Genomic DNA, 54,242 nt, shown 5'->3' on the forward strand with positions numbered 1-54,242 from the left:
GGCCTCCGTTGCATCGTGTTGAGTGTGGTAACCCAATCGATACCGGAGGTCCTCACCTTTTTAGCTCACGCCACGCTCACAACCTGTGTGGGAACAACATCTAGCGTGCGCTGGTGGCGGTCTAGCGTGCGTTGGTGGCGGGCGGGGTCCTCGTCAGCGCGTCAGCTCACAGCACGTGGCTGGCAGCAGACGATGGCAGCACACAGCACGTCAGGCGAGCCGATGCTGCAGGAAGCCGTCCTCGAGCAGCTCCCGCACGCGCGGGAGCAGGTCCGCGGCGAGTTCGCGCTCATCGACGTCGAGCAGTTCGGCCAGCGCAGCGACGATCGAGCCGACGTCGAGCTCGCCGTCAGAGGCGCCGACCAGGGCGGCGAGGCCGGTGTCCAGCGCGATCAACCGACCGAAGCCGGTGCCCTGGTGCAGCGTCATCAGGGTGGGGTCCTCCTGGCCGGGCCAGTAGTGCCGTACCTCGGTGACATCGGATGCGACGGCGAGCCGCGCGCGGGCGAGGCGGGCGTCATCCGTTGCCGCGTGCCAGTCGTGGGCGGCGAGGCAAGCGGCAAGATGGCTGCCCATGCCTCCTGGATTGTGGCCGAGGGTGCCGGGGAGGCGTTCGAGCCGACGGAAGGTGGGGGTGCCGGCGGCCGGGCGGCGCAGCAGCATGTAGCCGAAGCCGACCTGACTCACGCCGCGCGCCGCGAAGTCGTCGAGCCAGGCCCCGTAGAGGCGGTCGAAGTCGGCGGTGTCGGAGCGGGTGCCGCCGTCGCGGATCCACGTCTCGGCGTAGAGCGTGGGGGCCTGCACCTCGCGTTCGATGATCCAGGCGTCGAGTGCGGCGGCATCCGTGGCCTGCACGGTCTCCTGCTGGCCCCCGTGCGCACCCTCGGCACCGGCCCTCGCGGCACCCTCGGCCCCGGCGGCACCCTCCGCCCCGGGCGTGTGCGAATTCGACGGAGATTCAGCTCCCAGAGGGGCCAAACGCGCCGAATTCGGGCTGTTTGGGGCAAAATCTCCGTCGAATTCGTCAGGGCGCAGCGGGGCGGAAGCTGGCGATGCAGGGGATGCGACAGGGGTGACAGGGGTGACAGGGGTGACGGGGGCGGCGAGCCAGGCGGCCAGACGCTCGAAGGCATCCTGGCCGGCGTGGTACTCCCAGTTCCCGAGCAGCTGGGCGACGCCGCCGGGGGTGAGATGTTCGGCAGCGCCGCGCACGACCGCCTCGACGAGCGCGTCGCCGACCAGGCCGCCGTCGCGGTATTCGTAGGCCGGCACACCCGGCACACGCGGGGTGATCACGAACGGAGGGTTGGAGATGATGTGGTCGAAGCGCTCCCCCGCGACCGGTTCGAACAGGCTCCCGAGGCGAAACTCGATATTCCCGATCTCGTTCAGCTCGGCGTTGAGCGCGGCAAGCTCCAGGGCTCGCACCGAGATGTCGGTGGCTACCACCCGGTCGGCGTGCCGGGACGCGTGCATGGCCTGGATTCCGCATCCGGTGCCCAGGTCGAGGGCGCTGGCCACCGGGGTCGGGATCAGGAGCCCGGTCAATGTGAGGGATGCCCCACCCACCCCGAGCACATGGCTTTCGCCGAGCGGGTGGCCGAGTGCGAGCTCTCCCAGGTCGGACACGATCCACCAGCTTCCGGCGCCATGCGCGTCGACGAAGCTGTAGGGCCGCAGTTCGAGGAGCGGGCGGAGGGTGCCGGCCGCAACGGATGCACCGGATGCAACAGGGCCGACACCCGGAAGGACATCGGCGTCGACACCGGCGTCGACACCGGCGTCGACGGATACCGCGAGGCCGAGCTCCTCGGCCCCGACGGCACCCAGCGCGGGGAGGGCGACATCGAGATCCGCACGGTCGACAGGCAGGCCGAGCACGAACAGGCGAGCCAGTGTGGCGCAGGGTTCGGCGTGCCCGAGCCTCTCCCGGAGACCGTCCAGCCCCCGAAGCGCCGGGACCCGCTGGTTGCGGCGCAACGCGGCATCCGCTTCGATCCCCCACAGGCCAGTGAGGGCCGAGACCGAGAAGTTGGCGGCGGCGAGGTCGGCGCGAAGCCGGTCGATCAGTGCAGAAGTCACCCGTCTATTCAACTGCACCGGCTGCCGGACCGGCTGCCGGACCGGCCGCCGCTACCGGCGCTCCTCCGCCACGCTGTTACCGCCGTCGACGACGATCGTCTGGCCGGTGACGTATGACGCGCCGGGCGAGGCCAGCCAGGCGATCACGGAGGCCACCTCGGCAGCCGTGCCGCTGCGCCCGACGGGCACGAGCGCGCCCTCGACTGCCTCGCTCTCCAGCTGCGACCCGGTCTCGATCCAGCCCGGTGCGACCGCGTTGGCAGTGATGCCGAGCCAGGCCTCATCCACGGCGAGCGCTCGGGTGAGCCCGGCCAGACCAGCCTTCGCGGCCGCATACGTCAGGTCCCCGCGCGACGCCATCACCGGCCCAGACACGCTGGACACTGTGACGATGCGCCCCCAGGCCGCCGCGTGCATGAAGCCGATCACGGTGCGCGTGGCGTGGAAGGCAGTCGATAGGTTGATCGCGAGGCCGCGGTCCCACTCGTCCGGCAACGTGGTGCTCACGTCGCCGTGCAGCATCTCGGCGTCGCCGACCGCGACCATGCCCGCGTTGTTCACCAGAATCGTGGGCGCCAGCCCGGCGGTCGCGAGGGAGTCGGCGAGCACCAGCGCGCCGGCCTCGGCGTGGAGGGTGCAGACGATGCCGGATGCCGCGATGCCGCGTTCCGTCAGCTCGGCCGCTCGCTCGTGCACGCGTTCGGTCGTGGCGGTGAGCACGACGTGTGCACCGAGCTCACCCAGCATCCGTGCCGCGGCGAATCCGATCCCGGAGGCGCTGCCGGCGCCGGTGACCAAGGCCGTACGACCGGCGAGGTTCCACGCGTCGGGCAGGGCGAAAGCGAGAGGGACGGGGACACCGATAGAAGCAGGGAGTCCGACAACCTCGGGGAGAGTCATGGCGCCATGCTAGCGGCTACCGCGGCACGTCCATCGGGATGGCGGCGAACTCGCGCACGACCAGCCGGGGCGTGACCATCCGGTGCCGGGGTTCGGCCGACTCGGGGGCTCCGTGCACCTTGCCGCCGAACTCGCCGGTGAGCAGTTCGAGCACTCCGGCGGCCACCTCGTCCACTGCTTGGTCGACGCTGGAAAGCCCGATCGCGGCGGCGATGGGGGTGTTGTCGTAGCCGGTGACGGGCACACGCTCGGGGTTCGCGATCATCGCCCCGAGGGCGAGCGAGTCGCTCGCGCAGAGCACGGCATCGATCTGGCCGGCGTTCTGCCGCAGCTGCTGCATGGCCGCGGTGCCCTGGCTGACGCCGTCAGTGGTGACGATCTCCAGCTCGGCCAAGTCCCGCTCCGAGACGTCGCCGCGTTCGATCATCGCGTCGTACCAGCCTCGTCGGCGGTCATCGCCGGTGCCCGACGGGCTGGGCCAGCCGATGTAGGCGATGCGCCGGGCTCCGGTCTCCTGCTGTGTCCGCGTGGCGGCGTGCAGGCCGGACCAGCCATCCACATCCACCCACAGGTGCTGCGGGTCGTTCATATCGTCGACTCCCCACGGCCGCCCGAAGGTGACGAAGGAGATGCCGTTCTCGATCAGCCATCGGGTGCGTGGGTCGCCGGCGAACGTCGACGTGAGCACGAAACCATCGACATCCGCGCCGTCGTTCAGGCGCCGGAACTGGATGATCTCGTCTTCGGGGCTCGTGGCCGTGAACAGCAGCACCCGCAGCCCCTGGGCGTCGGCCTGCTCGGTCACGGCGTGCAGAAACCGGTCGAGCACCGAACCGGAGATGCCGTCGATCACCGGGTCCAGCCGGATGCCGATGGTCGAGCTGCGCCGCGTGCGCAGCCGGCGGGCGGAGGCGTGCGGCCGGTACCCGAGTTCGGCGATGGCAGCCTCGACCCGCTGGCGGGTGTCGGTGCGCACGATGCCGGGCGAATTCATCACATTCGAGACGGTCTGCCGGGAGACGCCGGCCGCGAGCGCGACATCCGTCACCGTGGGGAACCCACCCATCGCCGCTCCTGCCCCACGCCCTTGTCGGACGCGCCTGCCCCCGTGAATTGAACGATCAAATATTGTTCTGCACAGAATACCGTGTCTCGACGGATCGCGGAAACACGGTGATTAGATCGATCAAAAAAAAGTTTGATCGATCAAATGAATTCAGCTATCGTGACCGTTACACAAGCAAACGCGCATCGATGCGCGACTCAAGGAGAAACAAGATGCAACGACGCAACTCCCGCTGGCTGATCGGAACCGGGCTCGCCGTGGCCGGCGCCCTCACCCTCAGCGCGTGCGGTTCCGGATCCGGCTTCGGCGGCGACACCGCCGATTCGGGCGGAGAGCTCACGAGCGATTCCACCCAGGGGCTCAACATTCTGATCGGTTCCAGCGGCGACGCCGAGACCGCCTCCGTCAACGCCGCCGTGGCCGCCTGGTCCGAGACCTCTGGCACCGACGCCAAGGTCAGCGTCGCCAGCGACCTCAACCAGCAGCTCGCCCAGGGCTTCGCGGCCCAGAAGCCCGCCGACGTCTTCTACCTGTCGACGGATGCGCTCGCCGGCTATGCCTCGAACGGCTCGCTCCTGGCCTACGGCGACGATCTGGCCAACAAGGACGACTTCTACCCGAGCCTGGTCAGTTCCTTCACGTACGAGGGCGACTTCTACTGCGCGCCGAAGGACTTCTCGACCCTGGGTCTGATCATCAACGACGACCTCTGGGCTCAGGCCGGGCTGACGGATGCCGACATCCCCACCACCTGGGACGAGCTCGCGGCCGTCAGCAAGACGCTCACGACCGACAGCCAGGTCGGACTCGCCCTCGGCGGCGAATACGCCCGTCTGGGCGCGTTCATGGCCCAGGCCGGCGGCAGCCTGATGAGCGAAGACAACACCGAGGTCACCGCGAACAGCGCGGAGAACGTCGCGGGCCTCGAATACGCGCAGACCCTCCTGAACGACGGGGTGATGAGCTACGCCAGCGAAATCGGTGCCGGGTGGGGTGGCGAGGCGTTCGGCAAGCAGCTCTCGGCCATGACCATTGAGGGCAACTGGATCACGGGCGCGATGAAGAGCGACTTCCCCGACGTCAACTACACGGTCGCCGAGCTGCCTGCAGGCCCGGAGGGCCAGGGCACCCTGCAGTTCACCAATTGCTGGGGCATCGCCGCCGACAGCCCCAACCAGGCCGGCGCGCTCGAGCTCGTCGAACAGCTCACCAGCAAGGATGCCCAGCTCACCTTCTCGGAAGAATTCGGCCCGATGCCCTCGATCAAGTCGGCCGCCGAAGACTGGAAGAGCGCCAACCCCACCCTGGTGGCCTTCCTCGACGGCGCCGACTACGCCAAGGGCGTGCCCAACGTGCAGGGCGCCGCGGATGTCACGAGCGACCTGAACGCCCAGCTCGAGTCGCTGAAGACCGGGGACGCGCAAGCGATTCTCGATTCCGTGCAGAAGAACCTCGAAGCACTGCTGAAGTAGTCCACCATGTCGACGCCTGCACGCACGGCTCGCCGCTCGAATATCCGGGGCGGCGAGACCGCCTCGGGGTGGCTCTTCACCGCCCCGATGATCATCCTGCTCGGCTTGTTCCTGGTCATCCCGGTGCTGATGGCCCTCTGGGTCAGCTTCTCCGACTGGAACGGCCGCGGCAGCCCCTTCAGCGGCACAGTGTCGTTCGTGGGCCTCGACAACTACTCCGCCCTGGTCGGCGGCGGCGGCCTGGCCGAACAGGACTTCGGCATAGCGCTGCGTAACAACGCCTGGTACGTCCTCCTGGTCGTGCCGACCCAGACCATGCTGTCGCTGCTGCTGGCCGTGCTGGTCAACCGGCAGATCCTGCGCGGCCGCGGCTTCTTCCGCACCGCGTTCTATTTCCCGTCGGTGACCAGCTCGGTGGCCATCACGGTGCTCTGGCTGTTCCTGTTCAGCGCCAGCGGCGCCGTCAACAAACTGCTGGCGTTCATCGGCGTCAACGGACCGAACTGGTTCAACGACCCCAGCGGCGTGCTGCACAACATCCTCGGAGCGTTCGGCGTCGAGACCGGCCCAGCCGCGCTCACGGGCAACACGTTCCTCGGAATCTCTTTCTGGGAGTGGCTCGCCGGGCCATCCGTGGCCATGAGCGCCTTCATCCTGATGGCCGTGTTCACCACCAGCGGCACGTTCATGCTGCTGTTCATCGCCGCGTTGCAGAACCTCAGCGGCGACGTCGTCGAGGCCGCCATGATGGACGGCGCCAACGGCTGGCAGCGGTTCTGGCGGGTCACCCTCCCCCAGCTGCGACCGACCCTCTTCACCGTGCTCACCCTCGGCCTGATCGGTGCCTGGCAGGTCTTCGACCAGATCTATACCGGCACGCAGGGTGGACCAGGCAAGACCACGCTCACTCCGGCCTATCTCTCCTATCAGGCCGCTTTCACCAACCAGGCCTGGGGCCAGGGCGCCGCGATCGCTTTCATCCTGTTCGTCATCATCGTGGCCTTCACGCTGTTCCAGCGCGCTCTGCTCGCCGAACGCAAGGTCTCCAACCGGCGGATGCGTCCGTATCTGCAGAGCCCGACATCCGGAGGTTCGAAATGAGCACCACGGTGAGAACCCGCGAGCGCACCGTCTCTCCCTCCCGACGCCTGCGCGCCCTGGGCCGAGAACAGTTGCCGACCCGCGCGATCGCCGGCCGGTCACTGCTGTACGCGATCCTGGTCGTGCTGGCGATGATCTACATCGCCCCGTTTCTGATTCAGGTCGCCACCTCCTTCAAAACGGATGGCGATGCCGCCAGCAATCCCATGTCGCTGCTGCCGCAGACCTGGTCCACGGCCGCGTACGAGAGGTTGTTCCTCAACTCGGACTTCCCGGTCTGGTTCCAGAACTCCGCCATCGTCACCGTCTTCGTCACCCTCGGCCGCGTCTTCTTCAATTCCCTGGCCGGTTACGCCCTCGCGCGGCTGCACTTCCGGGGCCGCACCGTGATCTTCGCGCTGCTCATCGCCGTGATGAGCGTGCCCGGGGTCGTGCTCCTGATCCCGAAGTTCCTGGTGATCAACCAGCTCGGCATCTACGACACCTACGTTGCAATGATCGTGCCGCTGCTTACGGATGCCGCGGGCGTCTTCATCATGAAAAACTTCTTCGAGTCGATTCCGGCGAGTGTGGAGGAGCAGGCACGCATCGACGGGGCCAGCACCTTCCGGGTGTTCTGGTCGATCGTTCTGCCGATGGCCCGGCCGGCCCTGGTGACCATCATCATCCTGTCGTTCCAAGGGTCCTGGAACGAACTGTCCCACTTCATCGTGGCCACGCAGTCCCCCGAGCTGACGACGCTGACCAAGGGCGTGGCGTCACTGGCCTCCGGGCAGCTCAGCCAGGGCACGCAATACCCACTCAAGCTGGCCGCGGCGGCGATCATGACCATCCCGGTCGCGGTGATGTTCTTCATCTTCCAGAAACGCATCATGAACACCACCGATGGGGCGGTGAAGGAGTAGTCCTTCTCTCCACCCTTTTCCTTCCGTTCGCTCGCTACTTCCGTTCCTTCTGTTCCTTCTGTTCCTTCTGTTCCTTCTGTTTCTTCTGTTTCTTCTGTTTCTTCTCTACTTCCATCCCTTCTCTACTTCCATTCCTTCTGTTCCTTCTGCAGATCCGCACCACAACCCCCTCTGGAGTCGTACCTCGCTCATGTTCTCTCACCCCGTCCAGCCTCTGCTCCATGACTCCGCCATCGTTCTGGCGGCCCCGACCCAGGCGTGGTCGCGGTCCGACGGGCAGACCGACAAACCCATCCACGGCTTGTACCACGCGGACACCCGGATCCTCTCCGGCTGGTCCCTGCTGATCGGCGGCCAGACCGGCGAAGCGATCGGACACGCCCAGCGCGGCGCGGGAGAGGTCACCTTCACGTCGCTGCTCCGCCACCTCGACGACCGCACCGCCGACCCCCGGCTGCGGCTCGAAGTCACCCGCACGGTCACCGCGGGGCGCCTGACCGAACGGATCGAGATCATCTCGGGACTCGAGCAGGCTGTCGACACGACCGTGTCCGTGCGCCTGACGCCCGATTTCGCCGATATGCAGACCGTGAAGGCCGGCCTCGCGGGTGCCGCCGAGCGCGACGCTTTCGGGGGCGTGGACCTGCCCGCGGCACCGGATGTCGTTGTGACGGAGGCGAGCGGGGGCATCCGTCTGTCGACCGACACCGTGGCGGCGCTGGTGGGGGTGAGCGACGACGGGGTGCTGACCGGCTCGACCGCCGAGGCTGACACCGAGGTCACCGGCACCTGGTCGGTCACCGTGCCCGCGAAAAGCAGCGTCACCGTGGAGTGGACCGTCGAGATCGCGCACGCGGCCACCGTGGTGCAGGCCGCATCGGGGCTGCCTGAGTGGTCCGGGGTGTCGGTGCGCTCCGGCGATGAGCGTCTCGGACGTTGGGTGGCACGTGCGCTCGACGACCTGACCGGTCTGCGGATGGCCACCACGACGAGTCCGGCCGAGCCGTTCCTGGCCGCCGGCGCCCCCTGGTTCTTCACCCTGTTCGGCCGGGATTCCCTGTGGGCGGCGCGCTTCCTGCTGCCGCTCGGCACCGAGATCGCGGGCTCCACGCTGCGCTTGCTCGCGCAGCTGCAGGGCACCAAGAGCGACACCGAGACCGCGGAACAGCCCGGCAAGATCATGCACGAACTGCGCCCCGATGTGTACTCGATGCCCGGCGAGAGCCTGTCGCTGCCGCCGCTGTACTACGGCACCGTCGACGCCACCCCGCTCTGGATCTGCCTGCTGCGCGACGCCTACCGTTGGGGTTTGGCCACCGAAGAAGTCGAGGCTCTGCTGCCTGCCCTCGAAGCGGCCCTCGGCTGGATGCGCGACTTCGGCGACAGCGACGGCGACGGCTTCCTCGAATACGTCGACATCACCGGCCACGGCCTCGCGAACCAGGGCTGGAAGGACTCCGGCGACTCGATCCAGTGGCGCGACGGCAGCCTCGCCGATGGACCGATCGCCCTCTGCGAGGTGCAGGCCTACGCCTACGAGGCCTATATCGGCGGCGCCGAACTGCTCGACGCCTTCGGCAGGGCCGGCGGCGACGCCTGGCGCGCCCGGGCGGCCGCGCTCCAGACCCGGTTCCGGGACTCGTTCTGGATCGACGCGCCCGCCGGCCGCTACCCGGCCGTCGCCCTCGACGCCTTCAAGCGCCCGGTCGACACTGTGACCAGCAACATCGGCCACCTGCTCGGAACCGGGCTGCTCTCCGCGGAGGAGTCCGCCCTCGTGGCCGCCCGGCTAGTGTCCCCGGAGTTGAACTCCGGCTACGGTCTCCGCACGATGTCGACGGACTCCGTCGGCTACTGGCCGCTGAGCTACCACGGCGGCTCGGTGTGGACCCACGACACAGCGATCGCGATCGCCGGCCTGGGGCGCGCCGGTTTCGGTGCCGAGGCCGGCATCCTGATCGAGGGGCTGCTCGCGGCGGCCGAATCATTCGACTACCGCATGCCGGAACTGCACTCGGGCGACGCGTCCTCCCTGGTTGCCGCCGCGGTTCCCTACCCGGCCGCCTGCCGCCCGCAGGCCTGGTCGGCGGCGGCGGCGGTCTCCGTGCTCGGCACCGTGCTCGGCCTGGAACCCGATCCGGTCACCGGCCAGGTCACCTCCACCCCGATCATCCCCGCGGTCGTCGGCGACGTTGCAGTGCGCGGCCTCCGGACCCCGCCGGCGCCGGCCCGCGCCGGCTAGCCGCGGCCCGGCCCGCGTCGGCTAGTCGCGGCCCGGCCCGTCTCGCCGTGCACACCCAGCTGAGCCTTCCATTCCGTGGCTAATTCAGGAGATTCCACGAGCAGCGGTCCCAGCCCCGCGAAGTTTCGCATGATTCTGCGGGCCGACCGCACCGTGCGCTCGTTTCTCCTGAGTTAGCCCCAACGACCTGCCCGACCGGGCCAGCCCCGCCCAGCCCGCACCACCCGGCCGGCCCGGGTCATCCATCGCCCCGGCGCATAACTCCTGCCAATTCCGGTGAGTGCCCGGAACCGCCCAGGCATCCCGGGCATCCGTGCCGCAGCTCCGCCGAATTGGAGGAGTTGTGCGCACGGACCGACCTGCACCCCGCATCGGGCAGCAGCAGCAGCAGCCGCGCATACGTCGTGGCCAACTCAGGAGATTCCGTCGAGCGGCGGCCGAGCCCCCGCAAATTTCCGCATGTTTGCGCGGAGTTCTGCGATTCGGCCACACCATCCGCACGTTTCTCCTGAGTTAGCCCCAGCGCACCGGGCCGATCGAGTCGAGCGGGCGCGCCGGCGGCGGCGAGCTACAGCCAGCGCATGGTGAAGGCGCGGGCGAGCACGGCGCTGGCGGGCGGCGCCGCGAGGGCGCGCACGAGGCAGTTCCGCGCGCGCAGGCGAAGCCCCTGCACGGGTCCGCCCATCGCCATGTTGAAGTCGGCCTGCCGGGCGGCCATCCGAGCGCTGCGCCGGCGGCGGCGGTCGTAATCCCCGAGCACGCCTGAAGCGGCCTCCGGATCCCGCAGCGCCCGCTCCAGCGCCGGGGCCAGTTGCAGCGCGTCGAGCCACCCGAGGTTCATGCCCTGCCCGCCGATCGGGCTGATCTGGTGCGCCGCGTCGCCGATGAGCACGACCCGTCCCGCTACAAGTCTCGTGGCGAGGCGCTGCTGCACCGAGAAGGCGCTGGCCTCCGCGGTCGTCGGAGGCAGCTGCGTGCCGGTGCGGGCACGGATGAGCGCAGCCAGGTCGTCGGACGTCGCATCGGCCTGCAGGGTCGGGGTCATGGCCACCCAGCGGCGTCGGCCTCCCGGCAACGGGAACGACTCGACCACACCACCCCGCTCGAAGAAGAGCACGGCCTCCCCGAGATGCTCCCCCGTGTCGGGGTAGTCGCTCATCAGATACGTCTCGCCGCCGGTGCGCGCGGTGCAGCGGATGCCGAGTAGGTCGCGCACGAGACTGCGGGCGCCGTCGGCGGCGACCACGTAGCGAGCCTCGAGAGTCTCGCCGGCAGACACGCCCCCCTCGCCCGTCCCGCCCGTCCCGATCCCCTCGACCGTCCCGTGAGTCCCGCCTGGCTTCGCCGTCTCGACTGTCTTAGCCGTCTCGACCGCGACCCGACCACCGCGCTCGGACACCCCGGTCACCGTTACGCCGCCGCGCAGCCGGCCGGGCGCGAGTTCGGCGAAGCGCGCGCGCAGCACGGCCTCGGTCTCGAACTGCGGCAGAGAGATCACGCTCTGCATCCGGTCGACGGTTTCGGTGAACGCCAGTCGGCCCAGCGTGCGCCCGTCCGAGCGCACCACACCGCCGCGGATGCGCACCGCCCGGGCGAGCACCTCTTCTGCCACGCCCAGTTGCTCCAGAGCCCGCAACGACGGCGGGTGGATGCCAATGGCCCGGGATCGCAGCGACGGCTTGGCTCGCTGCTCGACCACCTCCACGTCGACACCGCGCACCGCCAGCAGTCCAGCGAGCAGGATGCCCACCGGTCCCCCGCCGACCACGATCACGTCCCGAACCCGTGCCCCGCTGTCGTTCGCCTGCCCCCGCTCGTGCACGTGCACGCGTTCAGGTTCCCTTTCCGGTCGAGAGTGCCCGTTGCGCCGGTCACTTTTGACCGGAAAGGACACGCTCGCCGGCACCGTCTCAGCAAGAACCGACCCAGCCGACGCCGTGTCAGCGAGAACCGACCCAGCCGACGCCGTGTCAGCGAGAACCGACCCAGCCGACGCCGTGTCAGCGAGAACCGACCCAGCCGACGCCGACACAGCCGACGCGAGCCCGGCAGACGCCGGTCCGGTCGGCACCACCCGGCGCAGCACGAGGCGCGACGGATGTTCCCGCGTCACCTGCCACCCGGGCGGCACCACCTCGCGCAGCTCGGCCGCCGTAAAACTGCGGCGAATGGAGGTGAGCCCGTCGTCGCGGATGAACGACCGGCGAAAGAGCGGCCAGGTGCCGAGCCCGAAGCCGAGGTACGCGAACCGGCTGCGTTCGATGTCGGCGTGCAGCACCCGGTGCGCGGCGAGCCGTTCCGAGTCGGCGAGCAGTCCGCCGAGCTGTTCGCCGGTGAGGTGGTGCAGCACATGGTTGGAGACGACGACGTCGAACCGGCGCCTTTCTGCGACGAGATCGGAACTGAGCGCCCGCCGAAACGTCAGTCCGGGCAGTGGGGGCAGACTCATCGCGTAGGCGTGCGCGCGGGCATCCGGGTCAACGGCCGTGATGCGCAGGCGCAGGCCGTCCCGTGCGGCCCAGCGGGCCAGCGCCCGCGCCACGTCGCCGCCGCCGCAGCCGACGTCGAGCAGGGTGCTCTCCCGAGTGCTCGACAGCAATGGCCGGATATCGCGGCGGTACATCCCGCGCCACCCCGACACCACGCCGTTCACAAACCGGAAGTTCGCGTAGGTGCTGGCGAGTTTGACGGGGTCGCAGTCGGGGTCGTCCATGAGCTCGACGGCGTCACTCGCACGCCGGCGCAGCGACGGAACGCCCAGCGACGAGACGCCCAGGAAGGGACGACTCCGCAACGATCGGCGCGCCGAAGGGAAATGCATCGACGGGATGCCCACTTCCGCTACCCGGCGGTGACGGTCATCAGCCCGGATTCGACCGTGAGCCCCGGGCCGAACGCCATCGCGCAGACCCGCTCGCCGTCATCCGTGGCCGGGGAGTCGAGGATGGCCTTGAGCACGAACAGGATCGTCGCGCTGCTCATGTTGCCGTAGGTGCGGAGAGTCTCCCGCGAGGGCACGAGCTGCGCCTCGCTCAGCCCGAGCTTCGCCTCGGTCTTGTCCAGGATGCTGCGCCCGCCCGGATGGATCGCCCAGTGCGCGATCGCGGTGGCCGGTGTGGTGACCGGCGCGACGTCAACCGGTGCGACCAGGGTTGCGACCGACCCGGCCGAGACACCCTCCGGCACCCCGGCAGGCAGGAGCGACGGCACCCTGGAAGGCACAAGCGCCGGCGCCAACACTGCGCTGAGCGCGACGTCCCGCGCGAAGAGGGGTGCCAGCGCCCCCTCGATGTGCTGGTCGATGATGTGCGGCACGTAGGTGCTGAGGATCATCTCGAACCCTTCGTCGCCGATCTTCCAGGCCATGTCCCCCTCGCCGATGGGCGTGATCACGGTCTCGAACAGGTCGAGGTTGAGGGCGTTCTCGCCCGCCGCGGGGGCGCGGGAGCTGACGATCCCAGCCGCAGCTCCATCCGAGAACAGCGAGGAGGCGACGATCGTGTCCGGGTCGTCCGAGGTGCGCAGGTGCAGCGAACACAGCTCGGCGCTGACGACGAGCACGACGGCGTTCGGGTCGGCGTCGACGAACTGCTTCGCCGTGCGCAGGGCGGGCATCGACGCGTAGCAGCCCATGAAGCCGAGGTGGTAGCGCTGGGTCGCGGGGTTCAGGCCCAGCTCGCGCACGAGCATGTAGTCGGGTCCCGGAGCGTAGAACCCGGTGCACGACACGGTAACCACATGCGTGATGTCCGAGGCCTCGATGCCGGGGCACGCCTCGAGGGCCCGCCGCCCGGCCTCGACGAACAGCTTCGTCGCCTCCACGATGTAGAGCTCGTTGCGCACCCGGGTGCTCGGCTTGAGCAGCTCCTGCGTGGCGGCGTCAAAGAACTGGGGATCGGACGACGCCTTGTCGAGAGTGAGCTCGTCAATGACGGTGTGCCGGGTGTCGATCCCGGACAGGTTGAACGACGCGGTCACCAGGCGCTGAGCCAGGCGGCTGAGTCCCGGCTGGGCGGCGAAGATGTCGCGCACCTGATCCTGGATCAGTACTGTCGGGGGGACCACGGTCTGGAGCGCTCTAAGAGTGACGGGCATAGCCCAAGTGTTACACGTGGGCACGGCCCGGCACACCCCCGTAAATGCGCTCAGATCAGGGCAGCGGGGCGAACAAACGGATGCCCGTGAACCCGATCCCGAGCCCCGCGGCAACGATCGCGGTGACGCCGCCGATGTACGCGATGAGGGTTCCCGGGGTATCGCCGAACGCACGGAAGTACGTGACCAGAAACGCGGCGACCGCGACCGCGGCGAACGGGATCAGGATGCGCAGCTGCAGGCGGTCGACTCTGGGCGGGCGGGCGTTCGTCCCGCCGCGCGGTGCACCGCCCATCGACCACGGGCCGCGGGTCAGCACCAGGCCGGCCACGCAACCCCAGACCGCCACGACGAGCAGAGCCGCGATGACATCGCTGGGCCGATGCCAGCCGTTCGCCAGCGTGGCGACCCCGGCCAGGATGGCGAAGCCGGAACCGCCGAGGGCGGCGAGGCCGCGCGTGCGGGGACTCGCGACCAGGAAAACGGCGAGAGCGGATGCCGCCGCCACCGTTGTATGTCCCGAGGGGAACGAGTTGCCGTCGTAGCCCTCCACCCCGAGGTCCGGCCGGGTCAGGAGCATGATCTTCAGCAGCTGAGTGCTCAACACGGCGGCCAGCGCTACCCCGCAGGCCACGATCAGGGTCCTGCCGTTGCGCCGAACGACGGTCACGACCCCGGTGAGCAGCAGTCCGGCGATGACGGAGACCAGCGGAACGGCATCCAGCAGCTCCTGCGCGAGCGGGGTGACGCTGCGGCGTCCGAACTCCGCGCCGTCGAAGGCGAGCTGGTCCATGGTCTGGCCGGAGAGGGTGCGCACGAAGTAGAGGTAGAGCCCGGCGAACAGGATGATTGCGACGAACGCCCCCACCAGGTAGCGAACGGGGCTGATCGACGAAGAGGTGCGCACGCTCTAGCTTCGCACGCGGCGGCGCGGTTGACTCCGTTCGGACCTCGGGCCTGACCCATCCCTCGGTGAGCCACCTCGGCCGAGCAGCCGTTGCAGGCGCAAGAGGGTAGGAAGGAGACCACGTCCTGATCTCGCGGTGACGACGGGCCCGGAGGCGAAACACCCGGGTTCTTCACCGTGTTCGCCTGGCATTCACCTAAGGTTCAGCTCATGCTGCTCAAATAATCAGAGTAGAGTCAGCCAACTCTTCGAAGAGCTCTTAGCCCCAACGAATGGATGCTCCGTGAACATTCGAACGGCCGAATACCCCAAGCCGGATCATTTTCTACTCCACCTCAGCGACACCCACCTGCTTGCGAACGGCGGGCGCCTGTACGACCAGGTCGACAGCACCGCCCATCTGGCGCAGCTGTTCGCGGAGGTCGAAGCCTCCTCCGGCCGACCCGACGCCATCATCATCACGGGCGACCTGGCCGACAAGGGCGAACCGGATGCCTACCGGGCCGCTCAACTAATCGTCGAGCCGGCCGCGGCGCGGCTCGGTGCCCGCGTCTTCTGGGTGATGGGCAACCACGACGATCGGGCGGCGTTCCGCAGCACGCTGCTGAACGGGCCGGCGACCACCGAGCCGATCGACCACGTCGACTACATCGGCGGCCTGCGCCTGATCACGCTCGACACCTCCGTTCCCGGCCACCACCACGGCGCCGTGACCGACGACCAACTGCGCTGGCTGGCCGGCCAGCTGAGCGTCCCGGCGCCAGACGGCACCATTCTGGCCATGCACCACCCGCCCGTGCCGAGCGTGCTCGACCTGGCCGTGTCGGTCGAGTTGCGCGGCCAGGCCCGTCTTGCACAGGTGTTGCGCGGCTCGGATGTGCGCAGCATCCTCGCCGGGCACCTGCACTACTCCTCGACCGCGACGTTCGCGGGCATTCCGGTGTCGGTGGCGTCGGCCACCTGCTACACCCAGGACCTGAATGTTCCGGTCGGCGGCACGCGGGGCCGCGACGGGGCACGCACCTTCAACCTCGTGCATGTGTTCGCTGACACGATACTGCACTCGGTCGTTCCGCTGGGTGACTACCCGGCGCTGGACTACGTCGACGCGACGGAAAGTGCGCGACGGCTCGCCGGCGACAACATTCGGATCATGCCCGCGGGTACTCTGCCAACGTTCCGCGAACCCCCGATGACCACACCGATCCCGGTTCTGCACTAGACGGCGGCGTGTGCCCGGCCTGGCCGGGAACGAGCTGGTTCTCGCGTTCCCACGGGGCGACGATCGGGAAGTAACGTTCGAGGAAGTCGGTCACGGCCGCGCGGCGAACCTCGTCGGAGATCTCCGGGTTGCTGCCGTCGTTCAGGCAGAACATGTCCTGGTCGCGGCGCTTGCGCAGGGCGTTCATCTGACGCAGTGCCAGCTTCAGCGTGGTTTCGATGTACAGTGAGCGCGCCTGGGTCTGCTCGACCGCCCGCCCGGTCATCAGCGCGTAGTAGTGGTACAGCGAGTTCGTGACCGAGATATCAGTCGCTGAGCGGAACTGGCTGGCCGCAGTGCGGGCGAAATCGCCGGGGAACTCCGCTTCGAGTTCCTGCATCACACTCCTGCGGAGCGGCGCCGCCGTGTGCTCGAGGTGCCGCGTGGTGACCTTGCCGAACCGATCGCGCAGCAGGGCGCGGTTGACCCGGGCGCCGTTCTCGAACCCGCTGCGGCTGGTGTTGTTCTCGCCGAGGCCGATCCGGGTGGATGCCTCGATGAACTTGGTCACGCCGCCCGGAGAGAAGAACAGCTCCGGTCCGACAGGGCGGCCGAAGAACATGTCGTCGTTGGAATAGAGGAAATGCTCGGCCAGTCCGGGGATGCGGTGCAGCTGACTCTCCACGGCGTGCGAGTTGTGCGTGGGCAGAACACTCAGGTCGGGGAAGAAATCCTCGCTGCGCATGATGGTGACGCGCGGGTGCTCGGCCAGCCACACCGGGGCCGGCGAATCCGTGGCGATGAAGATGCGGCGCACCCAGGGCGCGAACATGTAGACGCTGCGGAGGGCGTACTTGAGCTCGTCGATCTGGCGGAAACGGGCATCCGAATCGTCGCCGTCTCCGACGACATAGGCCTGCATGCGCTTGGCCCGTTCACGCTGGAAATCACTGGACGAGCCGTCGACCCAGGAGAAGACCATGTCGATGTCGAAACTGACGTCGCTGGCCAGGTCGTCGAACATGTGTTGCAGGGTGCGCCAGGTGCGCCCGAAGAGGTCGATCGTGGTCTCGCGGGCCTCCGAACGCGGCAGACGTGCCCGCATCAGCGAGTTCTCGACGGGCGCGACGATCTCATCGTCGCCGAAGTGCCAGAGCTCGAACTGGAAGGCCGTTTCGGCGCCGTAGCGCAGGCGGCCGATCGGCTCGATGCGCGGTCGGTAGACCCGGAAGACGGATGACTTGCGCAGCGTCGTCAGGGCGCCGTCCGCCAGGAGCAGGGCCGGGGTCAGATTCCCGTCGAGGGGCTTGGCGTAGAAGGGCTCGTTCGCGAAAGCCTCCGCAAGGATGCGGGTGAGGTTCTTGCGGCGTTTGCGGTCGACCGCGATCACCGGGCGGTCCCCGTCGCCGCGCACGAGCAGGAAGTCGATGCCGGCCCGTTCGAGCGCGTCGCGGACCGCGAGGAGGTCCTTGACCATCGACTCGTGGGGGGTGAAGTGACCGTTGATCAAGTTGATCTCGCCCTTGCGCACGACCACGTCATCACGGTCGAAACGGCGGGTGCGCGGGTCGGGTGAGAGCAGCACGAGCTCGGGTTCCTGGCTCAGCGTCAGCACGGGCAGGTTGTCTGCCGGTTCGTTCGAGGAGCGACGCTCGGTTTCCGGGCGATCGAACGTGGCCATGGTCCTCCTCGAGAAGAATTGGGAACACTCATTCACGAGGCAACCACACGCAGTGCCGGGGAGAGTGCGTCCGTTGATGCCGGACAGCAACGACCGGTTCAGAGACCGGAGCGAAGCAGCCGGCGGAACGCGGTGGCGCCGTTGTTATTCTACGTCTTCTGCGTCCCCCGCTCGCCGCGGTGACGGGACCGCCCGGTGATCGCGGTCGAACCCGTGCGCAGGCTTTCCTCGTCGTGGCCGACGGCTGTCATCCAGGAGATACCGAACGCCAGCTGCGAGTACCCGATCGCGCCGACGACCATGCTGGACGCGGTGGCCAGGAGTACGGCCCCGATGGTGATTTCGGGAACCATCGCCGGAGTCCGTTCGGTCGTCGGCGCAGACCGATGAGGTCGGCTGGCGTGAGGTTGCCGGCTTGAGGTTACCGGCTTGTAGTTACTTCGGAGGCCCGACGGCCGGCGCGATTTCCGCTCAGGTATCGGGTCAGGCGAACGGGTCAGGCCCTGTCAATCACATACTCGGCCAGGATCCTGGCGTGGTTCACCATCGGGTCCCGAGCGCCGTAGACCAGCGTGGTTGTCGTCTGCTTCTCCTCGTCGCGGGCGATGAGCGTGCGGAGTTCCTGCACGGCCGCCGTCGTCTCGGGTGCGGTGTCGAGTTCGGCCCGGTAGCGCACCGCGAACTCATCCAGAAGTGCCCGGTCGTGGTTCCACCACCGGCGCAGCTCCGGGCTGGGCGCGATCTGCTTCAGCCAGGCGTCGAGCCGGGCTTCCTCCTTCGAGACTCCGCGCGGCCACAGCCGGTCGACCAGCACCCGGGTCCCGTCGCTCGCGGAAAGTTCGTCGTAGACCCGCTTGATCTGTATGCCCATCTGTCCATTCTGTTCCCGGCGCGGCCACCGGGCCGACCAGCCTCCGTCCGGGTCAGGCCATCGGCAGGTCGGCGGGATCGGTGACGGGCAGGCGGCAGACGAAGTCACGGCAGAGGTAGGCCGTCGGCAGACCCTGGTGTGCGACCCGGCCGCGGAACAGTTCGAAGCCGGCGTCGGCGAAGGCCTGCGCCTGAACCTCGGTGACGGATGCGACGAGCCCGCTCCCGCGTCGGCGCACCGCGTCGAGCAGTGCGGCGGGTTGCTCGGGGGCGGCCGCGTCCGGCCCTGCCCCCGGCCCGACCACGTCCGCCCCGACCACCACGAGTTGTTCCACGGGGCCGGTCAGAATGCCGGACAGTCGCAGGGCCGCCCCGAAGGCGAGCGGGCGTTCGAGTGCGCGCTCGGCGAGGGCCGCCATCGCGGCAACGGCGGCCGCGCGATAGCGGTCGTCGGCGGTCAGCAGGTAGAGCAGGTTCGCCGCCTCTGCGGTCGCCGTGATCCCGGACGGGTAGGCCCCCTCCGACGGGTCGACGTCCAGGGCGAGTCCCTGCGCGGCAAGCACCGGGTCGGGCCCGTCGGGAGCGCGAAACGGCATCCCGCCGGCGACAGTGCCGGCCGTGCCGGCGGCGTCGGTGGGGGCATTGGTACCGGGAGTGCCGGAGCCGGGGATGTCGGTGGCGGACGGTACCGTTTTGGCATCCGTTCCCCCCAGCGTGCCGTCGATGAGCCGGCGCGCGGCCGTGGCATAGCGCACCTCGCCCGTGGCCAGAGCAAGCTCGAGGAGACCCTGTGCACACATCCCGAAGTCCTCCAGGGTGGCCTGAGCGGCAGACGTGCGCCCCGCGATGGAGGCCCGCACGAGGCTGCCGTCCGGGCGCAGGTGACGCGTGAGCAGGTGGTCGGCGGCCCTCGCGGCCGCCGTCGTGAGGTCGGGATCGGCGAGGGCGAACCCGGCGCGGGCCAGGGCTCTGATGGCAAGGCCGTTCCAGCCGGTGAGCACCTTTTCATCGAGCGCGGGCGGCTCCTCCTGCCGCCGGGCGTCCTCGTCCAGGGTGTAGTACAAGCCCTCGACGCGGCGACCGGCAACGGTGCTCTCGGAGTCCTGGGCGCTGGCGAACCCGCCGCCGGGCAGGCGCAGCACGGTCGTGAGGAACCCGGCGACACCCTCCGCGACCGTCTGCGCCCATTTCTCGCCGGTGAGCTGCCAGGCCTGGGTGTAGAGGTCGAGCAGCTGCGCGTTGTCGTAGAGCATCCGCTCGTAGTGCGGGTCGCTCCAGTCCCGGTTCACGGCGTAGCGGAAGAAACCGCCCTCCACCGGGTCGCGCAGGGGCGAGGCACCCATGCGCTTCAGGGTGCGCAGGGCGAGGGCCTGCGCTTCCGGGACCTGTCCCACGACACCCGGCCGGCCGAGCAGAAACCCCAGCACCGGCGCTACGGGAAACTTGGGCGCGCCGCCGAATCCGCCGAAGCGGGGGTCTTCCAGGCCCACGAGTTCGGCCTGGACCCGGTCGAGCGCGGCGGGGCCGGGCAGCGCTCCGCCGGCACCCTGTCGTGCGGCGGCGGCCGCGAGCGTCTCGGCGACGAGGGACGCGCTCGCGGTGACCTCGGCGCGGCGGTTCGTCCAGGCATCCGTCACCGCTTCAAGCACCTGCCGGAACGACGGATGCCCCGGCAACGGCAGCGGCGGAAAGTAGGTGCCGGCGTAGAAAGCCTGCCCGTCGGGGGTGACGAACACGTTGAGCGGCCAGCCGAGCCCGCCCACGAAGGCGCTGGCCGCGGCGAGGTAGCTGGCGTCGACCTCGGGATGCTCCTCCCGGTCGACCTTGATGCTCACGAAGTGCCGGTTCAGGTAATCGGCGAGCTCCGGGTCGCTAAAGCTCTCCCGGGCCATGACGTGGCACCAGTGGCAGGTCGAGTAGCCGATCGAGACGAGCACGGGCAGATCCCGCAGCCGAGCCTCCACGAAAGCCTCCGAACCCCAGCCGAACCAGGCAACGGGATTGTCGGCGTGCGAGCGCAGATAGGGGCTGATTGCGTCGGCGAGGTGATTGGACATGCCTCCATTGTGCCGCTGTCCCCGGCCCAACGCTCCCTGCGTATTTCCTCAACGAACCTGAGCGGAGCAGGTCAGGGCCGGTCAGAGCCGGGCGGCCACCAGGTCGACCGCGAGGGCCCTGCGGGCGCGGCGCTGCACGCGCATCCAGACGAAGAAGCCGGCGAGGGTGAACGCGCCGTAGAAGATGTAGAGGATGGCCGAGGCGTAGTAGCCGGCGCTGAGCAGCAACGGCACCCCGACGATGTCGACCGCCACCCAGATCAGCCAGAACTCGGTCCAGCCCTTCGCCATGCCGTACGTGGCCAGCAACGAGCCGGTGAAGATCCAGGCATCGGCCCAGACGGGCTCGAACGAGCCGAGCGCACGGAAGACCGGCGTGAGCACCAGAGTGCCCGCGACGAGCCCGAATCCGAGCAGGATGCGCGCGCGAGCACCGGCCCAGTGCGGGGCCACGGCAGCCTGCGCGCTCCCCCGACGATGGGTGGACCACTGGACCCAGCCGAAGATCGACACGACGATGAACATGATCTGCCGTCCGGCCTGGCCGAGCAGATTGACCGGGTTGGGCGTGCCGAACACGGCGCCGAGGAACACCGTGAACAGCAGCACGTTGCCCGCGATTCCGATGGGCCAGGCCCACACCTTACGGCGCATCCCGCCGACGGCGCTCAGGATGCCGAAGGCGTTGCCGATGATCTCGCGCCAAAGAATGGTCTGGGTTCCGATCTGCAGCTGTGCGTCGAAAAGCCACTCGATCGGGTTCATCCGTCATCTTCCTCGCCGGGCGGTTCCCGCCCTCCCCAACCTAACCCTCCTCCCGGGCTGTTATTCCCGGTGGCGGCAGGGCGGAACGAGACCGCGCGAGGCGGAGCGCGTCAGTTTACGTCGTCGGGCTGCGCGCTCACCCGGCCGGCGGGCTCGGCTCGGCCCACTCGCTTCCGAGGTGCAAATGGCACAGCTCGGGACCCACGAACGGGCGCAGCCCGACCTGGTCCGGGTCGTGGCCGAGCTCGCGGGCGACCCCGCGCACGAGGCCCAGGTGCACCGAGCAGATGACGTCGGGGGCGTCCCGCGCATCGGCGCGAAACGGGCAGGCCAGCAGGGTGATCAGCGGGGCGGCAACGTCGGCGACACCGTCGGAGGCACCGTCGGAGGCACCGTCGTCCGCCGCGGACTCGGCTTCCGAAGCCGGAGCCGGCTCCACCGCCGAAACCAGCTCCGGATCGAAGCCGAGCCGGTCGAGGATACTCAGCAGCGGCGCGATGCCCTCCGCGGCGCTCCCCCGCAGCTCGTCGGCGTAGCTCTCGGCCCAGGTCTCACCGGCGCGGATTGCCCGGGCCCGCCCGCTGTCGGCGTCCTCGGCGAGCGCGGTGGCCAGCACCCGGCTCAGATCGTGCTGGGCGCCGCCTTCCCGGGCGGCGGGTCCAGCGGTGAAGAGGATTCGCGGGCGGCCACGCGTCCCCGCGCGCCCGACGGCGCGCCGGATCAGGTCGGCGTTCTCGAGCTGATCGAGATGGAACCGGGCGGTCGTCACGTGCAGTCCGATGCCCGCCGCGACCGCGGCGGCGTCGAGCGGGGTGGCCGATCCCATCAGGAGGTCGAGCACCTGGCGGCGCGCGTCGGAGGCAAGGGCGGCGTGCCGGTCCCCCGTCCCTTCGTCGTTGATCATTCTTTGATGCTAACATCGTGCGGTTAAAAACGCGCCGATACAGCCACAGCCGTCGGGCCGATCACAGGCGAACCCGGGCAGCATCCGTCGTTCACCGCGAGGTCATACGATGGAAGGCTCATGATCCCCGTCGAAGTCACCTTCCCACCCGAGCTTCCGGTCAGCCAGCGCCGGGAGGATATCGCGCGCGCCATCCGTGACAACCAGGTGGTCATCGTCGCCGGCGCGACGGGTTCCGGCAAGACCACCCAACTGCCGAAGATCTGCCTCGAGCTGGGCCGGGAGAACATCGGCCACACGCAACCCCGCCGTCTCGCCGCGCGCACGATCGCTGAACGCATCGCCGAGGAACTCGGACAGGAAGTCGGCCAGACGGTCGGCTACCAGGTGCGGTTCACCGACCAGGTCGGCCCGGACACCCGCATCAAGCTGATGACCGACGGCATCCTGCTCAACGAGATGCACCGCGACCGTCTGCTGCGCAAGTACGACACGATCATCATCGACGAGGCGCACGAGCGCAGCCTCAACATCGACTTCCTGCTCGGCTACCTGCGTCAGCTGCTGCCGCAGCGCCCCGACCTCAAGCTCATCATCACCTCCGCGACGATCGACCCGCAGAGCTTCGCCGAGCATTTCGCCACGCCCGACGGCACGCCGGCCCCCATCATCGAGGTCTCCGGGCGCACCTACCCGGTGGAGATCCGCTACCGGCCGCTGGTCGTCGAGGCGATGGACGGCGACGACGACGACACGACGGATGCCGCGCCCACGGTGGACAGGGACTACATCGAGGGAATCTCCGCCGCGCTCGATGAGCTCGAACGGGAGTCCAACGGCGATGTTCTGGTTTTCCTCAGCGGTGAGACCGAGATTCGGGACGCCGCGGACGCCCTGCAGGGCAAGTACGCCTCCTCGGGGCGCACCAGCCCCACCGAGATCCTGCCGCTGTACGGGCGGCTCTCCTCCGCCGACCAGCACAAGGTGTTCCAGCCGTCTAAGGTCGCCGGCGTGCGACGCCGCATCGTGCTGGCGACGAACGTGGCGGAGACCAGCCTGACCGTGCCGGGCATCCGCTACGTCATCGACGCCGGGACCGCCCGGATCAGCCGGTACAGCGTGCGCTCGAAGGTGCAGCGGCTGCCGATCGAGGCCATCTCGCAGGCCTCCGCGAACCAGCGCTCGGGCCGAAGCGGCCGCACCAGCGACGGTATCGCCATCCGCCTCTATTCGGAGGAGGACTTCACCCGCCGGCCTGAGTACACCGAGCCGGAGGTGCTGCGCACGAACCTGGCCGCGGTCATCCTGCAGATGATCTCGCTGGGCCTCGGCGACATCGCCGCGTTCCCGTTCCTCACCCCGCCCGACTCGCGCGGCATCAAGGACGGCCTCGACCTGCTCGCCGAGCTCGGCGCGGTGGCTGCGCTCACCGCCGGCCACAAATCCGGCATCTCCAAGCCCGGCATCTCCAAGCCCGGCATCTCCACACTGACCCGCATCGGCCAGCAGCTCGCAAAGCTGCCCATCGATCCTCGGTTCGGACGAATGGTGATCGAGTCGAAGACGCAGGCGGTGAGCCGCGAGGTGATGGTGATCGTCTCCGGGCTCACCATCCAGGACCCGCGCGAACGGCCCCTCGAGCGCCGCGCGCAGGCCGACCAGCAGCACGCCCGGTTCACCGACCCGACGAGCGACTTCCTGAGCCTGCTGAACCTCTGGAACTACCTCGAGACGCAACAGAAGGAGCTCGGTTCCAGCGCCTTCCGACGCCTCTGCAAGAACGAGTTCCTCAACTATCTGCGCGTGCGCGAATGGCGGGACGTGTACAAGCAGTTGCGCCAGATGGCCAAGCCGCTCGGTCTCCACATCGGGGATCCCAGCGTGAATCCCGATGGGATCCACCGTTCGCTCCTCGCCGGTCTGCTTTCCCACATCGGTCTCAAGGACACCGCCAAGAAGGACTACATCGGCGCGCGCCAGCAGCGTTTCGTGATCTTCCCGGGCTCGGCGCTCGCGAAGAAGCAACCGAACGCCGTGATGAGCGCGGAACTGGTCGAGACCAGCCGCCTGTTCGCCCGGATGAACGCGGTCGTCGACCCCGCGTGGGCCGAGCCGCTCGCCGGCGACCTCTGCAAGCGCAGCTACTCCGAGCCGCACTGGGAGAAGAAGCAGGGCGCGGTCGTCGCCTACGAGCGGGTCACCCTGTACGGGGTGCCGATCGTGCCGCGCCGCCGAATCCAGTTTTCCCGGGTCGACCCGGCCTACGCTCGCGACCTATTCATCCGGCACGCGCTCGTCGAGGGTGAATGGGACCTTGACCGAATCGACCAGCGCGTCACGGCCTTCGACCGGGCGAACACGAGCCTGCGCAAGGAACTCGCCGAACTCGAGGAGCGCACGCGGCGCCGTGACATCCTGTTCGACGACGAGGCCGTGTTCGAGTTCTACCAGAAACGCATTCCCGCCGACGTATGCTCATCGCGCACGTTCGAAACCTGGTGGCGCCAGGCGCGCACCCAGACGCCCGATCTGCTCACGATGACCGCCGAGGCACTGGTGCCCGAGGACGCGCCGGAGATCGACGAGGCCGTGTTCCCGCCGATCTGGCGCCAGGGCGACCAGAAGTTCGCGCTCAGCTACCGGTTCGAGCCCGGCGCGGACGACGACGGCGTGACCGTGCAGATCCCGCTGGCCCTGCTCGCGAGGCTCTCTCCCACCGGCTTCGACTGGCAGGTACCGGGCCTCCGCGCCGACCTGGTGACCGCACTGATCAAGTCGCTGCCCAAGAGCATCCGTCGCAACGTGGTGCCGGCGGGGGACTGGGCCAAGCGACTGCTGAACGAGTTGCCGCCGGCGCCGGGCGAGGTCTCGGTCGGGGTGTCGGGCCTGGGCGAAGCCACCCGCGGCTCCATGTTCGACCGCGACGATGTCCCCTTCACCGAGACGCTCGCCGCCCTGATCCAGAAGCTCACCTACGTGTCCGTGAAGGCGAACGACTTCGAGCTGGTCCGGGTTCCGGCCCACCTTCGCATGACGTTCCGTGTCGTGGACGAACGCGGTCGCCCGAGCGCCTCCGGCAAGGACCTCCTGGAACTGCAGCGCCGGCTCGGCACCCAGGCCCGCGAGAGCGTGGCCGCGGCATCCGCTGCCACCCCCACCAATGCGATCGAGCGCACCGGACTCACCACCTGGGATTTCCCGGAGCTGCCCCGGTTCCTCGACACCAGGCAGGGTGACAACACCATCCGCGGCTACCCGACCCTCGTCGACGAGGGTGCGTCGGTGGCGATCCGCATGATGAGCACGGAGGCCGAGCAGGCCCGCACCCTGCCCGATGGCGTGCGTCGCCTGCTGCTGCTCGCCACGCCCTCCCCGGTGGCCTACGTGCAGCAGCACCTCACCGGGGCAGAGAAGCTCAGCCTGGCCACCAGCCCGTATCGCACCACCCAGGCGCTGTTCGACGACTGCCTCGCGGCGAGCGTCGACGACGTGCTTTTCCGGGTGAAGCCCGGCGGCCAGGTGTTCATGCACGCCGAGTTCGACACCATCCGGGACCGGGTGTCCGGCGTCGTGATGGATTCCATGTTCGATACGGTGGGCCTCGTCGCCCGCATCCTCGCCGCCGCGCGCGCCGCCGACAAGGCGCTCAAGGCGTCCACCAGCATGGCCCTGCTCCCGGCCCTGACGGATGCCCGCGCGCAGCTGACCGGGCTCGTCTACCCCGGTTTCGTGAGCGCCACGGGACTCGTGCAGCTGCGGCACTTGCCGCGATACCTCGGCGGCATCACCGCGCGCATCGTGAAGCTCAGCGACAATCCGAGCCGCGACCGGGTCTGGATGAATGAGAGCCAGGCAGCCACGGGCCGGTTCGAGGATGCCGGCGGCACGATCCCCCTGCAGGCGAACGCGGCCGCCAACCTGGTGCGTGCGCGCTGGCTGATCGAGGAACTTCGGATCAGCCTCTTCGCCCAGGAACTGAAGGCCGCGGAGCCCGTTTCCCTCCAGCGGATCCACAAGGCCCTGACCGGCTGAGGTCTCCGTCGTTCTCGGTATCCGGCACCGCTGCGCTGGATCATCGGTAGCCCACCTGCTTGAAGTCAGCGTTGAGGTGGTCCTCCAAACGATCCCTCATCGATACGGGTCCGGGCTGGGCTCCTGGCGGGGCTCCTGGCGGGGCTCCCTTGGAAGGCGTATATAACTACGATAAATTCTTAGTTTTTTCTAGGCTAACATGGTTTATTTGTTCACAATGAGATAAACTCGGGTTGGTGATCAACCTCCTGGAACAGCCCGAAGCGAATGCCGCGCACGGCCTGTCCGCGGCGGCTCGGGCGGTCGCGGGGCTGCATGCTCTCGCGGCGGGGCTCGGGGAATCCCTGCGGTGCTTGGCGGTGCGCGGTCTCGACGACGACGGCCTCCTGCAGGTGACCACGGCGGTCGAGGTCCTCGGCCGGCGGGTCGACGCGCTGCGGGTGGCGGCCGCGGCGGAGGTCGCCGACCGGTCCCGGCCCGAGCTCGGCACCGGGCAGCTCTCGGCGAAGCGGGGCTGCCGCACCGCCGGAGAACTACTCGAGCGTCTGACGCTCGTCTCCGGGCCGACCGCGGGGCGACGGATGCGGTTGGGCACGCAGCTGCGCACCGGCCGCTCCTTGGGGTGGCGAACCGCTGCCGCCCACCTTCCCCGCCACGGCCATCGGCCTGGCCGCCGGAGCGATCGGCGTCGACACGGCCGACGCGATTCTCACCGCGTTGACGCCGACGCTGCGGTACACCGACCTGGACTCGGTGCAGGCAGCCGAGAGCGAGCTGGTCGCCTCGGCCACCGGCACCATTTCTGAGACCCCGGTGCCGGCGTCGGTGCCGGCGTCGGCGGATGAGATCCGGTTGCAGGGTGCGGTCTGGAGGGCCGTGCTCGCGCCCGACGGGTCCCGACCAGCGGCGCCACGACGTGCTCGCCGTGATCCTCGAGGTCGTCTCCCGGGCCGGGGAGGCCCCGACCATCGGCGGCGCCCCGGCCACGGTTCTGGTCAGTGTGCGGGAACAGGACCTGAACGCGGACTTCGGTCAGGGCCGCGGCGTCGGCTGGATCGACGGCGTCGAAACCCCGATCTCGATCAGCGCCGTCACGGACCTGATCAGCATCGGCGGTCAGCAGAAAGTCGTCATCACCGACGAGGGACGCATCATCGCCCTCGGCTCACCCGAACGGTGCTTCACCGCCGCGCAACGCCGGGCGATTCAGCTCCGCGACGGCACCTGCGTCATCCCAGGCTGCAAAATCCCGGCCGGGATGACCGAGATCCACCACGTGATCCCGCACTCCGAGGGCGGACCGACGCACACCGACAACGGCGTCTGTCTGTGCTGGTGGCATCACCGCTACCTCGCCGCCTCCGGCTGGGCAATCCGGATGGTCCGCGGCGCCGTGCAGATCATGGCACCACCCTGGCTGGAGACCGGGGCCCGCAAATGGCGGAACGAGACCAAGTCCCGCCCCCGAATGACGGACGCGGCCGAACGGGAAAACGGATAGGGGGTCCCTGGCCCCTGGTCTCGACATGCTCGACAGGCTCGACATGCGTTCGCTTTTTCACCCAGCGACAGTGGGACCGCTCCGCTTAGGCTGTAGGCATGGAATTCCGCTATCTCGGTTCATCAGGCCTGAAAATCTCCGAAATCACCTACGGCAACTGGCTCACGCACGGTTCGCAGGTCGAGAACGACATCGCCACGCAGTGCGTGCATGCCGCGCTCGACGTGGGGATCACCAGCTTCGACACCGCCGACGTCTACGCCAACACGAAGGCGGAGTCCGTTCTCGGCGACGCCCTCAAGGGCCACCGCCGCGAAAGCCTCGAGATCTTCACCAAGGTCTATTGGCCGACCGGCCCGCGCGGCCACAACGACGTCGGGCTGTCCCGCAAGCACATCATGGAGTCGATCAACGGTTCTCTGACCCGATTGCAGACCGATTACGTCGACCTTTACCAGGCCCACCGCTTCGACACCGAGACCCCACTGGAGGAGACGATGCAGGCTTTCGCCGACATCGTTCGGCAGGGCAAGGCGCTCTACATCGGCGTCAGCGAGTGGACCGCCGCGCAGCTGCGAGCCGGCCACGCCCTCTCCCAGGAGTTGGGCTTCAGCCTGATCTCGAGCCAGCCGCAGTACTCGATGCTGTGGCGCGTCATCGAAGACGAGGTCGTGCCGACTTCGCGCGAGCTCGGCGTCGGCCAGATCGTCTGGTCCCCCGTGGCCCAGGGTGTGCTCACCGGCAAGTACAAGGCAGGCCAGGCCCCGCCGGCCGGCTCGCGCGCCACCGACCTCAAGGGCGGCGCCGACATGATCAGCCGCTTCATGAACGACGACGTGCTCACCCGGGTGCAGAAGCTTGAGCCGATCGCCGCCGACCTCAACCTGTCGATGGCGCAACTGGCCGTGGCCTGGGTGTTGCAGAACGACAACGTCTCAGCAGCCCTCGTCGGAGCTTCCCGCCCCGAGCAGGTGCGCGAGAACGTCGAGGCCGCGGGAGTGAAGATCCCGGCCGAGAGCATGAGGCAGATCGACGAGGTACTCGGCGACGTCGTGGAGCACGATTCCGCGATGACCGCGGCTACCGCACCGCAGAGCCGCCCGGCGTAGGGCAGGCTCGGCGTCACACTGCTCGGCCCGAACGAGAGTCGCCGTTTGTGCCGAGAGTCGCCGCAACGGCGGGTACTCTCGGCACAAACGGCGACGGTCGCTGCGGTTTTCCTAGAGCAACATTTCTAGAGCACCATTTCTAGAGCACCTTCGACAGGAACGCCTGCGTGCGGCGGTGCTGCGGGTTCGTCAGGATCTCGTCCGGGTCGCCCGCTTCGACGACCACACCGCCGTCCATGAAGACGAGCGAGTCGGCGACCTCCTTGGCGAAGCCCATCTCGTGGGTGACCACGATCATGGTCATGCCCGATTTGGCCAGACCCTTCATCACGTCGAGTACCTCGCCGACGAGCTCAGGGTCGAGCGCGCTGGTCGGCTCGTCGAAGAGCATGAGCTTGGGTTCCATCGCGAGTGCGCGGGCGATCGCCACCCGCTGCTGCTGCCCACCCGACAGGTGCGCCGGGTAGTAGTCGGCACGTTCGGCCAGACCCACCCTGGCCAGCAGATCGAGAGCGCTCCGCTCCACCTGGGCCTTCGGCAGCCCCTTCACCCGGATCGGCGCCTCCATCACGTTCTCTAGCGCCGTCATGTGCGGAAACAGGTTGAACCGCTGGAACACCATGCCGATGTCCCGTCGCTGACGGGACGCTTCCTTGGGTGCCATCTCGTAGAGCTTGCCGTTGGTCTCCCGGTAGCCGATCAGCTCGCCGTCGACGCTGAGCCGACCGGCGGAAAGCACCTCGAGGTGGTTGATGCAGCGCAGGAACGTGGACTTGCCCGACCCACTGGGCCCGACCAGGCACATCACCTCGCCACGCTTCACCTCGAGGGAGATGCTCTTGAGCACCTCGTTCGAGCCGAAGCTCTTCGATACCTGCTCGGCCAGAACCATGGGAGGAATCGTGACGGATGCCCCGGCCTGCGTGTTCACGTCGGTCATTTCACGCCTCCGGGGTTGGCTGGTGGATCGTTCTCGCGCGGCGGTGCGATCACCGACGGCTGCCCGGAACCGATGACGGGGACGACCCCGGTGAGGGTTCCCGTTCCGGTGCCGACGGCATCCTTGCGATCCGGCTGCCGGTCGCCCACGCCGCGGGCGAACCGCTTTTCGAGGAAGTACTGGCCGACCATCAGGATGGACGTGAAGAACAGGTACCAGATCGAGGCCACGATCAAAAGCGGGATCGGGTTGAACGTCTCCGCGGAAATATCCCGCGACCGGGTGAACAGCTCGAAGCTGAACGGCACGGCGGTGACGAGCGACGTGGTCTTCAGCATCGAAATGACCTCGTTGCCCGTCGGCGGGATGATCACGCGCATCGATTGCGGCAGGATCACCCGCGTCATGGTCTGCGACCAGCTCATTCCGAGCGCCGTCGCAGCCTCCTCCTGGCCGCTGTCCACGGCCAGGAGGCCGGCGCGCACGATTTCAGCCATGTAGGCCGCTTCGTTCAGGGCCAGCCCGATGATGGCGATGGTGAACGTGCTCAGTGCCGCGTTGGTCGAGAAGGACACCCACGGGTCCATGAACGGGATGCCGATGTCGATGCTCGAGTAGATCAGCGAGATCAGACCCCAGATCGTCAGCTGCACGTAGACCGGGGTCCCACGGAAGATCCACAGGTAGAACCAGGCCAGGCTCTTCACCACGGGGTTGGGCGAGAGCCGCATGACGGCCAGGATCACCCCGAGGACGATCGCGATGACCATGGAGTACACGGTCAGCTGCAGGGTCACGACGGCCGCCTGCGAGATGCGGCGGTCGAAGAGGTACTTGCCGACGGCGGGCCAGTCGTAGGCCGGCCGGAGCGCGGCGTCGACGACGATGGAGACGAAGACCACCACGAGCAGAATGGCGAACACCATCCTCCACGGATGCCGCAGCTTGATGGCCTTGATCGGCACCGATGGGGCCGGTTCCCCGGGCGGGCGGGTTGCCCCGCCCGCCTTCGGTGGAGTCGTGATGCTCATACGTTATCCGTTCGACGCGGCGTTGATCGTGATCGTCTCGATCGCACCATCCGCGACGCCCCACTCGTCGAGGATGTCACCGTAGGTGCCGTCGTCGACCATGGACTGCAGCGCAGCCTGCACGGCCTTGGTCAGCTCGGAGTCCTTGGCGACCACGATGCCATACGGCGCCACATCGAAGGTCTCTCCGGCCGGCTGCAGCTTGCCCTCGGTCTGGGCGATCGCGTAGAGAGTGACGGGCGAGTCGGCGCTGAGCGCGTCGGCCTGGCCCAGCACGACCGCGTTGGTGGCCTGGTCCTGGGTGTCGTACTTCAGCTTGTCGATCGCCGGCTTGCCGGCCGCGACGCAGGCGTCACTCTTGGCCGGCACTTCGTCGGTGTCCTCATACGTGGTGGCCTGCACGGCGACCTTCAGCCCGCAGGCGTTGTCCGGATCGACGTCGTTGCCGACGGCCGAGGCCCACTGGATGCCGGCGACGAAATAGTTGACGAAGTCGACCTGCTTCTCCCGCTCGACGTTGTCGGTGAAGGAGGACACGCCGATATCGGCCTTGCCGCCCGTCACGCTCGGAATGATGTTGTCGAATTTCGCGACCTGGAATTCCGGCTCCAAGCCGAGCTTGGCTGCGACGGCCTCAGCGATCACGATGCCCCAGCCGATCGGCTCACCGGCTTCGTTCTTGAACTCGTTGGGAGCGTAGGTCGGGTCGGTCCCGATGACGAGCGTGCCGGAGTCGGCGACCTCGGCGGGAAGCATCGCGGCGGCGGCGTCGTCCACGGCGATCTCACTGGCGGAGGAGGCGGCCGTCGCTCCGCCCGTGGTGTCCGTGGAGTTGTCCACGCAGCCGGTGAGTAGGAGTGCCGTGACGGCGGCGAGAGCCGGGAGCAGGTATTGAGCGCGCATTGCGTAACCTTTTTCGTGGTTGTCGGATGTGTCTGGTTCGTCTTTGAGGTCCGTTAACGGAATTCGACAAAAGCGAGCATATAACAGCACGCTCACGCGGATTCCGTGCGCAGATAACGTTTTGGGCCAGCCCTACTGAGCGTGGACGGGCTTCCCCGTGTCTCAGTATGACCGGAAGCGTGTTTCGCGCGGATTTCACGCCCGCGGGTCGCCCGTCGCGACCGGGCGGCCCGGCAGGTTGGACCACTGCGACCACGAGCCGGGGTAGAGCGCCGGTGAGAACCCGGCGATGGCCAGAGCGGCCGCCTCGTGCGCGGCGGTGACGCCGGAGCCGCAGTAGACGCCCACCGTGCCGCCCGCCGTGACTCCGAGCGCCTCGAACCGGGCGCGCAGTTCGGCGGCCGGGAGGAAGCGCCCGTCGAGGGTGAGGTTGTCGGCCGTGGGCGCGCTGATCGCGCCGGGGATGTGGCCGGCACGAGGATCGATCGGCTCCGTGTCACCGCGGTAGCGCTCCGCAGCGCGGGCGTCGAGGAGCGCGCCGGTCTGCGCGAGCGCGGCGGCGGCATCCGTGTCGAGCACAGGCAGCACCCCGTCGGAGAGGGTGATCGTGCCCGGACGGACCGTTTCCGCGCTCAGCTCTGTCGTGGCCAGCTCGCCGACCGCGAGCGGCAGGCCGGCGGCGCGCCAGGCGGCGAGCGCCCCGTCGAGAAGCAGCACGTCGCGCACCCCGGCGTGACGCAGCAGCCACCAGGCACGGGCTGCCGACACCCCGCCCAGGTCGTCGTAGACCACGACCGTGTCGCCGTCACGAAGCCCCCAGCGGCGCGCGGCTGCCTGCAGCGTCGCACGGGTGGGCAACGGATGCCGCCCGTCGGCCGGTTCGCCGGGCCGGGCCAACTCGGTCTCCAGGTCGACGTACACGGCGCCGGGGATGTGGCCGGCCCGGTATTCGTCCGGCCCGGGCGGGCCACCCAGCTTCCAGCGCACGTCCAGCACCCGAACGTCGCTTCGGGACTCAAGCATGGCTGCCAATTCGTCGGCCGTGATCAGTATTCGCACGCGCTCACGCTACCTCGGCGGACGTAGACTTGAGTAAGTGAGCAGCTATTGGACCCTTTTGAAGACTCCGGGCGTTGCTCGCGTCATCGCCGCACAACTGACAGCTCGGTTCCCCTTTGGGATGCTGTCGCTCGCGTTCCTGATCCACATCGAGCAGGTCTTCGACTCCTATGGCGCCGCCGGCCTCGTGCTGGGCGCCATGAGCATCGGCCAGGCCGTCGCCGGGCCGCTCACCAGCCGACTGATGGGCCGCTGGGGCATGCGTCCGGTGATCACGGCCACCCTCGTCGTCTGCGCGACCTCCATCGTGACAATGGCTCTGGTCAGCATGCCCATTTATGTTCTGATGGCCGTGGGGCTCATAGCCGGGTTGTCCACACCGCCGATTCAGCCGGCCGTGCGCACCATCTACCCGAAGATCGTCAACTCCCGCCAGCTCACGCCGCTGTTCTCGCTCGACGCGTCGGCCCAGGAGATCATCTGGGTGCTGGGCCCGGTGATTGCCACGTTCGTGGCCATCCAGGTCAGCCCGGTCGCCGGCATCCTGCTCGCCGCCCTCTTCCTCATCGGCGGCGGCGTCTGGTTTCTGGTGCTGCCCGAGGTCGGCCGGGTGCGCATCCCACGTAGCCGCCGCAAACTCGGCGTCGTTCTCAAACGCCCGGCGGTCATGCTCAGCACCATCGTCGGTTTCATGCTGGTCGCCGCCTGCGCCTCGGTCGAGGCGGGTGTGGTGGCCGCGTTCGGGCACGGCAGCGCGGACTCGGGCTGGGTGCTCGGCATCTTCGCTCTCGGCTCGCTGATCGGCGGGCTCGCCCTCGGCCACGCCCCGATCGGCCCTTGGGCGTTGGCCGCACGGATGCTCATCGTCACCGTCGGCCTCGGGCTCGCCACCCTCGGGCTCAGCTTCTGGTGGCTGGCCGCCACCCTGCTGCTGGCGGGAATCGGAATCGCGCCGGCCTTTGCCGTTCTGTTCGGCATCGTGTCCGCGAGCGTCAAGTTCAGTGACACCGCGGAGGCCTACGGCTGGGTGGGCACCGGCCAGCTGATGGGCGCCGCCCTGGGTTCCGCCATCGCCGGTTTCATGATCGACCAGAGCGGCGCCACGGCGGCCATCCTGGTCGCGGCCGGCTTCGCGGGGCTCGGCACGATCATCCCCGCGCTCGGCCGGCGCTGGCACCCCGACCTGCGCGGCCGCGATGCGAGCCCGCTCCCCGACACCGCACCGATCCAGGTGCAGGTCTCCTAGCCGCCTCCGCTCATCGCGCGGTGAACCGACACAATTGCGGGGTAGAGCGTCCCGCGCACCCCTCAATCGTGTCGTTTCACGCCTCGGCGCAGTAGGACGAGGTTAGATGGGGGAATGACGCTCTCACCGTTACTTCCCTTGCATGACGGACACGGTATCCCCCAGCTCGGGCTCGGCGTGTACAAGATCGCGGATGCCGCGGCGGCCGACGCTGTGCAGGTCGCCCTGGAGGCCGGTTACCGCCACATCGACACCGCGGCGCTCTACGACAACGAGACCGGCGTCGGCCAGGGTATCGCCCGCTCCGGCCTGCCCCGTGAGGACGTGTTCGTCACCACGAAGGTCTGGAACGACCAGCACGGCTACGACAAGACCCTGCGCGCCTTCGACGTGAGCCTCGGCAAACTCGGCTTCGACTACGTCGACCTCTTTCTGATCCACTGGCCCGCACCCCGCCAGGACCTCTTCGTCGATACCTGGCGCGCCCTCGAGACGCTGCGCGCCTCAGGTCGCGCCCGGTCGATCGGGGTGTCCAATTTCCAGCCGCACCACCTGGACCGTCTGCTGGCCGAAACGGATGTCGTTCCGGTCCTCAACCAGGTGGAGCTGCACCCGTGGCTGCAGCAGTCCACCGTGCGCGAGTACGACGCGGCCCACGGCATCCTCACCGAGGCCTGGTCGCCGTTGGCCCGCGGCCGCGCGATCGGCAACGAGACCCTCGACGCCATCGGCGCCCGGCACGGCAAGACGGGCGCACAGGTGGTCATCCGCTGGCACCTCGAGCTGGGCAATGTGGTGATTCCGAAGTCGGTGACACCGGTGCGCATCCGGGAAAACTTCGACGTCTTCGACTTCACACTCGACGCCGGCGACCATGCCGCCATCGCCGCCATCGACGCCGGCCAGCGCACCGGCAGAGATCCCGACGACCTGGACTGAATCTCGGCTCGACCCGGATCGGTGCCCGCGGGTCGCGCTGAGGGCCCCGCGCCACTCTCCCGCGCCCCTCTCCGCACGCCTGACGAATTCGACGGAGATTTCGACCGAATCCCGCCCAAACAAGCCGGAAACCGGCTTCAACCCAAAAATCTCCGTCGAATTGGTTCGCCGGAGCCGCAGTGCCTTGCGACAATGCCGCCCCCACAGGTCCACGCGAGAGCCCCCGTTCCGGTCGAGAGCGACCCGCGGAACGGGCACTCCCGACCGGACAGGCGCTACCAGCGGCGGTGGATCTGCTCGCGCAGCATCCGGTCGTAGATATCCTGCACGCCCTCGTTGAGCCCGAGGCTGAGCGGGGCGACCGAACCGGCAGCGGCGTTGCCGCGAGCCTGCTGCACCGATCGGGCCCCGGGGATGACCGAGCTGATGCCGTCAATCTGGGCCACCCAGGCCAGCGCGGCCTGCGCGGGCGTGAGCTCCTCGGTCAGGGAGCCCACGAGCGCCGCGAACTCCGCGGCGGCTGCCAGGCCGGTCTCATAGTCCACACCGGAGAAGGTCTCGCCGACGTCGAAGGCGCTGCCGTCGCGGTTGTAGTTGCGGTGGTCGTTCGCCGCGAAGGTTGTCTCCCGGGTGTACTTTCCGGTCAGCAGGCCGCTCGCCAACGGAACGCGGGCGATGATGCCCATACCGGCGGCGCGCGCGGCCGGCACGACGGCCTCGAGCGGCTTCAGCCTGAACGCATTCAGGATGATCTGCACGCTGGCCAGGCCGGGCCGTTCGATGGCTGCGAGAGCCTGGTCGCAGGTCTCGACGCTCACCCCGTAGCCGGCGATGGCTCCCTCGGCGACGAGTGTGTCGAGCGCGTCGTAGACCTCGTCGGATTCGATCACGTCGCTCGGCGGGCAGTGCAGCTGCACGAGGTGCAGGGTGTCCATGCCGAGGTTCGTGCGGGACCGGTCGGTCCAGGCCCGGAAGTTGGCGAGCGTATAGTTCTCGGCCAGCTGGTCGACCCGTCGGCCCATCTTGGTGGCCACGGTGATGCCGGCTGCGGCGGCGCTGCCGGCCAGGAATCGACCGATGATCTGCTCGCTGCGGCCGTCACCGTAGACGTCGGCGGTGTCGAAGAAGGTGACGCCGGCGTCGACGGATGCCGCGAGCACCGCGGTCGCGTCGGCCTCCGACACGTCACCCCAGTCCGCTCCCAGCTGCCAGGTGCCCAACCCGATCACGGAGACGATTCGGCCGGTTTTTCCGAGGGTTCGTGTGTCCATGTCTCCAGCCTAGCCACGGAAGTCAAAGTGGAAGCAGTGACCGACGAGGCAGCAGCCGCGGACCAGGCCCCGGCCCCGACCCTGTCGTCCGCGTCGATGACCCGGGCCAGTGCCCGGGCGAGCCGCGGCCGGATGAGGTGGTCGTTCGCTTCGACGCGGTGCATGGTGACGTGGCGCATCCGTTCGATCACCGTCATGGAGCCGGCCGCGATGAAGGCGTCCAGCACACCGTAGACCACGTCGACCGGCACTCGCACGGCCGCGATGTCGCTGACCACGGTCTGCGATTCGATGCAGTGCTCCAGCGATTTCACGAACGGGGTCCAGTTGCGCTCCGTCAGCTCGAAGATGCCCTTCGGCAGCAGCCGTGCGATGATGGCCGCGTTCGCGAGAGTGAACTCCTTGTTCAGCCGCAGGAAATCGTAGGCGCGCAGGTAGGCGTTCACCCGGGCCCGCACCCAGCGTTCACCGATGTCGGTCGGCGACAGATAGACCGGCGGCCCCACGAGCACCACCCGGGACACCTGGGTTCGACGGGACGCGCGGGTGCGGGGCATCGCCGCCAGCCGGGCCGCGATCAGGCTGCCGAGGGAGTGGCCCACCAGGATGAACGGCTCGCGGAGCTTCAGCGACCGGATCGTGGTGGCCAGGGCCTCGACGTGGTCCTCGAGCCGATACTCGCACCCTTCGGGGATCGGTGATTCGCCGAAACCCAGGATGTCGACGGCGATGACCCGGTGCCTGGGCACAAGCAGTGGCACCAGTTCCCGGAACGTTTCCGAGGAGGAGGCGATGCCGTGCACGAGAATCACGACCGGACCGGTTCCCTCATCGATTGCGATGTGCAGCAGCGGCGGGCGTGTCCAGCCGAGCCGTTCGCAGAGGGTCGCCCACCAGGTCATGGTTCCAGTATCGCCGTGAACGGCGTCCCCGATCCATTCAGCGACCGGTGTAGGCGGCGCATGCACGCGAAGCGCGCGCCGCATGCCGAGACTCGATTGTGATCCAGAGCCGGCGACAGCGGTCGTACAGTGGGGCCATGAAGCGTTTGCCCGCGATCGCCGCGGTACTCCTGAGTGCACTGCTACTGGCCGGATGCTCCGTGCCCGGCGCTTCCACCGACTCCGGCGGCCCCGCCACGTCCCCGGGCCTCGCCGAACCGGGCGTCGTCAATCCGGGGACCGTCACACCCGGCGCCGAACCCGGCGAGTCTCTCGACTCGCGCACCTTCCCGGACGGCAGCACGGGCGAGATCGCCTCCAGCCAGCGCGACGTGATCACCACCGGGATGGTGTCGATCACCGTGAAGGACCCGATCGCATCCGTGCAGGATGCCGTCACCATCACCGAGCAGGCCGGTGGTCGGATCGACAGCCGCACCGAGAACCCCGCCACCGGCAACCAGCCGGCGAGCGCGAACCTCACCCTGCGCATCCCCTCGGATGAGCTCGACCGCACGCTGGCGGAGCTGAAGCAGCTCGGCACCGTCAACTTCGTGTCACTCAATGCCTCGGACATCACCCAGCAGACCCAGGACCTCGATGCCCGGATCACCTCGCTGCAGACCTCGGTCGACCGGTTACTCGCCCTGATGACGAGCGCCACGAACACGACCGACCTGATCGCCGTCGAGAACGCGCTGGCCGAGCGGCAGAGCGAGCTCGAGGGGTTGCAGGCGCAGCGGGACTACCTGTCCGATCAGGTTGATTTCTCGACCATCACGCTCGACCTGTACTCGACCGGCACAGTGGATCCCGGCACCCCGGACGACTTCTGGGATGCCATCGCGGACGGCTGGAACGCCCTCCTGACAGCCCTCGGTACCGCGATCGTGGCCATCGGCTTCGCGCTGCCCTGGCTGCTCGCTCTCGGCCTGGTCGCAGCAATCGTCTACCTGGTGATCCGGTTGGCACGCAAGCGGCGCACGCCTGCGTAAACTTATTTGGTGTACACGTCTACCGAACTCTCCCCGCTCGGTGACGAGCTGCTCGAACGCATCCGTTCTCGTGCCGCGAAGCATGACCGGGAAAATACGTTCCCCGCCGACGATCTGGCCGACCTGATCGCCTGCGGTTACCTCCGCTCGCTCGTGCCTGTCTCCCATGGTGGCCTCGGGCGCAGCGTGCAGCAGGTCGCCGACGACCAGATCCGGCTCGCCGCCCACGCCCCGGCCACGGCCCTCGCCGTCAACATGCACCTCGTCTGGACGGGCGTGGCTCTCACGCTGCATCAGCGCGGCGACGACAGCCTCGCTTGCGTGCTGCACGGCGCCGCCGCGGGCGAGATCTTCGGCTTCGGCGTGAGCGAGCCGGGCAACGACCTCGTGCTCTCCGATTCGATCACGACGGCCACCCCACAGCCAGACGGCGGCTACCGATTCACCGGCACCAAGATTTTCACCACGCTCTCCCCGGCCTGGACCCGGCTCGGCACCATGGGGATCGACCGGGACTCCGTTGACGGCCCGAAAATCGTCTGGGCGTTCATCGATCGGGGCGACCCGGGCGTCAGTCAGAAGAATGACTGGGACACCCTGGGCATGCGAGCCAGCCAGAGCCGCAGCACGGTGCTCACCGGCGCATCCGCCCGCCCGGAGCAGGTCTTCCGGCGGCTGGATCCCGGGCCGAACCCTGACCCGCTGATCTTTGCGATCTTCGCCAATTTCGAGATCCTGCTGGCGGCCGTGTACACCGGCATCGGCCGGCGCGCGGTCGAGCTGGCCGTGCTGGCGGCGAAGCGGCGCACGTCGCTCAAGCACGACGGCCGAACCCTGGCGCAGGACCCGGACATCCGTTGGCGCGTCGCGGAGGCCGCGATGATGATGGATGGCCTGTACCCCCAGCTCGACGCCCTCGCCCACGATCTCGCCACTCAGGCCGACCACGGCCCGCGGTGGTTCCCGCTCCTGTCGGGCCTGAAGTATCGCGCCACCGAGACCGCGCGCCTGGTCGTCGACCAGGCGCTGCGGGTCAGCGGCGGCTCGTCGTACTTTGCCGGGAACGAGCTCGGGCGACTGTACCGCGACGTTCTTGCCGGGCTCTTCCACCCGTCCGACGCCGAATCGGCGCACGCCACCGTGGCTGCCGCCTGGCTGGGTCCGCTCGATGTCTGATGTCACCCGCGCGATCAACGTCTTCGACAGCGCCGCCTACACCCGCTCGGTCCTCGACCTCACCATGCGGCTCGCGGAGGTCATCTTCGCGGCTGGCGCCGGAGCCGAAGACGCCACGGCCGCCATGGAAGCCATCACCCGCGCCTACGGGCTGAGGGGAACCGAGGCCAACGTCACGCACACGATCATCGCGCTCACCCACGAGGACCCGGCCACGCACGAGTCCATCACCCGGAGCCGCAACGTCAAGTACCGTTCGCTCAACTACAGCAAGCTCGCGGCCACCTCCGAGCTGATCGCCGAGATCCTCGACTCGCCGCCGGATGTCGCCGATGCCCGCAAACGTCTGGCCACCATTGTCAGCGCCAAGCCGCAGGTACCGGCCCTGTACCGCCGGCTGGGCTGGAGCCTCGTCGGAGCCGGGGCCGCCGTGCTCATCGGCGGCGGCCTGGTCGTCTGCGTCGCCGCCTTCGTCGCCACCTTCTTCATCGACCTGATCACGACCTCGCTCGACCGCCGGCAGGTTCCCGTCTTCTACCAAAACGTGGTGGGCGGGGCGATCGGGCCGATTGTCGCCGCGATCGTCGCACTCATCGACACCTCGGCGAATCCGTCCCTGGTCGTCATCGCGACCATCATCATGCTCCTGGCCGGCGTCACCACCTTCGGCGCGGTCCACGACACACTGTCGGGCTTCTACCTGACCGGCACGGCACGGATGATGGAGGCCCTGTTGATCACGGGCGGCCTGGTCACCGGCGTGGCCGGGGCGTCACTGCTGGTGGCCCGCTTCGGGTTCCAATTGCGCGTCGATGCCAACCTCACGCCGACTCTGGCCGACTTGCCCGTGATGCTCGCCGCCGCCATGGTCATCGTCGCCGGTTTCGGCCTCGCCGTGCAGGTGCCGTGGCGGGCGTTCTGGGTGGTCTGCCTGCTCGGCGCCGTCGCCGAGCTGCTCTATCTGGGTGGGGCGAGCGCCGGCTTCGGCCTGGTCTGGTCGTCGGCTCTCAGCGCAATGGGTGTCGGTCTGCTGGCCGCGATCGCGGCCCGGATCGTGCGCACTCCCCCGCTGGTGATCGTCGTTTCCGCGCTCGTCCCCCTCGTTCCGGGGCTGATCCTGTTCCGCGGCCTGCTGCAGCTGTCCGACGGCAACATCGACGGCCTGCTCAGCATGCTGACCGCAGGTGCCGTGGCCGCCGCGCTGGCGGCGGGCGCCATCCTCGCCCAGTACGTGGTGCAGTTCGTCTGGGGTCCGGCGCGCAGGCTGCAGCGCCGCTTCGTGGGGCCGCTGATGGCTTTGCCCGTTCGGCTCGGCCGCGGCCCCGGCACCCGGATCTGACCCGGTGGACGAATCAAGCGGTCCCGGCTAGTTGGGAATATCCGCTTCGCCCTGCGGGTCTTCGGTATCCTCCTCAACGAAGCGGTAAGGGATCGGTTCCTCGGTTTCGTGGCCGATCCGGAAACTGCGGCGCACGGTTGAGCCGTCTTCCGTCTCCTCGAGCACGACCTCCTGCTGGTACTCGCCGTTCACGTACTCGAGTTTCCGGGGCGTGCCGGCGGCGATCACATTGGGTCCGTAGAAAATGGCCTCGTAGGTGGTCGTGTCGCTCATATTTGGATCCCTTTCTCCGGGTGGAGACGTCTGCCTCTCTGGCGGGGCGCGTCGGTCTCAGCCTACGGCCGGGCGCGCAAGTTGCACAGGCCCGGGTGCCGGTGCGAGCGGGAAGGTGCCGTTTCGCGGCAACCCGCGTAGGGTCGAAGTCACGGTGCCGCTGGGGCTCGGTTCGAAGGAGTACACATGGCTGACAAATCACCCAAGAAGGACGCATCCAAAAAGGTTGCCGGCAAGTCCTTGAAGGAGAAGCGTGCCGACAAGCATGCCAAGGCGAACGAGACGACCGAGAAGGCGCGCAAGGCCTAGCGCCTGCTCCACGATTAAACTCAGGGTGTTGCCGCGCTAGCCGCGGCAACACCCTTTTATGTTCCGAAAGGACCTGCCGATGACCCTTCCCACCATGGACACCCAAGTGAGCTACCCGGCCGGGCAGACCGAGAGCACCGCGACGGTGCTGCACGTCGAGCCGCTCCCGACCGGACTGCTCGCCGTGCTCCTCGACACCACCCCCGTGCACCCGGTTGACGCGGGTTGGCCCGACCAGGGTCCCGACCGGGCCGTGCTGCGCGCCCAGGGAATCGAGCTGCCGGTGCTGGACTGCGTCGTCGGAGCAACGGACGGGTCGGCGCTGCATCTCGGCCGGGACATCCCGGTGCCGAAGGGAACGCCCGGCTGGGCGTTCGTCGTGGCCCACATCGTGCAGCCCCATGCCGCCCTGATCGAGGGGCAGCCGGTCGACGCCGTCGTTGACACCGGCTACCGGCGACGGATGTCCGCGGGCCACACCGCGTGCCACCTTGCCTCCCTCGCCCTCAACCTGGCTCTCGCAAACCGGTGGAAGAAGGACGTGCGCACCGACGCTCTCGGCAGCCCCGACTTCGACGGCACCGCGATCGACGTGTCCCTCATCGGCGAGAACGAATCCGTGGACACCTACCGGCTCGGCAAATCCCTGCGCCGCAAGGGCTTCGTCACGGAGGAACTGGCCGACCAACTGGCCGAGATCGAATCGATGCTGAACACCTCTCTCGCCGGGTGGGTGGCTACGGACGCGAGCGTGCGCATCGACCGGGACGGCCCACTGCTGACCGACCGCCGGTACTGGGTCTGTGAGCTGCCGGCACACGACGTGCGCATCCCCTGCGGCGGCACCCACGTTTCTTCCCTGGCCGAGCTCGGTGCTGTGCGCGTGGCGCTGTCCACAACCGACGTGGAGGGCACGACCGTGCTCAAGATGGAGACGTTCGTCGGCCGATCGGCGCTCGGCGGCTGAGGCCGGCGCAGGTCGGCACGTGAACTCGGCTTGGATCAGAAACTCCCATTTCGGAGATTTTTGCGACACGCTGTTCACCCCGGCGCACCACGCCGCATGAACCGAAATCTCCGAGTTCGGCGACGGAATGGCTCGTCGGCCTGAAGACGAAGACAGAAAGAAGAAGGCCCCCGGTTTCCCAGGGGCCTGCGACTGACGATTGTCACTATCTCGGTGGAGCTAAGGAGATTCGAACTCCTGACCTTCTCATTGCGAACGAGACGCGCTACCAACTGCGCCATAGCCCCTAACCGCTTATGCAGAATATCACGCGCGGCGACCGAGTTTCGCCGAACCGCCCGCTAGAGCCCGAATGTGCCCGGGTTCGGTCAGCCGACGGCGCGGCGACGGCGCAGCACGTCGTCGAGGTCGCTCATGCCGGGAGCGGTGTCTCCGACGACCCCCATCGACGCGAACCGGCTCGCTGCGGGCACAGCCGGAGCATTCTCGCGACCGGGCGCCGCACGCGTGAGCGGGGTGACGGCCACCTCGAGCGCCGCGGCCCGGCGGGCGAGTTCCGCCTCTGCGGCTACCTTCCGCAGCTCGGCGGCGGCATCCACGGATGCCATCGCCGCCTGGGCGACGGATCCGCGCGACAGGTGCATCGGCCGAGGCAGCGGCAACGGCGTCCAGCTCGGAGCGACGACCGGCGTCTCCTCGAGGTGCACGGACTCGAAGGCCTGCCCGACACGGGCGGAGGGGTAGCTGACCTCTGAGCCATTCGCGGCGGCAGCGTGCTGGTGGGCGCGGCGAGATGTGCGGGCGAGGCGCGACAGCGCCCCGACAGCGAGCGCGACCGTAGCCAGGCCGGCGAGGACTGCGGTCCAGGCTCCGCCCGCTGCCACCGCGAGAACCCCGGAGACGAAGAAGAGGATGCCCCCGAGCAGGATCAGGGAGGTCAGCGCTCGCACCCGGCGCAGACGCAGAGCGCGAGCGCGACCCGGCAATCTGGCCACGACCCCGGCGCCCACTGCGCCGGCACGCACTGCGGAAGCCTGGGCAGCGACCTCTCGGGCGGCAGCGGCGCGGTTTGTGGCGGCCAGGGCCGCGGCGGAGCGCCGGGCGGACGCGGCGGCATCCGTCACCGCCTTCGCCTCGGCTCGGGCATCGTCTTCGGCCTGGGCCAGCAGCTTGCGTTGGGTCAGGACGGTTCGGGCATTCGCTTCGAGCCGCACCTGCTGGGGCACCTCGGACGTCTCCGCCAGAATGCGCATGGTCTGCTGCAAGCGAACAGCGTTGCGCTCGGTGGTGAGGTACTGGCGTCGGCGCGCCCAGGTCGGCATGAGGTAGGTCACCCACAGGGCAGCCGCGACCGCAATCATCACTCCCCCGCCCAGGATCTCGCTACTCATAATCTCTAAGGTAAGAGGGCCGTAGCCATGCGGTGATGATTATCGAGGGTGTGTCACGGGCAATTCTTGCACTCATCGGTCACTCACCGTCAACGGATGCGCGGCCGCGGCCCGATCGACGTCCGTCACCCGGGCGGCGTCGGCCGGCGCCTGGCCGAACTGCCAGCGGTGCAGCACGCCCTGGCGCACCTCTTCGGCCACCAGCCCGAAGCAAAAATGGTCGCGCCAGTCGCCGTTAATGTGAATGTACCGGCGACGCAGACCCTCGTAGCGGAAGCCGAGTTTCTCCACGACCCGCAGCGAGGGCACGTTCTCGGGTCGGATGCAGATCTCCATGCGGTGCAGCCCGAGCTGGCCGAAGCAGTAGTCGGTGGCCAGGGCTACGGCTGTGGGCGTGATCGCCTTCCCTGCGAATTCCTCGCCCACCCAGTAGCCGATGGTGGCCGACGACAGGGAGCCCCAGGTGATCGACGACACGTTGAGCTGGCCGGCCAGCTCGCCCTGGTATTCGACCAGGAACGGCAGCCCGCTGCCGGCACGAGAGTGCGCAAGCAGGCTGCGGATGCTGGCGCGGGTGTCGAAGGACATCGGCGCATAGGGGCTGGTGGCCTCCCAGGTGCGCAGCCAGCCCCGGTTCTCCATCAGGGAACGGTCGAGGTTGCGGTCGTCGCGCAATCGGATCGGTCGCAGTGTGACGGGACCCTCATGAAGCGTCGGTATTGCGATCGCCACAGTGTGCCCGTCTACTCAATGCCGAAATGGTGTTCCCTTAATCTACCGCGCGTGTTTTAGTCGAGAGTGGCGACGAACTCGTGCAGCCAGGGCCGCAGGTCCGGTCCGAGGTCCTCGCGGTCGACGGCAAGCTGCACAATGGCCTTGATGTAGTCGAGGCGGTCGCCGGTGTCGTAGCGGCGGCCACGGAAAATGACCCCGTACACGCCGCCGCTGGTGACCGGGTTCAGCGCCATCTCCTGCAGCGCGTCGGTGAGCTGGATCTCGTTACCCTTGCCCGGCTGGGTGCGCTCGAGCACCTCGAAGACCTCGGGGCGTAGCACGTAGCGGCCGATGATGGCCAGGTTCGACGGGGCATCCTCGGTGCTGGGCTTCTCGACCAGCCCGGTGACCCGCACCACGTCGGGGTCGTCGGTGGCCTCGACCGCGGCCGCCCCGTAAAGGTGGATCTGTGAGGGCTCCACCTCCATCAGGGCAATGATGCTGGTATTGCGCGTGCTCTGCTCGGCGAGCATCTTCGACAACAGCGGGTCGCGCGCGTCGATGATGTCGTCACCGAGCAGCACCGCGAACGGTTCGTTGCCAACATGCATCTTGGCCCGCAGCACCGCGTGGCCGAGGCCCAGCGGGTCACCCTGGCGAACGTAGTGGATGTCGGCCAGGTCGGTGGCGTGGTTGACCTTCTCCAGTCGGCTGTGGTCGCCCTTTTTCTTCAGGATCGCCTCGAGTTCGGTCATGCGGTCGAAGTGGTTTTCCAGCGCGTTCTTGTTGCGCCCGGTGACCATCAGCACGTCGGTCAGGCCCGCGGCCACGGCCTCCTCCACCACGTACTGGATCGCCGGTTTGTCGACGACCGGCAGCATCTCCTTCGGCATGGCCTTGGTGGCCGGAAGAAAACGAGTGCCCAGTCCTGCAGCTGGAATGACGGCTTTGGTAATTGGTGTCCCCATGGTCCCTACGATATCGGCATCTAGGATGAGATATATGGATTCCGATATCGGTCACCGAAAGCGCGCGCTTCGCGCCGAGTTGCGGGAGCGCCGCCAGAACCTGACCTCGGTCGAGCGGGAGGCCGCGACGGCCGGATTCACTCAGAATCTGCAGAGCATCACTCTGGATCTGTCGGCCCGGTCCATCTCCTGTTACCTGTCCTCCCGCAACGAACCGGACACCCGCCCGTTCGTGAACTGGGCGGAGGCCCAAAGCATCCGGGTGCTGTTTCCGGTGTCCCGCGATGACGGACTCCTCGACTGGACCGTCGGCGAGGACCAGACCGAATTCGAGGGTCTCTCGGGCGCCCCCGAGGCAGGCGGCAGCCTGCTGGGCCCGATCGCGATCAACGACGTTGACCTCATCATCGTGCCGGCCGCCGCCGTCGATGCGACCGGCCTGCGCATGGGCTGGGGTCGCGGCTACTACGACAAGACCCTAGGCTCGATGGAGAAGTGCCCGCCGGTGTATGCCGTCGTCTTCGACAACGAATTCGTCGACGAGGTGCCCCGCGAGGTTCACGACCAGCCAGTCGACGGCCTGGTCACCCCCACGCGCATCATCGCGTTCTGATCGGCCCTCCCCTACTTCCTGTTCAACGAAAGCCATTTCATAATCGGAGATTCCGGCCCACGGGCCGGTCCCCCATCGGAGTTCCAGTGCCTACCTATTCCTACCGCTGCACCGAGTGCGACACCGCGTTCGACATCCAGCAAGCATTCACCGACAGCTCGCTCACCACGTGCCCGACCTGTGGCGGCAAGCTGCGCAAGGTCTTCTCGTCGATCGGCGTGACCTTCAGCGGTTCCGGCTTTTACAGCAACGACGCCCGATCGGATGCGAAGCGCTCGCTCGAGCGCTCGTCGAAGACCCCAGACAAAAAGTCAGATAAGAGCTCAGACGCGAAGTCGGGCGATTCCGGCTCCAGCACCGGTTCCGGCTCCTCCAGCGAGAAGTCCGCGGCCCCCGCGAAAGACAGCTCCGGCCCGACGAAAGTCGCAAGCACCAGCACCAGCAACACGCCCGCGTCCGCCGCGAAGGCCTCCTAGCCCCCAGCACCTCACCGCCTCAGCACCTCAGCACACCACTCGCCTGTCCCGGCGCCGAGACCTCACCGGAGTATCACCATGATCCAGGGCTTCAAAGAATTCATCATGCGCGGCAACGTCATTGAGCTTGCTGTCGCCGTGGTCATCGGCGCGGCGTTCACCGGGGTGGTCAGCGCGATCGTCACGGGCATCTTCAACCCGCTGATCGCGGCGATCTTCGACTCGGAGAGCCTGACGGAGGCAATGGTCATCGGCCTTCCCGGCGGGGGCGGCCTGTCGTTCGGTCTCGTCCTCGCCGCAGCCATCAACTTCCTGCTGGTCGCGGCCGTCGTCTATTTCGTCTTCGTGATGCCGCTCAACCACCTCAAGCACACGCAGGAGCGTCGCCGTGCAGCCGGAATTCCCTCCACCGCCGATGCCGCCGCCCCCACAACGGAACTCGACCTCCTGACCGAGATCCGGGACCTGCTGGCCGCCGGCGCGACACTCGACCAGGGTCCGAAGCACACGCTCTAGATGAGTGAGGCCTCATCGATTGGTTATCGCTCCCGGCAAGCCAATTCTGACCGGCCCCCGTTGACGCTGCTCAGTACAGGCGGAAGGCCGTGTCCGGGGTCGAACCAATTCGACGGAGATTCTGACGTTTGAGCGGGATTTCGGCCTGTTTCCGGACGATACGGGCAGAATCTCCGTCGAATTCGTTCGGGCCGCGGGCGGAGCGCGTGGTGGATACCGAGCGGCACAAGCGCTGCTGCACAGCGGGCAGGCGTTGTGGCCAACTCAGGAGATCCCTCCGGCCGGGTCGGGCATCCGCGCCGGTTCCGCACTGCTCCGCGGCGGCTGGTGAATGCGGCCGACGGATGTCCTGAGTTAGCCACACACACACACACGCGGGCTCGGCGGGCCCATCGCCCACGACGATGCGGCCTCACTCATCCACGGCAGTCACCGACTCCGTCCCTTCGGCTACCAGTGCGGCGGGCGGTCCTGACGGAGCCGTTCGTCGTTGACGCCGCGGGTGCCCGGTCCGGCGGGATCGGCGGGCACGATGCCGCCCTCCTCGCGCAGAACCGGTGGGTGCGGATCGGGGTCGGTGTCGGGCGCGGGCGTCAGCCGAGCACGCCGGGACGTGCCGGCCGATTTGACGACGGACTGCCGGGGAACGACGGATGCGTCCCGGTGGCCGACCTTATCCCGGTGGTCGAGCTTGTCGAGACCATCCCGCTCGGGTACGTCGCGCTCAGGCACCAGGTCGGCGCACCGGACCGGACGAACCAGGCCCCGTCGAACCACGCCCCGACGAACCAGGCGCCGTCGAACCAGGCGCCGTCGAACCACGCCCCGTCGTACCAGGCGCGGCCGAGCCATGCGCGGAGGATCCGGCAGCCGCCGGCGGCACCGACAGGCCGACGAGTGCCGCCACGCGGGCGGCCACCGCGTCCGGGTTGCTGAAGAGTTCGAAGCTGTGCACCCGCAGGTAGTGCCAGCCGAGGCGGCGCAGCACTTCGGGGCGGAGCCTCAGGGACTCGCGCAAGCTCGACCGGCCGACGACGGCATCCGTTTCGACGACGACGGCACGGCCCGCGTGCGAGCCGGCGAGGGCCAGCTTGCCGCGGTGGCCGAGCGACACGGTGAGGCCAAGGCGTTCCAGGCGGCGGGCCAGGTCGACCAGCATCGCCTCGCTCGCGTCGGGAACCTGGGCCTCGTTGCGGCGCGCCTCGGTCTCGCTGAGCACCTGGGAGAGCGCGAGGATGCCGTGGCGCTGGCGATCCTCGTCGATGTCGGAGGGGCGGAAGCAGGAAACGATGTCCATGGCCCGGCGGGCCCGGGTCATGCCGATGGCCAGCAGCCGCTCGCCGCCCGGTTCACCGAGCGAACCGAAGTTCGTCAGGAGACGGCCGTGCGGGGTGCGGCCGTAGCCGATGGAGAAGATCACCCGGTCGCGGCTCTGCGCCACGGCCTGCTCGAGGGTGAGCACAGTGAATGGCTCGGCCCGGTCTTTCAGGATGAAGTCGGAGAGGTCGGTACGCTTGGAGAAGGCGGACAGCACGGCCTGGTGCACACGCACGGAGTGCCGCGCGCTGGCCGTGATGACCATGAGTGATTCCTTCGGGCGCTTGACGGCGTGGTCCATGACGAGTTCGACGACCTTGGCCACCTCGGCGTCGACGCTTTCCACGGCCCCGGAGTCGGCGTCGGGCATGCCGTGCCCGCCGGCCACGTAGTTGATGGTGAGGCTGCCGTGCCCGAGGTAGCTGCCCGCCCAGGGCAGGGAGTCGATGCGCCCGCCGTAGAAACGGTGGTTGACGAGTTCCGCGAGGTCTTCGCCGCCAGCGCGGTAGCTGCGGGTCAGGGTGAGGGTCGGCAGCAGCTCGCCGAGGCGGGCCAGGGCCGAGTCGGCGTGCAGGGCGTCGACGTTGGTCTCCTGCTCGACGCGGTCGTCGGCGGCGGCCGTGATGCCGGTCTCGAACGACGACGGTGTCTGCGTGACCGGGTCGCCGAACGCGACGATCTGCCGGCCGCGACGGATGGCGCCGACGTTCTCGGCCAGAGTGGTGGCGCCGGCGTCGACGAGCAGGACGGTGTCGAAGCTCATCTGGTCGGCGAGTGCCGCCACCTCGTAGGGCGAGGCCAGCCAGACCGGGGCGAGCACGCGGCCCAGGTGCGGGGCGGCCTTGTGCAGGCGGGTGGGGGTGGCCCGGTCGGCGCGCAGCAGGCGCCTGAGGTTGTCGGCCTCCTCGGGCCAGTCGACGACGCCGATCTTCCAGGTCTCGGCGAGCAGCCAGGCGAGGAGCTGCCCGGTGGTCGAGGCGTGCGCCTCGTCGACCAGGCGGAAGTCGGCCTCGAGCCGGTCGAGAACCTGCGTGTTGGCGTTCAGGAGGGCCTTGTCGCCGCTGAGCATGGTCTCGAGCACGGACTGCCACCAGGCGAGTTCGAGCTCGTCGGCGACGTCTCTCTCGGACACGTGGCGCTGGGCCAGGTCGGTCATCAGCGGGTCGAGATTGTGTTCGCGCAGGGTAGCGAGCAGCGCGGTGCGCTCATGTAGGTTCGCCAGCACCTCGCTCTCGGCGGCCAGGCCGGAGATCGTGTAGATGAGCTCCTTCACCGGGCGGTTCGACAGCTGACGCGTGGTTCCGGCCGCTCCGAGCGGAATGTCGAGGCTCGCGAGGTCTTCCGAGACGCGCTGGTAGGCCACGTGCACATCCGAGATGCCCACGGGCACCTCGGGAGTGACGCCGGCGACTACGAAGCGCTGCCACAGGGTGCGCTGCTGCTGGATGCGGCGCAGGCTCTCGTTCATGTCGCTCACGTGCACGCCGGGGCGCAGGTATTCCACAGCGAGCTTGCGCAGACGGCGACGGTTCGCGCCGGTCATCTCGGGTGACTCCCGGCGGGACGCGGTCGCGGAGATCAGTTCGGTCAGGGACCGGTCGAAGACGGCCGGCTGGAACTTGTCGAGCGTCTCCCGGATGTCGAGCAGCAGCCGCAGGTAGACGCCGAGCTCGGCGATGGTCTCGAACGGTCGCAGTCGGGTCTGGCCGACGAGTCCGGCGGCACGCTCGAGCAGGCGCGGGAGTTCGATCTGGTTGACCCGTTTGGCCAGCTGGTGCGCCGCCGAGGCGTCCGCGGTGGAGGAGAAGGAGGCTCCGTACCAGGGCGAGTCGCCCGGTCCGTAGCGGAATTCACCGAGTGCAGCCGCCTTGATCAGGGTGGCGGCGGCGGCCGGCCGACCCTGCGCCAGGCGTTCGAGCGCGCGTCGGTCGAGCCTGGCCGTGGTCGAGGGAGGTGAGGGCAGCTGCGCGAGGCGTGCCAACTCACCGAGGGCGTCGAGAACGGACACCCCGAGCGCCGGGTCGCGGCGGGTGAGCGCCGACCGGTAGTCGAGTAGCACCTTGCGCAGGCGCACGAGCGCGTCGTCGACGTCGCCGACCATGGGCTGGGTGGCCTTCTCGTTGCGGGTGATCGCCTGGATCAGGTCCCGGCGCAGGGTGCGGGGGGTCACGGCGACCCCGGGCAGCCCGACCTGCACCAAGCGGTGCGCGATACCGTCGAGGCTGGAGCGGCGGGCGCTGACGACGAGCACGCGCTTGTGCTGAGCGATAAGCGAGCCGATCGCGTTCACAATCGTCTGCGTGCCGCCGGTGCCGGGAAGGGTTTTCACGACGAGCGAGTTGCCGGCCGCGATCTGCGCGACGACGTTCTCCTGCTCGGAGTCCGCGTCAAGCAGAAGGATGTCGGTGGCCGGTGGCCGGGAATCCTGGCCGAGCGGGACGACCGGGTTGTACGCGGTCTCGATGGCGCGCCGGGCGTTGGTGTTGCCACCGATCGCGTCGAGCAGCGGATGGTCCAGGTTGGCCGCATCGGCGGCGAGAGCGCGGCCGACGTCGGCGAACACGGAGGCCACGAGGCGCGGTACCACGTTGAACCAGGGCAGGTGCGAGGTGAGGCCGCGCAACCGGTCGATCACGGGCTGCGGTTTGAAGGCGCCGTTGGTGACGGCCAACGCCACGAACGCATCCGCATCCAGAACGATCTCGAACTGGTCCTTCAGCGCGCGGGCCAGTTCCGGGTTGAGGAACGGCTGGCCCTTGAGCTTGAGTTCGAAATCGCGGCCGTAGCGGCGGATGGCGAGGGGGCGCAGCAGCACGGGAGCGCTGTAGTCCACATCGTTGTGGCGCCACTCGGCGAGGCCGATGGCCAGGTGCACCGATTCGATGCCGCGCATGGAGCGCAGTTCGATGCCCTTCTGGGTGATCTCGCCAGCCGCCAGCCGCGCGTTGCGCAGGGCCAGCTCGTCGCGGATCAGGTTGGAGAGCAGAGCCGTCTTGCCGGTGATGAACTGGGGCAGACCGCCCGGATGGGTGGCGCTCAGTTCGATCCGCGTGCGGGGTCCGTCGCTGAAGTGCAGCAGCGGGGAACGCCCGCCTACTTCGGCGAGTTCGTCGCGCCAGCGCTGCCAGACCGGGTCGGCCACATTGCCCACGGTGAGGGACGGATCGCCCAAGCTGACCGCGTGCGGAGCCGCGGAATCGTGCGGGTCGGTGGGCGAAGCATCCTGAATCTCCGTCAGGATGCCGTCGTCATCTAGTTTCTTATCGAGGCGCCACACACTCGACACCATAAGCCAAATCCCTCCGATTCCCCGGCAGGCGGCCCGGAATTGCGCGGATTCAGCCCCGAATTGTCTCAAAAAGGGGCTTCCGGATGCGCGTGCGGCCGTCAGCGATTCGGCTCGCCTCGGCGAGAATGGTGCAATGAAACTCCCCCTCGTCGAACTCCACCTGCACATCGAGGGAACCCTCGAACCGGAGCTGCTCTTCGAGCTGGCCGCGCGGAACGCGGTGACTCTGCCGTGGGCGTCGTTGGCGGAGCTGCGCGCCCAGTACGACTTCGCCGACCTGCAGTCGTTCCTGAACCTCTACTACCGGGCCCTGGACGTGCTGCGCGAACGGATCGACTTCACCGACCTGACCCGCGCCTACCTGGCACGCGCCCGCACGGCCGGGGTGCGGCACGCGGAGCTCTTCTTCGACCCGCAGGCGCACACGAGCCGGGGCGTCCCGCTGGTCACCGCCCTGGCGGGGGTGCGCGACGCCCTGGACCGGTCGGTCGACGAGTGGAGCATCAGCACGAAGCTGATCGTGACGTTCCTCCGGGACCGTCCACCCGCCGAGGCCCTGCAGATCCTGCGAGAGATTCTCGCCGGTGGGGTGCCGATCGATGGCATCGGGCTGGACTCGGCCGAGGTCGGCTATCCCCCGGAGCTCTTCACCGAGGTCTTCGCTCTGGCCCGCGAGAACGGTTTGCGCCTGGTGGCGCATGCGGGCGAGGAAGGACCGCCCGACTACGTCTGGCAGGCCCTCGACCTGCTCGGGGTGGAACGCGTCGACCACGGCATCCGCAGCCTGGAAGACGAGGTGCTGCTTGACCGGCTTGTGCGGGACCGCATCCCGCTCACGGTCTGCCCGTTCTCGAATGTGCGACTGCGCGTGATCGACACCCTCGCCGACCACCCCATCGTGCGGATGCTCGACCGCGGGCTGCTCGCCTGCATCAACTCCGACGACCCGGCCTACTTCGGCGGCTACATCGACGACAACCTGGCCGCGGTCGATGCGGAGTTCGGCCTGGGACCGGACCGGCTGGCCCTGCTCGCCCGGAACGGGATCGAGGCGTCGTTCCTGACGAACGGGGAGAAGGCGGCCCTGACTGCCGAGGTCGATGCCTGGCGTGCTGCCCAGCCGGCGCCGGCTACAGCCATCCGTTCTTCTTGAAGACGCCGTAGAGGCCGACGCCCATCGCGAGCATGAGGGCGAGTGCGAACGGGTAGCCGAACACCCAGGTGAGCTCGGGCATGTGGGTGAAGTTCATGCCGTAGATGGTGCCCACGAGCGTGGGCGCGAAGAGGATGGCCGCCCAGCTCGAGATCTTCTTGACCTCTTCGCTCTGGACGAGGCTGGTCTCGGACAACCGCCGGGTCTCCTCGTTCTGGCGCTGGGTCACAAGGGTGCTGTGCACAGTGAGGGCATTGTCGAGGAGTTGGCGGAACGCGTCGCCGCGCTCGACAACCCGAAGGGTGTGGTCGAGCACGTCACGCAGGTGGTGGCTGAGCTCCGCGGGGACGTTGTAGGTGGTGAAGCCCTTCTGCAACGACTCCAGCATGCCCACGAGCGGCTGCGTCGCACGCTGGAACTCGATGACCTCCCGGGAGAGGTCGTAGATGCGCCGGGCGACGGCCTGATCGCCGTCGAAGAGCTGGTCCTCGATCTCGTCGATGTCGTTCTCCAACCCGGCGACGACCGGCCCATACTCGTCGACGATCTGGTCGAGGATGGCGTAGAGCACGGCCTCCGGCCCGAGGGCCAGCAGCTCCGGCGTCTTTTCCATGCGCTCGCGCACCTGCGCGAGGTCGGGCGACTCGGCGTGGCGAATGGTGGCCACGAAGTCCGGGCCCACGAAAACGTGCAGCTCGCCGAACTCGACGCGTTCTTCCTGGTCGAGATAGCGGGCCGGACGCAGCACGACGAAGAGGATGTCGTCGAAGCGTTCCAGCTTCGCCCGCTGGTGGCCCTTCAGCGCGTCTTCGACCGAGAGGTGGTGCAGGCTGAATTCGGCCGCGACCGAGCGCACCTCGTCGGGTGAGGGCCGGTACATCCCGATCCAGGCGAAGCCCTGGTGGGCCTTCATCACCTCATAGGTCTCGTCGAGCGTCGTCGGGTTCGCGGCCCGGCGGCCCTTCACATATACAGCGTTGTCGATCAGTGCCACGCGCGCTCTCCTTAGCTAACAGCTACCAGTGTCGCACCGGACGGGCCGCCCGCTGAGCGGGCTCGCGCACTGACCGGGCACCGGCGGGGAAGGTAGGTTGGGGGTCGTGAACCCTGAGCGAGCCGGCGACGTCTTCATCGTCGTCGCTCCCCGCGGGTCCACGGATGCCGACGACCGGCGGTTCCTGGCGGCCGCGGCTGCCTGGGCGCTCGGCGTTGATTCGCGCCTCGTGCGCATCGAGCGAGACTGTCCGCACTGCGGCGGCCGGGACCACGGCCGGCCGCTGGTGGCGGTGTCGTCCGGGGCCGGGACGGGGACCAGCCCGCTGCACGTCAGCCTCAGTCGCGCCGTCGGGTGCGTCGCGTTCGCCCTGACCTTCCTCGGCCCGGTCGGGGTGGACATCGAGAGCGTCGCGGACGTCTCCCGGGCCGGGTTCGATGCGGTCGCGCTCGGGCAGGCGGAGCTCACCGCCCTGGCCAGCCTGCCGGCCCCCACCGCGGGCGCCGCCGCGGGCGCCGCCGCGGGCGCCGCC

Annotated in this window: 45 protein-coding genes, 1 tRNA gene and 1 pseudogene; 21 read left to right on the forward strand and 26 right to left on the reverse strand. The window is 68.5% G+C overall.

Annotated features, from left to right (window positions below):
- Window positions 1-210: 210 nt before the first annotated feature.
- Genes E3O28_RS17145 through E3O28_RS15725 form a run of 3 tightly spaced genes read right to left on the reverse strand, consistent with a single transcriptional unit; the run spans window position 211 to window position 4,048 of the window.
- Window positions 211-2,082 (reverse strand): methyltransferase, encoded by a 1,872-nt coding sequence (locus E3O28_RS17145; RefSeq protein WP_241973169.1) that lies wholly within the window; start codon window positions 2,080-2,082, stop codon window positions 211-213.
- A gap of 51 nt (window positions 2,083-2,133) precedes the next feature.
- Window positions 2,134-2,982, reverse strand: coding sequence for an SDR family NAD(P)-dependent oxidoreductase (locus tag E3O28_RS15720; RefSeq protein ID WP_104099336.1), 849 nt, complete (start codon window positions 2,980-2,982; stop codon window positions 2,134-2,136).
- Between the two features lie 16 nt (window positions 2,983-2,998).
- Entirely contained in the window at window positions 2,999-4,048 is a 1,050-nt protein-coding gene (locus E3O28_RS15725) for a LacI family DNA-binding transcriptional regulator (protein WP_104099335.1), read from the reverse strand.
- Window positions 4,049-4,260: 212 nt separating this feature from the next.
- On the opposite strand from E3O28_RS15725, the gene E3O28_RS15730 reads away from it, so the two are divergent.
- The 4 genes from E3O28_RS15730 to E3O28_RS15745 all read left to right on the forward strand — a co-directional run bounded on the left by E3O28_RS15730 (window position 4,261) and on the right by E3O28_RS15745 (window position 9,768).
- Window positions 4,261-5,520, forward strand: coding sequence for an extracellular solute-binding protein (locus tag E3O28_RS15730; protein ID WP_134342176.1), 1,260 nt, complete (start codon window positions 4,261-4,263; stop codon window positions 5,518-5,520).
- A 6-nt stretch (window positions 5,521-5,526) separates the two neighbouring features.
- Window positions 5,527-6,621: a sugar ABC transporter permease gene (locus E3O28_RS15735; protein WP_134373013.1), complete on the forward strand. Its 1,095-nt coding sequence runs from the start codon at window positions 5,527-5,529 to the stop codon at window positions 6,619-6,621.
- Window positions 6,618-7,526 (forward strand): carbohydrate ABC transporter permease, encoded by a 909-nt coding sequence (locus tag E3O28_RS15740; RefSeq protein ID WP_134416758.1) that lies wholly within the window; start codon window positions 6,618-6,620, stop codon window positions 7,524-7,526. The genes E3O28_RS15735 and E3O28_RS15740 overlap by 4 nt, the downstream gene beginning before the upstream one ends.
- 190 nt (window positions 7,527-7,716) lie before the next feature.
- Window positions 7,717-9,768 (forward strand): glycogen debranching N-terminal domain-containing protein, encoded by a 2,052-nt coding sequence (locus E3O28_RS15745; RefSeq protein ID WP_134416760.1) that lies wholly within the window; start codon window positions 7,717-7,719, stop codon window positions 9,766-9,768.
- A 568-nt stretch (window positions 9,769-10,336) separates the two neighbouring features.
- Here E3O28_RS15745 and E3O28_RS15750 read toward each other — a convergent pair.
- Genes E3O28_RS15750 through E3O28_RS15765 form a run of 3 tightly spaced genes read right to left on the reverse strand, consistent with a single transcriptional unit; the run spans window position 10,337 to window position 14,770 of the window.
- Entirely contained in the window at window positions 10,337-12,562 is a 2,226-nt protein-coding gene (locus E3O28_RS15750) for an FAD-dependent monooxygenase (protein ID WP_347232398.1), read from the reverse strand.
- 47 nt (window positions 12,563-12,609) lie between these two features.
- The gene (locus tag E3O28_RS15760) at window positions 12,610-13,863 is read right to left on the reverse strand and encodes a type III polyketide synthase (protein ID WP_233191158.1); all 1,254 of its coding nucleotides are present in this window, start codon (window positions 13,861-13,863) and stop codon (window positions 12,610-12,612) included.
- A 55-nt stretch (window positions 13,864-13,918) separates the two neighbouring features.
- Window positions 13,919-14,770, reverse strand: coding sequence for a phosphatase PAP2 family protein (locus tag E3O28_RS15765; RefSeq protein WP_134342434.1), 852 nt, complete (start codon window positions 14,768-14,770; stop codon window positions 13,919-13,921).
- Window positions 14,771-15,053: 283 nt separating this feature from the next.
- Here E3O28_RS15765 and E3O28_RS15770 point away from each other — a divergent pair, with 283 nt between their 5' ends.
- Complete coding sequence (locus E3O28_RS15770; protein ID WP_134416762.1) at window positions 15,054-15,992, forward strand: phosphodiesterase; 939 nt, start codon at window positions 15,054-15,056, stop codon at window positions 15,990-15,992.
- On the opposite strand, the gene E3O28_RS15775 is transcribed toward E3O28_RS15770, so the two are convergent.
- The 6 genes from E3O28_RS15775 to E3O28_RS15800 all read right to left on the reverse strand — a co-directional run bounded on the left by E3O28_RS15775 (window position 15,922) and on the right by E3O28_RS15800 (window position 22,248).
- Window positions 15,922-17,652 carry a stealth family protein gene (locus E3O28_RS15775; protein WP_104099552.1) on the reverse strand — a complete coding sequence of 577 codons (1,731 nt, stop codon included), beginning with the start codon at window positions 17,650-17,652 and terminating at the stop codon, window positions 15,922-15,924. The two genes, E3O28_RS15770 and E3O28_RS15775, sit on opposite strands and share 71 nt — an antisense overlap.
- Before the next feature lie 149 nt (window positions 17,653-17,801).
- Window positions 17,802-18,005, reverse strand: a complete 204-nt coding sequence (locus E3O28_RS17150) for a DUF1761 domain-containing protein (protein WP_233191160.1) — start codon at window positions 18,003-18,005, stop codon at window positions 17,802-17,804.
- A gap of 143 nt (window positions 18,006-18,148) precedes the next feature.
- On the reverse strand, window positions 18,149-18,523 hold the full coding sequence (locus E3O28_RS15785) for a DUF488 family protein (protein WP_104099553.1): 375 nt from the start codon (window positions 18,521-18,523) through the stop codon (window positions 18,149-18,151).
- A 52-nt stretch (window positions 18,524-18,575) separates the two neighbouring features.
- Window positions 18,576-20,579 (reverse strand): DUF255 domain-containing protein, encoded by a 2,004-nt coding sequence (locus E3O28_RS15790; protein ID WP_104099554.1) that lies wholly within the window; start codon window positions 20,577-20,579, stop codon window positions 18,576-18,578.
- A gap of 81 nt (window positions 20,580-20,660) precedes the next feature.
- Window positions 20,661-21,344 (reverse strand): nicotinamide riboside transporter PnuC, encoded by a 684-nt coding sequence (gene pnuC / locus E3O28_RS15795; protein ID WP_104099555.1) that lies wholly within the window; start codon window positions 21,342-21,344, stop codon window positions 20,661-20,663.
- 136 nt (window positions 21,345-21,480) lie between these two features.
- Complete coding sequence (locus E3O28_RS15800; protein WP_134416764.1) at window positions 21,481-22,248, reverse strand: helix-turn-helix domain-containing protein; 768 nt, start codon at window positions 22,246-22,248, stop codon at window positions 21,481-21,483.
- Window positions 22,249-22,368: 120 nt separating this feature from the next.
- On the opposite strand from E3O28_RS15800, the gene hrpA reads away from it, so the two are divergent.
- The 4 genes from hrpA to E3O28_RS15820 all read left to right on the forward strand — a co-directional run bounded on the left by hrpA (window position 22,369) and on the right by E3O28_RS15820 (window position 28,890).
- Window positions 22,369-26,280 carry an ATP-dependent RNA helicase HrpA gene (hrpA, locus tag E3O28_RS15805; RefSeq protein WP_134416766.1) on the forward strand — a complete coding sequence of 1,304 codons (3,912 nt, stop codon included), beginning with the start codon at window positions 22,369-22,371 and terminating at the stop codon, window positions 26,278-26,280.
- A gap of 236 nt (window positions 26,281-26,516) precedes the next feature.
- Entirely contained in the window at window positions 26,517-27,086 is a 570-nt protein-coding gene (locus tag E3O28_RS15810) for a hypothetical protein (RefSeq protein WP_134416768.1), read from the forward strand.
- Between the two features lie 35 nt (window positions 27,087-27,121).
- Window positions 27,122-27,781, forward strand: a complete 660-nt coding sequence (locus tag E3O28_RS15815) for an HNH endonuclease signature motif containing protein (protein ID WP_134416770.1) — start codon at window positions 27,122-27,124, stop codon at window positions 27,779-27,781.
- 98 nt (window positions 27,782-27,879) lie between these two features.
- On the forward strand, window positions 27,880-28,890 hold the full coding sequence (locus tag E3O28_RS15820; RefSeq protein ID WP_104099560.1) for an aldo/keto reductase family protein: 1,011 nt from the start codon (window positions 27,880-27,882) through the stop codon (window positions 28,888-28,890).
- A 139-nt stretch (window positions 28,891-29,029) separates the two neighbouring features.
- On the opposite strand, the gene E3O28_RS15825 is transcribed toward E3O28_RS15820, so the two are convergent.
- From E3O28_RS15825 to E3O28_RS15840, 4 genes are all read right to left on the reverse strand, one after another.
- Window positions 29,030-29,782 (reverse strand): amino acid ABC transporter ATP-binding protein, encoded by a 753-nt coding sequence (locus E3O28_RS15825; RefSeq protein WP_104099586.1) that lies wholly within the window; start codon window positions 29,780-29,782, stop codon window positions 29,030-29,032.
- Window positions 29,783-29,826: 44 nt separating this feature from the next.
- Window positions 29,827-30,756: an amino acid ABC transporter permease gene (locus tag E3O28_RS15830; RefSeq protein WP_233191170.1), complete on the reverse strand. Its 930-nt coding sequence runs from the start codon at window positions 30,754-30,756 to the stop codon at window positions 29,827-29,829.
- 108 nt (window positions 30,757-30,864) lie between these two features.
- Window positions 30,865-31,764, reverse strand: a complete 900-nt coding sequence (locus tag E3O28_RS15835; RefSeq protein WP_104099562.1) for an ABC transporter substrate-binding protein — start codon at window positions 31,762-31,764, stop codon at window positions 30,865-30,867.
- A 195-nt stretch (window positions 31,765-31,959) separates the two neighbouring features.
- Entirely contained in the window at window positions 31,960-32,823 is an 864-nt protein-coding gene (locus E3O28_RS15840) for a sulfurtransferase (protein WP_134416772.1), read from the reverse strand.
- Between the two features lie 37 nt (window positions 32,824-32,860).
- Here E3O28_RS15840 and E3O28_RS15845 point away from each other — a divergent pair, with 37 nt between their 5' ends.
- Together E3O28_RS15845 and E3O28_RS15850 are read left to right on the forward strand one after the other, a co-directional pair.
- Window positions 32,861-34,069, forward strand: coding sequence for an MFS transporter (locus E3O28_RS15845; protein ID WP_134342423.1), 1,209 nt, complete (start codon window positions 32,861-32,863; stop codon window positions 34,067-34,069).
- 114 nt (window positions 34,070-34,183) lie between these two features.
- Window positions 34,184-35,008, forward strand: coding sequence for an aldo/keto reductase (locus E3O28_RS15850; RefSeq protein ID WP_134416774.1), 825 nt, complete (start codon window positions 34,184-34,186; stop codon window positions 35,006-35,008).
- Window positions 35,009-35,283: 275 nt separating this feature from the next.
- Here the strand turns inward: E3O28_RS15850 and E3O28_RS15855 are convergent, their stop codons facing one another.
- Both E3O28_RS15855 and E3O28_RS15860 read right to left on the reverse strand, forming a co-directional pair.
- Window positions 35,284-36,279 carry an aldo/keto reductase gene (locus E3O28_RS15855; protein ID WP_134416776.1) on the reverse strand — a complete coding sequence of 332 codons (996 nt, stop codon included), beginning with the start codon at window positions 36,277-36,279 and terminating at the stop codon, window positions 35,284-35,286.
- The gene (locus tag E3O28_RS15860; RefSeq protein WP_134416778.1) at window positions 36,234-37,181 is read right to left on the reverse strand and encodes an alpha/beta hydrolase; all 948 of its coding nucleotides are present in this window, start codon (window positions 37,179-37,181) and stop codon (window positions 36,234-36,236) included. Before E3O28_RS15860 ends, E3O28_RS15855 begins: the two co-directional genes overlap by 46 nt.
- A gap of 137 nt (window positions 37,182-37,318) precedes the next feature.
- Here E3O28_RS15860 and E3O28_RS15865 point away from each other — a divergent pair, with 137 nt between their 5' ends.
- From E3O28_RS15865 to E3O28_RS15875, 3 genes are read left to right on the forward strand one after another with little or no spacing between them, the layout of a single operon-like run.
- On the forward strand, window positions 37,319-38,215 hold the full coding sequence (locus tag E3O28_RS15865; protein ID WP_134416780.1) for a DUF4349 domain-containing protein: 897 nt from the start codon (window positions 37,319-37,321) through the stop codon (window positions 38,213-38,215).
- Window positions 38,216-38,224: 9 nt separating this feature from the next.
- Complete coding sequence (locus E3O28_RS15870; RefSeq protein ID WP_174721922.1) at window positions 38,225-39,391, forward strand: acyl-CoA dehydrogenase family protein; 1,167 nt, start codon at window positions 38,225-38,227, stop codon at window positions 39,389-39,391.
- On the forward strand, window positions 39,384-40,730 hold the full coding sequence (locus E3O28_RS15875) for a threonine/serine exporter family protein (protein ID WP_104099570.1): 1,347 nt from the start codon (window positions 39,384-39,386) through the stop codon (window positions 40,728-40,730). The genes E3O28_RS15870 and E3O28_RS15875 overlap by 8 nt, the downstream gene beginning before the upstream one ends.
- Window positions 40,731-40,757: 27 nt before the next feature.
- Here the strand turns inward: E3O28_RS15875 and E3O28_RS15880 are convergent, their stop codons facing one another.
- Window positions 40,758-41,003, reverse strand: a complete 246-nt coding sequence (locus tag E3O28_RS15880; protein ID WP_104099571.1) for a hypothetical protein — start codon at window positions 41,001-41,003, stop codon at window positions 40,758-40,760.
- Between the two features lie 186 nt (window positions 41,004-41,189).
- On the opposite strand from E3O28_RS15880, the gene E3O28_RS17285 reads away from it, so the two are divergent.
- Together E3O28_RS17285 and E3O28_RS15885 are read left to right on the forward strand one after the other, a co-directional pair.
- Window positions 41,190-41,312 (forward strand): hypothetical protein, encoded by a 123-nt coding sequence (locus E3O28_RS17285; RefSeq protein WP_255408599.1) that lies wholly within the window; start codon window positions 41,190-41,192, stop codon window positions 41,310-41,312.
- A gap of 79 nt (window positions 41,313-41,391) precedes the next feature.
- Entirely contained in the window at window positions 41,392-42,279 is an 888-nt protein-coding gene (locus tag E3O28_RS15885) for a metal-dependent hydrolase (RefSeq protein WP_134401412.1), read from the forward strand.
- Between the two features lie 214 nt (window positions 42,280-42,493).
- Here E3O28_RS15885 and E3O28_RS15890 read toward each other — a convergent pair.
- The 4 genes from E3O28_RS15890 to galU all read right to left on the reverse strand — a co-directional run bounded on the left by E3O28_RS15890 (window position 42,494) and on the right by galU (window position 45,352).
- Window positions 42,494-42,566 (reverse strand) — tRNA-Ala (locus E3O28_RS15890).
- A gap of 81 nt (window positions 42,567-42,647) precedes the next feature.
- A complete protein-coding gene (locus E3O28_RS15895; protein WP_104099573.1) occupies window positions 42,648-43,670 on the reverse strand; it encodes a hypothetical protein in 1,023 nt (340 codons plus the stop codon).
- Between the two features lie 72 nt (window positions 43,671-43,742).
- Window positions 43,743-44,402, reverse strand: a complete 660-nt coding sequence (locus E3O28_RS15900) for a GNAT family protein (RefSeq protein WP_104099574.1) — start codon at window positions 44,400-44,402, stop codon at window positions 43,743-43,745.
- Window positions 44,403-44,458: 56 nt separating this feature from the next.
- On the reverse strand, window positions 44,459-45,352 hold the full coding sequence (gene galU, locus E3O28_RS15905; RefSeq protein ID WP_104099575.1) for a UTP--glucose-1-phosphate uridylyltransferase GalU: 894 nt from the start codon (window positions 45,350-45,352) through the stop codon (window positions 44,459-44,461).
- Window positions 45,353-45,386: 34 nt separating this feature from the next.
- On the opposite strand from galU, the gene E3O28_RS15910 reads away from it, so the two are divergent.
- The 3 genes from E3O28_RS15910 to mscL all read left to right on the forward strand — a co-directional run bounded on the left by E3O28_RS15910 (window position 45,387) and on the right by mscL (window position 46,957).
- Window positions 45,387-45,965 carry a 5-formyltetrahydrofolate cyclo-ligase gene (locus E3O28_RS15910; protein WP_134416783.1) on the forward strand — a complete coding sequence of 193 codons (579 nt, stop codon included), beginning with the start codon at window positions 45,387-45,389 and terminating at the stop codon, window positions 45,963-45,965.
- An 86-nt stretch (window positions 45,966-46,051) separates the two neighbouring features.
- A complete protein-coding gene (locus E3O28_RS15915) occupies window positions 46,052-46,441 on the forward strand; it encodes an FmdB family zinc ribbon protein (protein ID WP_134416785.1) in 390 nt (129 codons plus the stop codon).
- 78 nt (window positions 46,442-46,519) lie between these two features.
- The gene (mscL, locus tag E3O28_RS15920) at window positions 46,520-46,957 is read left to right on the forward strand and encodes a large conductance mechanosensitive channel protein MscL (protein WP_104099578.1); all 438 of its coding nucleotides are present in this window, start codon (window positions 46,520-46,522) and stop codon (window positions 46,955-46,957) included.
- Window positions 46,958-47,407: 450 nt separating this feature from the next.
- Here the strand turns inward: mscL and E3O28_RS15925 are convergent, their stop codons facing one another.
- Together E3O28_RS15925 and E3O28_RS15930 are read right to left on the reverse strand one after the other, a co-directional pair.
- Entirely contained in the window at window positions 47,408-47,689 is a 282-nt protein-coding gene (locus tag E3O28_RS15925) for a hypothetical protein (protein ID WP_104099579.1), read from the reverse strand.
- Window positions 47,682-51,563: an AAA family ATPase gene (locus E3O28_RS15930; RefSeq protein ID WP_241973170.1), complete on the reverse strand. Its 3,882-nt coding sequence runs from the start codon at window positions 51,561-51,563 to the stop codon at window positions 47,682-47,684. The genes E3O28_RS15925 and E3O28_RS15930 overlap by 8 nt, the downstream gene beginning before the upstream one ends.
- Window positions 51,564-51,696: 133 nt before the next feature.
- Here E3O28_RS15930 and E3O28_RS15935 point away from each other — a divergent pair, with 133 nt between their 5' ends.
- The gene (locus tag E3O28_RS15935; RefSeq protein ID WP_134342416.1) at window positions 51,697-52,716 is read left to right on the forward strand and encodes an adenosine deaminase; all 1,020 of its coding nucleotides are present in this window, start codon (window positions 51,697-51,699) and stop codon (window positions 52,714-52,716) included.
- Here E3O28_RS15935 and E3O28_RS15940 read toward each other — a convergent pair.
- Window positions 52,694-53,710 (reverse strand): magnesium and cobalt transport protein CorA, encoded by a 1,017-nt coding sequence (locus E3O28_RS15940; protein WP_104099581.1) that lies wholly within the window; start codon window positions 53,708-53,710, stop codon window positions 52,694-52,696. The two genes, E3O28_RS15935 and E3O28_RS15940, sit on opposite strands and share 23 nt — an antisense overlap.
- A gap of 106 nt (window positions 53,711-53,816) precedes the next feature.
- Here E3O28_RS15940 and E3O28_RS15945 point away from each other — a divergent pair.
- Window positions 53,817-54,242, forward strand: a pseudogene (locus E3O28_RS15945) (hypothetical protein); the annotation flags it as partial.

This window comes from Cryobacterium sp. TMT2-14 (assembly GCF_004402465.1).
Classification (GTDB): Bacteria; Actinomycetota; Actinomycetes; order Actinomycetales; family Microbacteriaceae; genus Cryobacterium; species Cryobacterium sandaracinum.

Excerpts from the sequence above, each read along its gene's own strand:
- E3O28_RS17285 (WP_255408599.1), top strand. The coding sequence starts at position 41,190 with ATGGCTGACAAATCACCCAAGAAGGACGCATCCAAAAAGGTTGCCGGC.
- E3O28_RS15730 (WP_134342176.1), top strand. The coding sequence starts at position 4,261 with ATGCAACGACGCAACTCCCGCTGGCTGATCGGAACCGGGCTCGCCGTG.
- E3O28_RS15790 (WP_104099554.1), bottom strand. The coding sequence starts at position 20,579 with ATGTCCAATCACCTCGCCGACGCAATCAGCCCCTATCTGCGCTCGCAC.
- E3O28_RS15865 (WP_134416780.1), top strand. The coding sequence starts at position 37,319 with ATGAAGCGTTTGCCCGCGATCGCCGCGGTACTCCTGAGTGCACTGCTA.
- E3O28_RS15880 (WP_104099571.1), bottom strand. The coding sequence starts at position 41,003 with ATGAGCGACACGACCACCTACGAGGCCATTTTCTACGGACCCAATGTG.
- galU (WP_104099575.1), bottom strand. The coding sequence starts at position 45,352 with ATGGGGACACCAATTACCAAAGCCGTCATTCCAGCTGCAGGACTGGGC.
- E3O28_RS15930 (WP_241973170.1), bottom strand. The coding sequence starts at position 51,563 with ATGGTGTCGAGTGTGTGGCGCCTCGATAAGAAACTAGATGACGACGGC.
- hrpA (WP_134416766.1), top strand. The coding sequence starts at position 22,369 with ATGATCCCCGTCGAAGTCACCTTCCCACCCGAGCTTCCGGTCAGCCAG.
- pnuC (WP_104099555.1), bottom strand. The coding sequence starts at position 21,344 with ATGAACCCGATCGAGTGGCTTTTCGACGCACAGCTGCAGATCGGAACC.
- E3O28_RS15800 (WP_134416764.1), bottom strand. The coding sequence starts at position 22,248 with ATGATCAACGACGAAGGGACGGGGGACCGGCACGCCGCCCTTGCCTCC.
- E3O28_RS15785 (WP_104099553.1), bottom strand. The coding sequence starts at position 18,523 with ATGGGCATACAGATCAAGCGGGTCTACGACGAACTTTCCGCGAGCGAC.
- E3O28_RS17150 (WP_233191160.1), bottom strand. The coding sequence starts at position 18,005 with ATGGTTCCCGAAATCACCATCGGGGCCGTACTCCTGGCCACCGCGTCC.
- E3O28_RS15735 (WP_134373013.1), top strand. The coding sequence starts at position 5,527 with ATGTCGACGCCTGCACGCACGGCTCGCCGCTCGAATATCCGGGGCGGC.
- E3O28_RS15745 (WP_134416760.1), top strand. The coding sequence starts at position 7,717 with ATGTTCTCTCACCCCGTCCAGCCTCTGCTCCATGACTCCGCCATCGTT.
- E3O28_RS15740 (WP_134416758.1), top strand. The coding sequence starts at position 6,618 with ATGAGCACCACGGTGAGAACCCGCGAGCGCACCGTCTCTCCCTCCCGA.
- E3O28_RS15895 (WP_104099573.1), bottom strand. The coding sequence starts at position 43,670 with ATGAGTAGCGAGATCCTGGGCGGGGGAGTGATGATTGCGGTCGCGGCT.
- E3O28_RS15820 (WP_104099560.1), top strand. The coding sequence starts at position 27,880 with ATGGAATTCCGCTATCTCGGTTCATCAGGCCTGAAAATCTCCGAAATC.
- mscL (WP_104099578.1), top strand. The coding sequence starts at position 46,520 with ATGATCCAGGGCTTCAAAGAATTCATCATGCGCGGCAACGTCATTGAG.
- E3O28_RS15835 (WP_104099562.1), bottom strand. The coding sequence starts at position 31,764 with ATGCGCGCTCAATACCTGCTCCCGGCTCTCGCCGCCGTCACGGCACTC.
- E3O28_RS15830 (WP_233191170.1), bottom strand. The coding sequence starts at position 30,756 with ATGGTGTTCGCCATTCTGCTCGTGGTGGTCTTCGTCTCCATCGTCGTC.
- E3O28_RS15720 (WP_104099336.1), bottom strand. The coding sequence starts at position 2,982 with ATGACTCTCCCCGAGGTTGTCGGACTCCCTGCTTCTATCGGTGTCCCC.
- E3O28_RS15760 (WP_233191158.1), bottom strand. The coding sequence starts at position 13,863 with ATGCCCGTCACTCTTAGAGCGCTCCAGACCGTGGTCCCCCCGACAGTA.
- E3O28_RS15875 (WP_104099570.1), top strand. The coding sequence starts at position 39,384 with ATGTCTGATGTCACCCGCGCGATCAACGTCTTCGACAGCGCCGCCTAC.
- E3O28_RS15775 (WP_104099552.1), bottom strand. The coding sequence starts at position 17,652 with ATGGCCACGTTCGATCGCCCGGAAACCGAGCGTCGCTCCTCGAACGAA.
- E3O28_RS15935 (WP_134342416.1), top strand. The coding sequence starts at position 51,697 with ATGAAACTCCCCCTCGTCGAACTCCACCTGCACATCGAGGGAACCCTC.
- E3O28_RS15725 (WP_104099335.1), bottom strand. The coding sequence starts at position 4,048 with ATGGGTGGGTTCCCCACGGTGACGGATGTCGCGCTCGCGGCCGGCGTC.
- E3O28_RS15860 (WP_134416778.1), bottom strand. The coding sequence starts at position 37,181 with ATGACCTGGTGGGCGACCCTCTGCGAACGGCTCGGCTGGACACGCCCG.
- E3O28_RS15855 (WP_134416776.1), bottom strand. The coding sequence starts at position 36,279 with ATGGACACACGAACCCTCGGAAAAACCGGCCGAATCGTCTCCGTGATC.
- E3O28_RS15885 (WP_134401412.1), top strand. The coding sequence starts at position 41,392 with ATGACCCTTCCCACCATGGACACCCAAGTGAGCTACCCGGCCGGGCAG.
- E3O28_RS15815 (WP_134416770.1), top strand. The coding sequence starts at position 27,122 with ATGAGATCCGGTTGCAGGGTGCGGTCTGGAGGGCCGTGCTCGCGCCCG.
- E3O28_RS15910 (WP_134416783.1), top strand. The coding sequence starts at position 45,387 with ATGGATTCCGATATCGGTCACCGAAAGCGCGCGCTTCGCGCCGAGTTG.
- E3O28_RS15850 (WP_134416774.1), top strand. The coding sequence starts at position 34,184 with ATGACGCTCTCACCGTTACTTCCCTTGCATGACGGACACGGTATCCCC.
- E3O28_RS15825 (WP_104099586.1), bottom strand. The coding sequence starts at position 29,782 with ATGGTTCTGGCCGAGCAGGTATCGAAGAGCTTCGGCTCGAACGAGGTG.